At 41.2% G+C, this 57,115-nt stretch carries 56 protein-coding genes and 3 tRNA genes (1 of these 59 cut by a window edge); 38 read left to right on the forward strand and 21 right to left on the reverse strand.

Features of this window, described 5'->3' with window-relative positions; all coding sequences use genetic code 11:
• Nucleotides 1-177 precede the first annotated feature (177 nt).
• The 5 genes from BLQ87_RS04290 (at nt 178) to BLQ87_RS04310 (ending at nt 5,084) form a co-directional block, all read left to right on the forward strand.
• Nucleotides 178-259 (forward strand) — tRNA-Leu (locus BLQ87_RS04290).
• Nucleotides 260-554: 295 nt separating this feature from the next.
• Nucleotides 555-1,901 (forward strand): trigger factor, encoded by a 1,347-nt coding sequence (gene tig, locus BLQ87_RS04295; RefSeq protein ID WP_074604944.1) that lies wholly within the window; start codon nt 555-557, stop codon nt 1,899-1,901.
• A gap of 227 nt (nt 1,902-2,128) precedes the next feature.
• Nucleotides 2,129-2,830, forward strand: coding sequence for an ATP-dependent Clp endopeptidase proteolytic subunit ClpP (clpP, locus tag BLQ87_RS04300; protein WP_074604945.1), 702 nt, complete (start codon nt 2,129-2,131; stop codon nt 2,828-2,830).
• Nucleotides 2,823-4,064 carry an ATP-dependent Clp protease ATP-binding subunit ClpX gene (gene clpX / locus BLQ87_RS04305; RefSeq protein WP_074604946.1) on the forward strand — a complete coding sequence of 414 codons (1,242 nt, stop codon included), beginning with the start codon at nt 2,823-2,825 and terminating at the stop codon, nt 4,062-4,064. The genes clpP and clpX overlap by 8 nt, the downstream gene beginning before the upstream one ends.
• A gap of 159 nt (nt 4,065-4,223) precedes the next feature.
• Nucleotides 4,224-5,084: an AMP nucleosidase gene (locus BLQ87_RS04310; protein WP_074604947.1), complete on the forward strand. Its 861-nt coding sequence runs from the start codon at nt 4,224-4,226 to the stop codon at nt 5,082-5,084.
• Here the strand turns inward: BLQ87_RS04310 and BLQ87_RS04315 are convergent.
• The 5 genes from BLQ87_RS04315 to sppA form a co-directional block, all read right to left on the reverse strand.
• Entirely contained in the window at nt 5,081-5,584 is a 504-nt protein-coding gene (locus BLQ87_RS04315; RefSeq protein ID WP_074604948.1) for a SixA phosphatase family protein, read from the reverse strand. The two genes, BLQ87_RS04310 and BLQ87_RS04315, sit on opposite strands and share 4 nt — an antisense overlap.
• The gene (locus BLQ87_RS04320; RefSeq protein WP_074604949.1) at nt 5,544-6,608 is read right to left on the reverse strand and encodes a glycosyltransferase family 9 protein; all 1,065 of its coding nucleotides are present in this window, start codon (nt 6,606-6,608) and stop codon (nt 5,544-5,546) included. The genes BLQ87_RS04315 and BLQ87_RS04320 overlap by 41 nt, the downstream gene beginning before the upstream one ends.
• A gap of 3 nt (nt 6,609-6,611) precedes the next feature.
• Entirely contained in the window at nt 6,612-7,214 is a 603-nt protein-coding gene (locus BLQ87_RS04325; RefSeq protein WP_074604950.1) for a DUF4254 domain-containing protein, read from the reverse strand.
• A 19-nt stretch (nt 7,215-7,233) separates the two neighbouring features.
• Nucleotides 7,234-8,910, reverse strand: a complete 1,677-nt coding sequence (locus tag BLQ87_RS04330) for a DNA polymerase/3'-5' exonuclease PolX (RefSeq protein WP_074604951.1) — start codon at nt 8,908-8,910, stop codon at nt 7,234-7,236.
• 155 nt (nt 8,911-9,065) lie between these two features.
• Nucleotides 9,066-10,841: a signal peptide peptidase SppA gene (gene sppA, locus BLQ87_RS04335; protein WP_074604952.1), complete on the reverse strand. Its 1,776-nt coding sequence runs from the start codon at nt 10,839-10,841 to the stop codon at nt 9,066-9,068.
• Nucleotides 10,842-10,898: 57 nt separating this feature from the next.
• Between sppA and folK the strand changes: the two genes are divergently transcribed.
• Both folK and BLQ87_RS04345 read left to right on the forward strand, forming a co-directional pair.
• A complete protein-coding gene (gene folK, locus BLQ87_RS04340; protein ID WP_074604953.1) occupies nt 10,899-11,393 on the forward strand; it encodes a 2-amino-4-hydroxy-6-hydroxymethyldihydropteridine diphosphokinase in 495 nt (164 codons plus the stop codon).
• A gap of 17 nt (nt 11,394-11,410) precedes the next feature.
• Nucleotides 11,411-11,788, forward strand: a complete 378-nt coding sequence (locus BLQ87_RS04345; RefSeq protein ID WP_074604954.1) for an Hpt domain-containing protein — start codon at nt 11,411-11,413, stop codon at nt 11,786-11,788.
• Here BLQ87_RS04345 and pssA read toward each other — a convergent pair.
• Both pssA and rho read right to left on the reverse strand, forming a co-directional pair.
• Complete coding sequence (gene pssA, locus BLQ87_RS04350) at nt 11,785-12,489, reverse strand: CDP-diacylglycerol--serine O-phosphatidyltransferase (RefSeq protein ID WP_074604955.1); 705 nt, start codon at nt 12,487-12,489, stop codon at nt 11,785-11,787. The genes BLQ87_RS04345 and pssA overlap by 4 nt on opposite strands.
• 20 nt (nt 12,490-12,509) lie before the next feature.
• Entirely contained in the window at nt 12,510-14,195 is a 1,686-nt protein-coding gene (gene rho, locus BLQ87_RS04355) for a transcription termination factor Rho (protein ID WP_143010345.1), read from the reverse strand.
• 272 nt (nt 14,196-14,467) lie between these two features.
• Between rho and pyrF the strand changes: the two genes are divergently transcribed.
• The 4 genes from pyrF to BLQ87_RS04380 are packed head-to-tail and all read left to right on the forward strand — an operon-like array spanning nt 14,468 to nt 17,742.
• On the forward strand, nt 14,468-15,298 hold the full coding sequence (pyrF, locus tag BLQ87_RS04365) for an orotidine-5'-phosphate decarboxylase (RefSeq protein WP_074604956.1): 831 nt from the start codon (nt 14,468-14,470) through the stop codon (nt 15,296-15,298).
• Nucleotides 15,295-16,197 carry a DMT family transporter gene (locus tag BLQ87_RS04370; protein WP_074604957.1) on the forward strand — a complete coding sequence of 301 codons (903 nt, stop codon included), beginning with the start codon at nt 15,295-15,297 and terminating at the stop codon, nt 16,195-16,197. Before pyrF ends, BLQ87_RS04370 begins: the two co-directional genes overlap by 4 nt.
• 38 nt (nt 16,198-16,235) lie before the next feature.
• Complete coding sequence (locus BLQ87_RS04375; protein ID WP_074604958.1) at nt 16,236-17,516, forward strand: DUF2851 family protein; 1,281 nt, start codon at nt 16,236-16,238, stop codon at nt 17,514-17,516.
• A 1-nt stretch (nt 17,517) separates the two neighbouring features.
• Nucleotides 17,518-17,742 carry a PspC domain-containing protein gene (locus BLQ87_RS04380; protein ID WP_074604959.1) on the forward strand — a complete coding sequence of 75 codons (225 nt, stop codon included), beginning with the start codon at nt 17,518-17,520 and terminating at the stop codon, nt 17,740-17,742.
• Here the strand turns inward: BLQ87_RS04380 and BLQ87_RS04385 are convergent.
• Nucleotides 17,739-18,389, reverse strand: a complete 651-nt coding sequence (locus BLQ87_RS04385; protein ID WP_074604960.1) for an ankyrin repeat domain-containing protein — start codon at nt 18,387-18,389, stop codon at nt 17,739-17,741. The two genes, BLQ87_RS04380 and BLQ87_RS04385, sit on opposite strands and share 4 nt — an antisense overlap.
• A gap of 319 nt (nt 18,390-18,708) precedes the next feature.
• Between BLQ87_RS04385 and BLQ87_RS04390 the strand changes: the two genes are divergently transcribed.
• The 5 genes from BLQ87_RS04390 (at nt 18,709) to BLQ87_RS04410 (ending at nt 24,068) form a co-directional block, all read left to right on the forward strand.
• Nucleotides 18,709-21,306 (forward strand): FtsK/SpoIIIE family DNA translocase, encoded by a 2,598-nt coding sequence (locus BLQ87_RS04390; protein ID WP_074604961.1) that lies wholly within the window; start codon nt 18,709-18,711, stop codon nt 21,304-21,306.
• Nucleotides 21,307-21,325: 19 nt separating this feature from the next.
• The gene (locus tag BLQ87_RS04395) at nt 21,326-21,976 is read left to right on the forward strand and encodes an outer membrane lipoprotein periplasmic chaperone LolA1 (RefSeq protein WP_074604962.1); all 651 of its coding nucleotides are present in this window, start codon (nt 21,326-21,328) and stop codon (nt 21,974-21,976) included.
• A 93-nt stretch (nt 21,977-22,069) separates the two neighbouring features.
• Nucleotides 22,070-22,834, forward strand: a complete 765-nt coding sequence (locus BLQ87_RS04400) for an MBL fold metallo-hydrolase (RefSeq protein ID WP_074604963.1) — start codon at nt 22,070-22,072, stop codon at nt 22,832-22,834.
• A 21-nt stretch (nt 22,835-22,855) separates the two neighbouring features.
• Nucleotides 22,856-22,939 (forward strand) — tRNA-Leu (locus BLQ87_RS04405).
• 142 nt (nt 22,940-23,081) lie between these two features.
• Complete coding sequence (locus BLQ87_RS04410) at nt 23,082-24,068, forward strand: hypothetical protein (protein WP_074604964.1); 987 nt, start codon at nt 23,082-23,084, stop codon at nt 24,066-24,068.
• A 50-nt stretch (nt 24,069-24,118) separates the two neighbouring features.
• Here BLQ87_RS04410 and BLQ87_RS04415 read toward each other — a convergent pair whose 3' ends face one another.
• Nucleotides 24,119-24,487, reverse strand: coding sequence for a winged helix-turn-helix transcriptional regulator (locus BLQ87_RS04415; RefSeq protein ID WP_074604965.1), 369 nt, complete (start codon nt 24,485-24,487; stop codon nt 24,119-24,121).
• A 167-nt stretch (nt 24,488-24,654) separates the two neighbouring features.
• Here BLQ87_RS04415 and BLQ87_RS04420 point away from each other — a divergent pair, with 167 nt between their 5' ends.
• Nucleotides 24,655-25,185: an NAD(P)H-dependent oxidoreductase gene (locus BLQ87_RS04420; protein ID WP_074604966.1), complete on the forward strand. Its 531-nt coding sequence runs from the start codon at nt 24,655-24,657 to the stop codon at nt 25,183-25,185.
• A 96-nt stretch (nt 25,186-25,281) separates the two neighbouring features.
• Here the strand turns inward: BLQ87_RS04420 and BLQ87_RS04425 are convergent, their stop codons facing one another.
• Complete coding sequence (locus BLQ87_RS04425) at nt 25,282-25,863, reverse strand: YceI family protein (RefSeq protein WP_074604967.1); 582 nt, start codon at nt 25,861-25,863, stop codon at nt 25,282-25,284.
• A gap of 484 nt (nt 25,864-26,347) precedes the next feature.
• On the opposite strand from BLQ87_RS04425, the gene BLQ87_RS04430 reads away from it, so the two are divergent.
• A complete protein-coding gene (locus tag BLQ87_RS04430; RefSeq protein WP_074604968.1) occupies nt 26,348-26,554 on the forward strand; it encodes a SymE family type I addiction module toxin in 207 nt (68 codons plus the stop codon).
• Nucleotides 26,555-26,570: 16 nt separating this feature from the next.
• Here BLQ87_RS04430 and BLQ87_RS04435 read toward each other — a convergent pair whose 3' ends face one another.
• Together BLQ87_RS04435 and BLQ87_RS04440 are read right to left on the reverse strand one after the other, a co-directional pair.
• Nucleotides 26,571-27,395: a universal stress protein gene (locus BLQ87_RS04435; protein ID WP_074604969.1), complete on the reverse strand. Its 825-nt coding sequence runs from the start codon at nt 27,393-27,395 to the stop codon at nt 26,571-26,573.
• A 41-nt stretch (nt 27,396-27,436) separates the two neighbouring features.
• Complete coding sequence (locus BLQ87_RS04440; protein ID WP_074605609.1) at nt 27,437-28,840, reverse strand: inorganic phosphate transporter; 1,404 nt, start codon at nt 28,838-28,840, stop codon at nt 27,437-27,439.
• Between the two features lie 291 nt (nt 28,841-29,131).
• On the opposite strand from BLQ87_RS04440, the gene BLQ87_RS04445 reads away from it, so the two are divergent.
• The 9 genes from BLQ87_RS04445 (at nt 29,132) to gloA2 (ending at nt 37,126) form a co-directional block, all read left to right on the forward strand.
• Nucleotides 29,132-29,698, forward strand: a complete 567-nt coding sequence (locus tag BLQ87_RS04445; protein ID WP_074604970.1) for a hypothetical protein — start codon at nt 29,132-29,134, stop codon at nt 29,696-29,698.
• A 9-nt stretch (nt 29,699-29,707) separates the two neighbouring features.
• Nucleotides 29,708-30,502, forward strand: a complete 795-nt coding sequence (locus BLQ87_RS04450; RefSeq protein WP_074604971.1) for an SDR family NAD(P)-dependent oxidoreductase — start codon at nt 29,708-29,710, stop codon at nt 30,500-30,502.
• On the forward strand, nt 30,503-31,501 hold the full coding sequence (locus BLQ87_RS04455) for an NAD-dependent epimerase/dehydratase family protein (RefSeq protein ID WP_074604972.1): 999 nt from the start codon (nt 30,503-30,505) through the stop codon (nt 31,499-31,501).
• Between the two features lie 40 nt (nt 31,502-31,541).
• Nucleotides 31,542-32,633, forward strand: a complete 1,092-nt coding sequence (locus BLQ87_RS04460; protein ID WP_074604973.1) for a sensor histidine kinase — start codon at nt 31,542-31,544, stop codon at nt 32,631-32,633.
• Nucleotides 32,614-33,381: a LytR/AlgR family response regulator transcription factor gene (locus BLQ87_RS04465; RefSeq protein WP_074604974.1), complete on the forward strand. Its 768-nt coding sequence runs from the start codon at nt 32,614-32,616 to the stop codon at nt 33,379-33,381. The genes BLQ87_RS04460 and BLQ87_RS04465 overlap by 20 nt, the downstream gene beginning before the upstream one ends.
• Nucleotides 33,382-33,482: 101 nt before the next feature.
• Nucleotides 33,483-35,219: a sensor histidine kinase gene (locus BLQ87_RS04470; RefSeq protein ID WP_172664850.1), complete on the forward strand. Its 1,737-nt coding sequence runs from the start codon at nt 33,483-33,485 to the stop codon at nt 35,217-35,219.
• A 64-nt stretch (nt 35,220-35,283) separates the two neighbouring features.
• Nucleotides 35,284-35,715 (forward strand): DUF2147 domain-containing protein, encoded by a 432-nt coding sequence (locus tag BLQ87_RS04475; RefSeq protein ID WP_074604976.1) that lies wholly within the window; start codon nt 35,284-35,286, stop codon nt 35,713-35,715.
• Nucleotides 35,716-36,738 (forward strand): WD40/YVTN/BNR-like repeat-containing protein, encoded by a 1,023-nt coding sequence (locus BLQ87_RS04480; RefSeq protein WP_074604977.1) that lies wholly within the window; start codon nt 35,716-35,718, stop codon nt 36,736-36,738. It abuts the gene before it with no gap.
• A 4-nt stretch (nt 36,739-36,742) separates the two neighbouring features.
• On the forward strand, nt 36,743-37,126 hold the full coding sequence (gene gloA2, locus BLQ87_RS04485) for an SMU1112c/YaeR family gloxylase I-like metalloprotein (RefSeq protein ID WP_074604978.1): 384 nt from the start codon (nt 36,743-36,745) through the stop codon (nt 37,124-37,126).
• A 146-nt stretch (nt 37,127-37,272) separates the two neighbouring features.
• On the opposite strand, the gene BLQ87_RS04490 is transcribed toward gloA2, so the two are convergent.
• Nucleotides 37,273-37,343 (reverse strand) — tRNA-Cys (locus tag BLQ87_RS04490).
• Nucleotides 37,344-37,671: 328 nt separating this feature from the next.
• Between BLQ87_RS04490 and BLQ87_RS04495 the strand changes: the two genes are divergently transcribed.
• The 3 genes from BLQ87_RS04495 to BLQ87_RS04505 are packed head-to-tail and all read left to right on the forward strand — an operon-like array spanning nt 37,672 to nt 41,664.
• Entirely contained in the window at nt 37,672-39,525 is a 1,854-nt protein-coding gene (locus BLQ87_RS04495; RefSeq protein WP_074604979.1) for a glycoside hydrolase family 30 beta sandwich domain-containing protein, read from the forward strand.
• A gap of 28 nt (nt 39,526-39,553) precedes the next feature.
• On the forward strand, nt 39,554-40,750 hold the full coding sequence (locus tag BLQ87_RS04500; protein ID WP_074604980.1) for a family 16 glycosylhydrolase: 1,197 nt from the start codon (nt 39,554-39,556) through the stop codon (nt 40,748-40,750).
• A gap of 11 nt (nt 40,751-40,761) precedes the next feature.
• The gene (locus tag BLQ87_RS04505) at nt 40,762-41,664 is read left to right on the forward strand and encodes a hypothetical protein (RefSeq protein WP_143010346.1); all 903 of its coding nucleotides are present in this window, start codon (nt 40,762-40,764) and stop codon (nt 41,662-41,664) included.
• Nucleotides 41,665-41,667: 3 nt separating this feature from the next.
• Here BLQ87_RS04505 and BLQ87_RS04510 read toward each other — a convergent pair whose 3' ends face one another.
• From BLQ87_RS04510 to sufB, 7 genes are all read right to left on the reverse strand, one after another.
• Nucleotides 41,668-42,132, reverse strand: coding sequence for an RrF2 family transcriptional regulator (locus BLQ87_RS04510; protein WP_074604982.1), 465 nt, complete (start codon nt 42,130-42,132; stop codon nt 41,668-41,670).
• Between the two features lie 235 nt (nt 42,133-42,367).
• Complete coding sequence (locus BLQ87_RS04515) at nt 42,368-42,682, reverse strand: iron-sulfur cluster assembly protein (RefSeq protein WP_069380273.1); 315 nt, start codon at nt 42,680-42,682, stop codon at nt 42,368-42,370.
• Nucleotides 42,683-42,685: 3 nt separating this feature from the next.
• Nucleotides 42,686-43,129: a SufE family protein gene (locus BLQ87_RS04520; protein ID WP_074604983.1), complete on the reverse strand. Its 444-nt coding sequence runs from the start codon at nt 43,127-43,129 to the stop codon at nt 42,686-42,688.
• The gene (locus BLQ87_RS04525; protein WP_172664849.1) at nt 43,129-44,373 is read right to left on the reverse strand and encodes a cysteine desulfurase; all 1,245 of its coding nucleotides are present in this window, start codon (nt 44,371-44,373) and stop codon (nt 43,129-43,131) included. Before BLQ87_RS04525 ends, BLQ87_RS04520 begins: the two co-directional genes overlap by 1 nt.
• A 1-nt stretch (nt 44,374) precedes the next feature.
• Nucleotides 44,375-45,679 carry a Fe-S cluster assembly protein SufD gene (gene sufD / locus BLQ87_RS04530; RefSeq protein WP_074604984.1) on the reverse strand — a complete coding sequence of 435 codons (1,305 nt, stop codon included), beginning with the start codon at nt 45,677-45,679 and terminating at the stop codon, nt 44,375-44,377.
• Between the two features lie 27 nt (nt 45,680-45,706).
• Entirely contained in the window at nt 45,707-46,471 is a 765-nt protein-coding gene (gene sufC, locus BLQ87_RS04535; protein WP_074604985.1) for a Fe-S cluster assembly ATPase SufC, read from the reverse strand.
• A gap of 28 nt (nt 46,472-46,499) precedes the next feature.
• Complete coding sequence (gene sufB, locus BLQ87_RS04540) at nt 46,500-47,945, reverse strand: Fe-S cluster assembly protein SufB (protein WP_074604986.1); 1,446 nt, start codon at nt 47,943-47,945, stop codon at nt 46,500-46,502.
• 145 nt (nt 47,946-48,090) lie between these two features.
• On the opposite strand from sufB, the gene BLQ87_RS04545 reads away from it, so the two are divergent.
• On the forward strand, nt 48,091-48,693 hold the full coding sequence (locus BLQ87_RS04545) for a Crp/Fnr family transcriptional regulator (RefSeq protein ID WP_074604987.1): 603 nt from the start codon (nt 48,091-48,093) through the stop codon (nt 48,691-48,693).
• On the opposite strand, the gene BLQ87_RS04550 is transcribed toward BLQ87_RS04545, so the two are convergent.
• Nucleotides 48,670-49,524, reverse strand: a complete 855-nt coding sequence (locus tag BLQ87_RS04550) for a helix-turn-helix domain-containing protein (RefSeq protein WP_074604988.1) — start codon at nt 49,522-49,524, stop codon at nt 48,670-48,672. The genes BLQ87_RS04545 and BLQ87_RS04550 overlap by 24 nt on opposite strands.
• Before the next feature lie 175 nt (nt 49,525-49,699).
• Between BLQ87_RS04550 and hxlB the strand changes: the two genes are divergently transcribed.
• From hxlB to BLQ87_RS04585, 7 genes are all read left to right on the forward strand, one after another.
• Nucleotides 49,700-50,275 carry a 6-phospho-3-hexuloisomerase gene (hxlB, locus tag BLQ87_RS04555; RefSeq protein ID WP_074604989.1) on the forward strand — a complete coding sequence of 192 codons (576 nt, stop codon included), beginning with the start codon at nt 49,700-49,702 and terminating at the stop codon, nt 50,273-50,275.
• Nucleotides 50,276-50,316: 41 nt separating this feature from the next.
• A complete protein-coding gene (gene hxlA / locus BLQ87_RS04560; protein WP_074605611.1) occupies nt 50,317-50,952 on the forward strand; it encodes a 3-hexulose-6-phosphate synthase in 636 nt (211 codons plus the stop codon).
• Nucleotides 50,953-51,124: 172 nt separating this feature from the next.
• Nucleotides 51,125-52,066: an AraC family transcriptional regulator gene (locus BLQ87_RS04565; protein WP_074604990.1), complete on the forward strand. Its 942-nt coding sequence runs from the start codon at nt 51,125-51,127 to the stop codon at nt 52,064-52,066.
• Between the two features lie 60 nt (nt 52,067-52,126).
• Nucleotides 52,127-52,405, forward strand: a complete 279-nt coding sequence (locus BLQ87_RS04570) for a DUF302 domain-containing protein (RefSeq protein WP_074604991.1) — start codon at nt 52,127-52,129, stop codon at nt 52,403-52,405.
• 76 nt (nt 52,406-52,481) lie between these two features.
• Nucleotides 52,482-53,660 (forward strand): DUF418 domain-containing protein, encoded by a 1,179-nt coding sequence (locus BLQ87_RS04575; RefSeq protein ID WP_074604992.1) that lies wholly within the window; start codon nt 52,482-52,484, stop codon nt 53,658-53,660.
• Between the two features lie 110 nt (nt 53,661-53,770).
• Complete coding sequence (locus BLQ87_RS04580; RefSeq protein ID WP_074604993.1) at nt 53,771-56,089, forward strand: PSD1 and planctomycete cytochrome C domain-containing protein; 2,319 nt, start codon at nt 53,771-53,773, stop codon at nt 56,087-56,089.
• 3 nt (nt 56,090-56,092) lie between these two features.
• Nucleotides 56,093-57,115, forward strand: partial view of a DUF1501 domain-containing protein gene (locus BLQ87_RS04585; RefSeq protein ID WP_074604994.1) — the 5' portion only. Its footprint extends 429 nt past the window's final position; the window shows 1,023 of its 1,452 coding nt (coding positions 1-1,023); the start codon lies at nt 56,093-56,095; its stop codon lies off the right edge, out of view.

Consider the following 57,115-nt stretch of genomic DNA (forward strand, 5'->3'; position numbering starts at 1 on the left):
CAAAAACATTGAATTCTTCCTTTTCAGACTTACTCAACTATATGCTTAAAATCGGAAAAACATATTACTGCTCCACAACATTTGGCATTGATCCAAATAAATGAACTTATTTTAATTTTATTGGGATTTCTAAAAAACTATTCTATCTTTGCAATCCGAAATAAATAAATCCTAACTGCGGAAGTGGCGTAATTGGTAGCCGCACCAGACTTAGGATCTGGCGCTTCACGGCGTGGGGGTTCGAGTCCCTTCTTCCGCACAACAATTAGAAAACAGCCTCAAAAGGGCTGTTTTTGTTTTATACAGCAAAATTTACCTGCGCTGAACAGATAGAAATCAGCTTCGTTTTTTTAGTGTAGGTCCATGAGATTCAGACAATCTGCAGATATAATTTTTTAAATTATACACTTTGAAATCAACAAAAAAGAATATATTTGCGCCCTCGAAAAGGAAATTTGAGCGATGGATTGGAAGTCAATTCTTCCGCAATAAATTTCCTCCGCAACCCGGAGGATTTTTTGTATAAAGACACTAATAATTATTGATTCAGAAAGATGAACATTACACAGGAAAAAATTAACGACTTAAATGCAGTTGTAAAGATTAAGATTTCACCTGAAGATTATACTGAAAAGGTTGATAAATCTATAAGAGAGCAAGCTAAAAAAGCAAACCTTCCTGGTTTTCGTAAAGGAATGGTTCCTGCAGCACACATCAAGAAGATGTATGGCAGAAGCATTTTGGTGGAAGAAATCAATACCCTGTTGAGCGAAACATTAAGCAAACACCTTACTGATAATAAAGTTGAAATCCTTGGTCAGCCTTTACCGGTGATGGATGATACTAAAGAATTCAAATGGGACAATACAGATGAATTCGAGTTTGACTACGAATTGGGTCTTGCACCTGAGGTAGAGGTAAAAATCACTGCCAAAGATAAATTCACTCAATTCAACGTTAAAGCAGACGAAGAAACATTAGCTTCCCGTATCAAAAATATCAGAAGAAGCTATGGCAAAATGACAAACCCTGAAGTTTCGGCAGAAGATGACGTCCTTTATGCCGAATTAGCACAACTTTCTGCTGATGGTTCAATTTTTGAAGGTGGCATCAACAGTACTGGTTCTATTCGTTTAGATCAGGTAGCTGATAAAAAGATTTTAAAATCTTTAGTAGGTTTAAAAAAGGATGATGTAGTTGAACTTGATGTTCAGAAAGCTTTTGATAAGAATGAGGTGATCATCGCCAAATTGTTAAACATTGCTGAAGAAGATGCAAAAGAATTACAATCTAAATTCCAGGTAACGGTTAAAAATGTAAACCGATTAGAGGAATCTGATTTAAACCAGGAGTTCTTTGATAAATTATTTGGTGAAGGTGTAGTGACTGACGAAGCTGGTTTTACCGCTAAAATCACTGAGGAAGTAGAAAGCATGTTCAAACAGGATGCAGACCGCAAATTGCAGAACGACATGTACACTAAACTAATTGAAAGTGTGAAAATGGAATTGCCTGATGAGTTTTTACGTAAGTGGTTGAAAGCTACAAACGAAAAACTAACGGAGGCTGAGCTTGCAGAAGGATATGAGGATTTCGCTAAAAACCTTAAATGGACTTTAATCGAGAACAAACTGATTAAAGACAATAGCATCGAAATTAAATATGAGGATGTATTCGCAACTGCTAAACAACGTTTAGATGCACAGTTCAGAATGTATAGCCCAAGCCCAATGCCGGAAGATCAGTTGGCGCAATACACCGCTACTTTCCTGAAAGAGAAAGACAACGCAAACCGCATTTTTGATGAAGTAAAAGCAATTAAAGTTTTTGAATATATTCAATCTGTTGCCACTTTAGACCAAAAAGAAATAGCTTATAATAAATTTATAGAATTGAAGTAATCCAGGGAAAACCCAATACTTTTAGTTTATAATTACAGATAAGGCGGCTTTATTAAGGCCGCCTTGTTTATATAAAGAGATTCGAGAATTTTACAATACCACAATAAATAACCAATTTAGTTTAATTAATTTGGTGAAAATTGGGTTGATAATTAAAGAAAAATAGATATACTGATGAAACCTGCGAAGCAAGCTGCATCACAATTAAAAGAAAAATAGATATACTGATGAAAATAGACAAAGACGAATTTAGAAAATACGCAGTTAAACACCATCGTATTAATGGTTTAAACGTGGATCGTTTTATTGGTACAACCAATAACTCTCCAAAAAGCATGACGCCTTACATCATTGAAGAGCGTCAGCTTAACGTGGCACAAATGGATGTGTTCTCCCGTTTAATGATGGACCGTATCATCTTTTTAGGTGATGCCATTTATGATGGTAACGCGAACATTATACAAGCTCAGTTGTTGTTTTTGCAATCTACAGATAACAACAGAGACATTCAGATCTATATCAACTCACCAGGTGGTTCTGTATATGCAGGATTAGGTATCTATGATACCATGCAATACATCACACCAGATGTAGCTACGATCTGTACCGGTATGGCCGCTTCTATGGGAGCAGTACTATTGGTAGCAGGTGCTAAAGGAAAACGTGCTGCATTGCCACACTCACGTGTGATGATTCACCAACCTTCAGGTGGTGCACAGGGAGTTGCTTCAGATATGGAGATCAACTTAAGAGAGATGCTGAAATTAAAGAAAGAATTGTATGACATCATTTCAAACCACTCCGGACAATCGTACGAATGGGTAGAGAAAGCTTCAGACCGTGATTACTGGATGAAAGCAGACGAGGCGAAAAGCTTTGGAATGATTGATGAAGTGCTGGGAGCGAATAACAAAGAAAATAATGGCTAAACAAAATAAAGAATCTCGTTGCTCTTTTTGTGGCTCAGGTAAGCAGGATACATTAATGCTTATTGAAGGTCTTGATGCCTACATTTGCGATAAATGTGTGACTCAGGCCAATCAACTCCTGGTACAGGAGCTTGGGAGTAAGAAAGCGAAATCTTTAGACTCTTCAATTACCTTATTGAAGCCTATGGAAATCAAAGCACATATTGATCAGTATGTAATTGGTCAGGATGATGCCAAGAAAGTCCTTTCTGTAGCGGTGTATAACCACTATAAGAGGTTAGGTCAAAAGGTAAATCAGGAGGATGAAGTAGAGATTGAAAAATCGAACATCATGCTGGTAGGGGAAACCGGAACCGGAAAAACCTTATTGGCGAAAACGATCGCCAAGATCCTGCATGTTCCTTTCTGCATTTGCGATGCGACGGTTCTGACCGAAGCTGGTTATGTAGGAGAAGATGTGGAAAGCATCCTGACCCGTTTGCTTCAGGCTGCGGATTATGATGTGGCTTCGGCAGAACGCGGAATTGTTTACATCGATGAGGTGGATAAAGTAGCACGTAAAAGCGATAACCCTTCCATCACCAGAGATGTATCGGGAGAAGGCGTACAACAGGCCTTGTTGAAGATCTTAGAGGGAACGGTAGTGAATGTTCCACCTCAGGGCGGACGTAAGCACCCTGATCAGAAAATGATCCCGGTAAATACGAATAATATCCTCTTCATCTGCGGTGGCGCATTTGATGGTATTGAGCGTAAGATTGCGAACAGGTTACGTACGCAGGCCGTAGGTTATAAAGTGAAAAAAGACGATGCAGAGCTTGACCTTAAAAACCTTTACAAATACATTACTCCTCAGGATTTAAAATCTTTTGGTTTGATTCCTGAACTGATTGGTCGTGTACCGGTGTTAACGCACCTTAACCCATTGGATAAACAGGCATTACGGAACATCCTGACAGAACCTAAGAATTCTTTATTCCGTCAGTACGTGAAACTGTTTGAATTTGAAGGCGTGAAATTGGTTTTTGAAGATGATGTATTAGATTTTATTGTCGACAAAGCAATGGAATACAAACTGGGAGCAAGGGGCTTACGCTCGATCTGCGAAGCAATTATGCTGGATGCCATGTTTGACATTCCTTCCGACCCGAGTATAAAGGAGCTGAGCATTACGCTCGACTACGCGGTAGAGAAATTTGAAAAGGCCGACTTTAAAAAGTTAAAAGCAGCTTAAAAAATTTAATCCCCGTTTTACGGGGATTTTTTTTAACTTGTTATATTAGGATTTGATCCTGCCAAGGCCTCCCGGCCCATGTACCACCCTCTGATCACCGATAAAGTGGAAGCTGTTTAAGACAGCAACAATTATGAATAATAGAAAAGGAGAAAATATATGAATGAAGAATTAGAAGTAAACAAAGACGGAAATGAGAAAAAAGGAAAGAAAGCTAAAGAAGTAGAATCTGCGGTAAAATCGGGTTTGAAATCTAAAGGTGATATCGTTAAGAACTGGTTGCCAAGATATACCGGCAGACCACTTGAGGAATTTGGACAATATATCCTGTTGACAAATTTCAGTAAATATGTTCAGATGTTCTCAGAATGGCATGACAATGCGCCTATCGTAGGTCTGGATAAACCGATGCAAAGTGTAACCGCCAACGGAATTACCATCATCAATTTTGGTATGGGAAGTCCAATGGCAGCAACCATGATGGACCTGCTTACTGCAATCAGTCCGAAAGCAGTATTGTTCCTTGGAAAATGTGGTGGATTGAAGAAGAAAAACCAACTTGGCGATCTGATCCTCCCAATTGCAGCGATCAGAGGAGAAGGTACGTCCAATGACTACTTCCCTGCTGAAGTGCCTGCATTACCGGCCTTCGCTTTGCAAAAAGCAATCTCTACCACGATCCGTGACCATTCCAGAGATTATTGGACAGGAACTTGTTATACCACCAACCGCAGGGTTTGGGAGCACGATAAGACCTTTAAAAAATACCTGAAAAGCCTGCGCGCCATGGCTGTAGATATGGAAACTGCAACGATCTTCACTACAGGATTTGCAAATAAGATTCCAACAGGTGCATTACTATTGGTTTCTGATCAGCCGATGATTCCTGAAGGCGTAAAAACGGCAGAAAGCGATAGCAATGTAACCAGCACTTATGTGGAAACACACTTGAAAATAGGAATAGATTCCTTAAAACAGTTGATTAATAACGGATTAACAGTGAAACACTTGCACTTTTAATCTTCATCTGCACTTTTAGGATAATCAAATTCTAATAAATTTCCGGTATGGTGGCTTAGTTGTTCCCACTTGTCAAATGGAAACTCCATAAGCACTGTACCACATGTAGGGACGTTATAGATATTCGCATTACTCAGGTAATTGGCGAAATCTGTAAGCCCTGGATTGTGACCAAACAAAGCAACCCTTTCGTATTTATCACTCAGCTTATTGACGACCTTTAACAGGGCCGTTACATTGGCTTCGTAGATAGAAGTTTCTTCCTGAATCTGGCTTAAAGGTTTATTCCATACCTCAGCAAAGTTTTTAGCGGTAGTGAGGGCACGTAAAGCCGGACTGCTAACCACCAGCTGCGGGACCAAATCTTTATGAAGAATCCGGGTTGCCATTTCCGGAGCATTTCTTAAGCCCCTGGAATTTAATGGCCTGTCGAAATCAGAAAGGTGACTATTGCCCCATTCAGATTTTCCGTGCCGTACTAAGAGAAGTTGCTTCGCCATTATTGAGTTTATTTATTACACTATTAACAACAGTTGATTCAGCTAAATTGTTCATACAGGCAAAATCTCCCCGATAACAAGGGACATTTCCATAGACTGAACAGGGTCTGCAGTAAAGGTCAATCTGAACCGCATCGGCCATAGATTGTCCATAGCCTAAAAATCCGGCATATGGATGGGTAGCGCCCCAGACAGAAACTACAGGTATGTTTTTTAAAGAAGCGAGGTGCATTCCTGAAGAATCCATGCTCAGCATGACATCCAGATTGGAAATAAACGCCAGTTCTTCCTCAAGTTTAACCTTTCTGACCAGGGAACGTACGTTTTCGTGCTTTGATGCCCAGTTGTCGGCGATTTCTTCCTCTTCCGGAGTTCCGCCAAAAATAAACAGCTGATGTCCGAGATCGGCCAGTGAATAAACTACTGATTCCATTTTGTGCAGGGGATAGACTTTTTGCAGGTGTTGGGCAAAAGGGCTTACCCCAATCCATTTTTGGGTCTTAGGAGGAAACATTTCCGTATTCAGCACTGCTGGCGAAACTTTTTTTAAGGTATTGGAAAGGGTAAAAGGGTAACCCAGTTTTTTGAATACTTCTGCATACCTTTCGACGGTTTGTTGAAGAGGTGCAAAGACCTTGTCCTTTTTACGGGTAAGCAGGGATTTTTCTTTTCTTCCTTTATTGATCGTTACCCGCTTCACCCCCTGGAAGAAGAACAGTAAAGTCAATATCCTGCTTCTCAGATTTTGGTGGAGATCGGCCACTGCCGTAATGTGGTGTTTCCTTAATTCCAGAAAAAGCCTGACGATGCCAAAAAAGCCTTTGTGTCTTTTTGAAGGATCAAAAGGGATAAAGGTCAGGTTCTCTACACCATGGAAGAAAGGCCGGAAAAATTCCCGGCTAATGAAAAGGACTTCTGTATCAGGGTAATGTTGATTGAACTCTTTTAAAATGGGAGCCGTCATGGCTACATCCCCCATGGCGGAGAAACGGATTACTAATATTTTAGTAGTTTCTTTGAGCATTAATTACTTAGGGTTGTAAAGCACCGGATTAAGACTCGGGTCATTATACATTTTCATTTGTTTGTAAACCTTCATGTATTTTTCACCGCTCTTAATGTCAGCCATTAAGTCATCTAAGCTAGCAGAAAGATCGGTCTGTTGGTTTAACAGAATGTTAAGTTTAACGGTGCAATTCTGTTTATGTTCTTCAGAAGCATCACTGCGCTGACTCTCTTCGCCCATATGGTATACCTTTAAGGCGAGGATGGACAATCTGTCGATTACCCAGGCAGGGCTTTCAGAGTTGATCTTTGCTGTTGCTGAAGGGACGATGTCTTTAAACTCTTCCAGAAAGTAACTGTCAATATATTCCACGACATCCGTACGTTCCTGATTGGAAGCATCGATGCGGCGCTTCCATTGCAAGCCTTCTACGGGATCTATTTCAGGATTACGAACCACATCTTCCATGTGCCATTGTACGGTATCAATCCAGCATTTCAAATAAAGCAGGTGTTCAATAGTGCTTATTTTGTAGGTATTGTGGATCGGTTGGTCAATGTTATTGTGGAGGTGATAATCATTAATCGCATCCTGAAATATTTTATTGCAAAGCTTACTAATCATGGATCAAAGGTAAGGATAACTATTTTTTATTGCTGAAGTATTCTGAGATATCTTGAAGGGACATGGCATTGAGACATTGTGCGGCGGTTAAGCTTCCTTTTCTTCCGATCAGGGTACCATAATGCATGTCGTAAAATCCTTCCATACGGTGTGCATCCGGATTGATGGAAAGCAATACGCCTTTTTCTAAAGCATAACGGTGCCAGCGCCAGTCCAGGTCCAAGCGTAAGGGGTTGGCATTGATCTCTATTACGACCTTATTTGCAGCACAGGCGTCTATTACTTTTGCATAATCAATCGGATATCCTTTTCTGCTGAGTAGTAATCTTCCGGTTGGGTGGCCCAGAATGGTGGTATAAGGGTTCTCAATCGCTTTAATTAGTCGCGCTGTAGCCTTTTCTTCATCCATGCGTAAATTGCTGTGTACGGAAGCTACGACAAAGTCGAAGGTTTTCAGGATGTCATCGCTATAGTCCAGAGATCCGTCGTTTAGGATGTCACTTTCAATTCCTTTAAAAATTTTGAAAGGAGCAAGCTTCATATTTAATGCGTCAATTTCCTGGTGTTGGGCATATAGGCGTTGTTCATTCAATCCATTGGCATAAAATGCCGATTTTGAGTGGTCACATATTCCAAAGTATTCCATTTTCAGGTTGTCTTTACAATAAGTCGCCATTTGCTCTAAAGTATGCACGCCATCGCTCCAGGTGGAGTGGTTGTGCAAACTGCCTTTCAGATCTTCATAAGTGATCAGCTCAGGAAGCTTGTTCTCTTTTGCGAGTTCTACTTCGTTGAGTCCTTCGCGCAGCTCAGGAGCTACGAAAGCCAAACCTGCGGCTTTATAAATTGAGGCTTCATCTTCAAAAGGACCAGATCCTGCTAAGGCGAGAACTTCATTTACATGTTGCTCATTCCCGGTCAGCTTAAACCAGTTCAGATAGAAATCTTCTTTTTGAACAAGGTGTAATTGCACTTTTAATCCGGAAATACTAGTCGCGGCATAAGATCCATCTGCTTGTTCTTCAAAAGCAATGGCTTCAAATGAAGCTATTTTCTCCTGAACTTCTGCAACCTGATCCGCACCAATCAGGAAGGGTACACCTTCTATGATTTCCATGCAACGACGGTATTCACCGGCGATTCCCAACAGGGGTTCTCCGCTAATGGTATTTAGCCAAACGGCCAATTCAGAATATAGGGTGTTTACTGAACTTTCAGCATGGGCATACAGGAACTTTCCTTGTCCGGCCATTCTGAATTCAATGATCTTTTTTATCTCTTCCTGGGTTTTTAGACCGAAACCCTTGGCTTCAATAAGACGGTTTTCATTGCAGGCATAATAAAGTTCTCCGATACTTTCAATACCAAGATCCTTCCAGATGACCCCTATTTTCTTAGGACCAATACCTTTGATGCCCAGCATCTCTACAATACCCTCCGGTGTTTCTGCAACAATGTCTGTTAAATCAGTCATCGTTCCTGTTTCCAGCAATTCCCATACTTTGGAGGAGATGCTTTTTCCAAGTCCGTCGATCTGTGCGATTTCTTCCAGGCTTTTGCCCTGAACAGCATAAGGGAGTTTATCTACTTTGAAAGCAGCATTCGCTACTGATTTAATCTTAAAAGGGTTCTCATTGTGCAATTCCATCAATTGAGAAAGCAGGCGCAAGTTGCGTGCAATGGTCTTATTTTCCATGGGAGGGCTAAATTAAATAAAAAGCCCCGGTTTTCCGATTATTTAGGAAGGACTTATCCTTCGTTTATTTTTCTTCGAAATAGAAAAAGGTGTCTGAAAAATGAGCTTCACCTATCGGAGAACCATTCTTCAGACACCTTCTTTAAGATTTTAACTTATTGTACTGTAATGTCAAAAGGCATTCTCGCCTGTATTCCTGACTTGGAGATCGCAGATTTGATCTGCTGATAAATCAGGTAATTGGCACCCAGTTCCTGTTTTGCATAATGGTTTTTTATTTTGTCAGTAGAGTTTTCAAGAAGGGATCTGATCGGGTCCAGCATTTCCGGATATTCCACGATTCTATATTCGGTAATTTTTGCTTTTTTAGCGGCGGCGGTGATGGCATCATGGAAACTGCCGGTTCTGTCTGCCAGTCCGATTTTAACGGCATCTGTCCCAACCCACACACGTCCGCCTGCAATACTGTCGATATAAGTTTTACTTTTCTTACGGCCATCAGCAACGCGGCTGATAAAGGCATCGTAGGTTCGGTTTACTCCATTCTGAACGATCAGTCTTTCTCCGGGAGTCATCGGGCGGTTGACGCTCATGATGTCTGCATATTGTCCGGTTTTAACCCCGTCGAAAGTAATGCCAAGCTCTTTATTCATCAGCTTCTGAAAGTTAGGAATCATTCCAAAAACACCGATTGAACCTGTAATGGTATTCGGTTGAACAAAGATAGAGTCTGCACCACAGGCAATGTAATAACCTCCTGAGGCAGCCACATTACCAAATGAAGCAATCACAGGTTTTACTTTCTTCGTCAACACGACTTCTCTCCAGATCACATCTGACGCCAATGCGCTGCCGCCTGGTGAGTTGACCCTTAAAACAATGGCTTTAATGTTCGTATCTGTTCTGGCTTTTCTGATCGCCCTGGAAATTCTTTCCGAGCCAATCTGATCATTGTTGCCTTCTCCGCCCATAATGTCACCGTTGGCATAGATGATCGCAATCTTGGTTTTATTGGTGTTTCCCTTGCCAGACATGATCACATTTTTCGCGTAATCATTAATGGATACGGTAGAAAGGTTACTTTTTTTATCTGTTCCACTCAGGGATTTTAGTTCATCAAGAATCTGGTCTTTGTACTTTAATCCATCGACCATTTTATATTTTTCCGCATCTTTTGGCTGCTGAATTTTATAATGATCAGCAATCTGGTAAAGACTGTCTTTATTGATATTTCTGCTTTTGGAAATGTCGCCAAGGAAGGTTGCATATAAACCATTCAGGTAAGCGGTTACCTGTTCCCTGTTTTTATCACTCATTTTATCAGCAATGAAAGGCTCAACGGCACTTTTGTAAGTACCTACCCTGATGATTTGTGCTTCTATCCCTAGTTTGTCCAGGGCACCTTTAAAGAAAACCAGTTGAGAACTCAGTCCTTTAAATTCCAGAGCTCCCTCAGGGTTTAAATATACTTTATCAGCTGCTGAAGCCAGGTAATAAGCACCCTGGGTATATACTTCGCTATAGGCAATGATTTTCTTTTTGCTGGTTTTGAAGTCGAGAAGGGCATCTCTGATTTCTTTCATATTGGCAAATCCGGCATTCGGAGCAGTTACATTCAGGTAAATACATTTTATGTTGTCGTCTGTTTTAGCTTCTTTCAACGCTTTGATGATATCGGTAAAGCCGATACTTTTTTGTCCGTCATCTCCTACGATTGGAAGATCGGATAGGGGATCATTGAAGGTGCGTTCCGTTACGGATTGATCCAGATTAAGGTATAGTACGGTATTGCTGTCTACAACCACGCTTTTATCTTCACCTATGGAAGAAACGATGCCCACAATCAGCACAATAAAAAGGACAATAAGCAAGCCTATTGATAGCACGACGCCTACGACAGTTGCAAAAACATACTTAAAAAATTCTTTCATTTGACGGTTAAATATTTAATTTGTAAATATAGGTAAAAAAATGCCTGAGGCTTTTATATGCAGTTGGATAGTAAAAATGTTTATTTGTTACTGGGAAGTAATTTAGGAGATCGGGAAATGCTGCTGACTGAAGCAGTTGAACAAATTGGAAATAGGGTAGGCCCTGTATTTTCAAGGTCTTCGGTTTATGAAACTGCTGCCTGGGGGAAGGCCGATCAACCTTCGTTCCTGAATATGGCGGTGGGTGTAAATACGATGTTGTCGCCCCTGGAAGTACTGCAGGAAGTGTTGGCAATTGAAGAGGAACTGGGTAGGGTCCGGAAAGAGAAATGGGGTTCCCGCCTGATTGATATTGATGTAATTCTGTTTGCTGATCAGATTGTAAATATCGGTGAGCAACTTCAAATCCCTCATCCTCAGATGCAATACAGAAGATTTGTTCTTGAACCTTTAACGGAGATTGCAGGAGAAGTAATTCATCCCATTCTTCAGAAGAGTGTATCAGAAATATTAGGTATATTAGATGATAATTTAACTGTAACAAAAATTTAATTTATTAGTTTTGTTTGATGATCGACCCAATTAAAAATAACGAGCCTCTGGATCTTTCGTACCTGAGGGATATGTCTGGAGATAGTGCCGAGTTTATAATAGAAATGCTGGACTTGTTTAAGGCTCAGACTCCGGCTTATGTGGCGGATTTAGGAAAGGCTATTGCTGATAAAGATTGGGCACGGGCATCGAGCTGTGCACATAAGATAAAGCCTACGTTTGCTTATGTAGGTCGTAATGATGCCAGAGAGCATATGCAAATGATGGAGCGGAATGCAAGAGAGTTGAATCATGTGGAAGATTTACCAAAGGCATTCAGCGAAGTCTGTGATTTCGTGGAAATTCTGTATAAACAACTGGATCAGTCCAAGGCAGAACTGGAAAAACGGCTTTAAATTTTAGCCGTTTTTTGTTCTATGATGGATAACAGGATATAGAGCACCAGAATCAGCGGGATACCCGCAAACTTAAAGATCAGCAGCAATACTATTGCTGACAGGATGAGCGTATACCTGAATTTGTTCTCCGCAAAACCAAAGCTTTTAAACTTTAGTGCAATTAATGGCAGTTCACTAATCAACAGGTAACATACCAGAGGAATAAATGCCAGGTATAACACCACTGTAAGCGTCGAGCTGTCGAAATAAAAAGTGTCACTTTCGTAAATGAAGGGTACCGAAGCAATTACTGCCGAAATTGCCGGCGTTGGAACGCCTATGAATTTGTCAGTTTGCCGTGTGTCCAGGTTGAATTTTGCCAGTCGGTAAGCCGAAAATACGGCTACAAAAAATGCCAGGTAGGAAAGTATAGGGAAATCCGTATAGCCGAAAAAAGATTTCGGAGCCATATGAAACAGGATGACCGAGGGCAATACACCAAAGCTCACCATATCTGCCAGGGAATCCAGTTCTTTGCCCATAGGCCCGCTTACATTCAGCAGTCGGGCGGCAAAACCATCAAAAAAGTCGATGATCAGGGAGATTAGGATGCACAAAGCGGCAGACCTTAAATCCTGGTTAAAAGCGAAAACAATACCAATACATCCGGTGAACAGGTTCGCGGAAGTAATGGCATTGGGGATCTGTTTAATTATCATTTAAAAGCTTTTCTGATGAATTAGCTGTTCATGGAAATTAAAAACTCTTCGTTGGTCTTCGTATTTCTGATTTGTTGCTGTACAAACTCCATCGCTTCCTGAGCATTCATATCTGCAAGGTGGTTACGCAAGATCCAAACACGTTGTAACGTGTCTCTGTCGTGCAGTAAATCATCTCTACGTGTACTTGAAGCAGTGATGTCAATTGCAGGGAAGATACGTTTGTTCGATAGCTTACGATCCAGTTGAAGCTCCATGTTACCGGTACCTTTAAATTCTTCAAAGATCACCTCATCCATTTTAGATCCTGTATCTGTTAGTGCAGTTGCAAGGATGGTTAATGAACCTCCTCTTTCGATGTTACGTGCAGCACCAAAGAAACGCTTAGGCTTGTGCAATGCATTTGCATCCACACCACCTGATAAGATTTTTCCTGAAGCAGGAGCGGTCGTATTGTAAGCTCTGGCTAACCTGGTAATCGAATCCAGAAGAATCACTACATCATGACCACATTCTACCAGACGTTTTGCTTTTTCAAGCACAATGTTTGCAATCTTTACATGTCTTTCTGCCGGCTCATCAAAAGTAGAAGCAATCACTTCTGCTCTTACGCTTCTCGCCATATCTGTTACCTCTTCCGGACGCTCATCGATCAATAGAATGATCAGGTAAACTTCAGGATGGTTTTTAGCAATGGCATTGGCCACTTCTTTCAACAAATTGGTTTTACCGGTTTTAGGCTGTGCTACGATCAGACCACGTTGTCCTTTACCTATCGGGGTAAACAGATCTATGATCCTGGTCGAATAGTTATTGCTTTCTGTGAAAAGGTTTAACCTTTCTGTAGGGAACAAAGGAGTCAGGTAGTCAAATGGAACACGATCCCTTACATCAGCAGGTAAACGTCCGTTGATGGTTTCTACCCTTACCAATGGGAAATATTTTTCACCTTCTTTCGGAGGGCGGATGCTTCCTTTTACCGTATCACCGGTTTTTAAACCAAATAATTTGATTTGAGACTGAGATACATAAATATCATCGGGTGAAGACAGGTAATTGTAATCAGCGGATCTTAAAAAGCCATATCCGTCTGGCATGATCTCTAATACCCCTTCATTGGTGATGGTATTGTCGAAATCCAGGTTGGAATAGCTGTTTTCGTTTTGTTTCTGATTTCCACCGCTGTTATTTCCGGTGTTGTTGTTATTATTCGGGTTTTTTGGAGCCCTGTTTTCGTCTCTTACGGGACGGTGTTTTTTGAGCTCTGGTGCCGGAGCAGCAACCACTTCTTCTTTCACTTCAGAAATGACTTCTGTGGCAGTTTCCGGAGCTTCTGCTACAACTTTCGCCGGAGCCGATATTTTTTTCTCTTCTTTAACGGGGGCTGCCTGGGCAGGCTGATCGTCAAATAAAGATGCCCTGTTAAAGTTGTTGTTCTTGCTTTCTTCTTCCTCTTTAGGTGTTATTCTAATCCTTTTTCTGGTTGTTTTTTCAGCAGCGTTTTCCTTTACAGCTTTTGTTTTCGCCACTTTTGCAGGCGCTTCGCCTTCAATGGGTTCAACACTCTGTTGCTGTTCGGTGATTTGAGCGATAATTTCAACCAGTTCAGCTTTACGCAACTCGTCAGCATTTAGGATACCTTGAGTCTTAGCAATCTCACGCAATTCGGCAGTGAGTTTTTCATTTAATTCTGTTTTATTAAACATTATATAGGTGTAGAGAATTTTTTAAAAAAAAGTATTTATCCAATGAACAGAGCAAAAAATGCGTTTATAAAAGATGGTATGGAACAAAATTTTATTGAGATTTTCTGGAATGGTCAGATAAACTTTAGGGAATTACGCTACAATTGTATGTATTTGTAAATTAATCTCCAAGGAAAACTTAAAAATGTTTATAAAAATTACATTTAAAAGTTTAAAAAGAGGCCTTAAATCAAGCTGAAATTTGGCATCTTTGCACACAAAATTACCCATAGATGAATAAAAAACAGCTATTTGAGCAGATCCAATTAAAAAAATCTTTTTTATGTGTTGGCTTAGATCCAGTATTGGAGAATATCCCGAAACACCTCTTAAAATATGAAAATCCGGTTTTAGAATTTAATAAGCAGATCATAGACGCGACTAAAGATCTATGTGTGGCTTACAAACCTAACACGGCTTTCTTTGAATCTATGGGATTGAAAGGATGGGAAACACTGATCAAAACCTGGCAATATATTCCCAAAGATATCTTTACCATTGCGGATGCAAAAAGAGGGGATATCGGAAATACTTCGGCCATGTATGCCGATGCTTTTTTCAATGAAGCGAAGTCTGATATGAGTTTCGATGCGATTACCGTTGCTCCATACATGGGGAAAGATTCTGTAGGCCCATTCCTGAACCATAAAGACAAATGGGTAATCCTGCTGGCCCTGACCTCGAATGCAGGTCATAGTGATTTCCAGCTGCACCAGACCGCTGAAGGAAAGCTGTATGAAGAAGTGATCCGTATTTCTTCGCAATGGGCAGATAGTGAACAATTGATGTATGTCGTTGGAGCAACCCGCGGTGCAGAATTTGAGAACATCAGAAGACTGGCTCCGGATAATTTCCTGCTGGTACCAGGTGTTGGTGCACAGGGTGGAAGCCTTGCCGATGTTTGTGAATATGGCCTGAATAAAGAATGCGGTCTATTGGTGAATTCAGCAAGAGGAATCATTTATGCCAGTAATGGAGAAGATTTTGCTGAACGTGCCAGAGCGGAAGCACTGAAATTACAACAGGAGATGGAGCAGATTTTGGCGTCTGCGAAATTGATATGACCCAAAAAACCGATTTAAAGCTTATTGGTGCTTTATTGGTCGTTGCCATCGTGTGGGGAACGACCTATCTTGGAATCAGGGTGGCAGTGGAAACCATTCCGCCCTGGTTTGTAGCTGCCATGCGGCAAACCATTGCTTCCCTCATATTGCTCATTATTCTGATCCGAAAAAAGGAGCTGGTCTGGAAAGGCTGGCCTTATTTCAGGCGACAAATGGTCTTGTCTACATTGATGATTGTGATGGCGAATGGGATGACTACTGTAGCCGAACAAACAATTCCCAGTGGATTAACCTCTTTGCTAAATGCGTTAAATCCTCTGGTTGTATTTATTGCCTGTGTCTTGGTTGGCCTACAAAAACCTTCCTGGAAAGGATTTTTAGGTGTAATCATCGGCTTTCTTGGGGTCGCTTTTATTTTTAGAGATGGCATCAGTGAATTGCTGGACCCAAATTATAAAACAGGGATCATGTTCCTCTGTTTCGCCATCAGTGGCTGGACCATTGGTACCGTTTACGTTAAAAAGAACAACCATAAATCTGATCATATCTTCCTGGATCTGTTTTACCAGTTTGTTTTTTCTGCTGTGGTTCAGTTTATTCTTGCCTTCCTGTTTTCTGATAGTATCGCTGTGGAGCGCTGGACGGGACGCAGCCTGATGGCAGTGACTTATCTTGCTGTTTTTGGTTCTGTATTTACTTTTTTCTGCTACCATTATGCTTTAAAAAGGGTAACGGCGACAGAAGTTTCCATCTTAACCTATTTTAATACCGTGATCGCGTTGTTCCTGGGATGGCTGATTCTTGATGAGATCATCACAATTGATATTCTGATTGCTACGGTGCTGATCATCCTCGGCGTATTTATCACAAATTATAAAAGACAAAAAACACAACTCTAATAGTGATAATTTAATTCTTTATAATTAAATTAGGCTTAATGAGCTTTTCTGAAAATTTCCTGCATTTTATCTGGCAATTCCGGCTGTATAAAACATTAGACTTGTTTTGTATCGAGGGAGAGCCGTTACGGATAATGAATCCAGGCCTGCATAATAAAAATGCAGGACCTGACTTTAACCATGCCAAACTATCAATCGGAGAGACGACCTGGGCTGGTGACATCGAAATTCATATCAAATCTTCCGATTGGTTGCTACATGGACACCAGGATGATCCGGCTTACGACGCGGTAATTTTGCATGTCGTTTATCAATATGATCAGCCAATTTACAGAAAGGATGGCAGCCGGATTCCGGTATTCATTCTGGAACACTTGTTTCCGGAGCATCTTTTGGTCCATTATCATCAGCTGATGAATATGATCAACCGTTTTCCTTGTGAAAAACAAATTCGGGAGATAGATCCGGTCATTGTCAGTGGATTTTTATCCAGGATGATGGTGGAACGCTTCGAACAGAAGTCCGCTTTAGTACTGGATAAATTAATCCGGTTAACGGGCGACTGGGAGCGTACCTTTTATCATTTTATGGCCAAAAGTTTTGGATTTAAGGTCAATGAAATCCCTTTTGAGCTTCTTGCGGATGCACTGCCACTCCAGGTACTTAGAAAACACCTGGATAACCCGGTACAGGTAGAAGCCCTGGTTTTTGGGCAGGCCGGCTTCTTGTCCGGAGCATTTAAAGACGAATATCCCCGGAAATTAAAAAAAGAATACCTTTTCCTGCAAAAGAAATATGGGCTGAAGCCGATTGGGGTTGGTGCATGGCGTTTTCTAAGAATGCGGCCGCAAAATTTCCCTACACTTAGACTGGCGCAATTCTGTGGACTTATGGTCAGGTCTGACCGGTTGTTCTCCAGGGTACTGGAGATCGAAGCACTGCCGGATCTGGTTCAGCATCTGGGAAATCTGCCGGTTAATCCTTACTGGCTTAACCATTATCATTTTCAGAAAGAGACGAAAAAAGTGAAATTACAGTTAGGAAAGAGATCTGTCTACCATTTGATCATTAATGTCATTTCTCTTTTTCTGTTTTCCTATGGCAAGTATGCAGATCAGCCGCAACTGATCAATCGGGCAATAAAATTTTTAGAGCAAATGCCCGCAGAAAATAATGTAATTATTGACTGGTACAGGGATTCAGGCCTTATCGTTGAAAGTGCTTTTTTTTCCCAGGCACTGCTCCAATTAAATAAATACTATTGTGCTCAAAAAAAATGCTTAAATTGTGGTATCGGAATTAAGATATTAAAGAAATAACATGTTCCAGCGAATCATTACATTTTTTGAAAAACAGAGTTTTGGGGTATGTACGTACCTGGCGGAGCGACTCGATATGTCGATCAGCAAAATCAGGTTGTTTTTTATATACTCTTCTTTTTTAGCGGTAGGCTTCCCCATCATATTTTATATCCTTGCTGCACTGGTTCTTGATGTGAGACACTACATCAAAAAAATCAGGTTACGCTTTTGGGATGCCGATTAAATTTTAAGAATAGCCGCGATTTCTGCAAATCCCTTTTCTTCGGCAAGATCCGCCGGCAGCTTTCCGCCTTCCATTCGTACGTTTAAATCTGCCGCATATTCGAGTAACAGCACGATCATCTCAATATTACCAGTTTGTGCAGCCGCATGTAAGGCCGTAAAACCTGCCTGTTGCTTTACGTTTACCTCAGCCCCGGCTTCCAAAAGCATTTTGGTAATGTTGTAACTTCTGGCCGCAACAGCAGAATGAATCGGGAATACATTAAATCCATTATTGGCCGCAGTATTGACGGAAGCTCCTTTTGAGATGAGTAGTCTGCTGATCTCTTCATGACCAAAATAAGCTGCTAATCCAAGAGGAGTAAAGCCATCCCTGGAGAAAGAATTGATCAGCTCAGGGTCCCGGTTAACTAAATCTGCCGTTTCCTGAAATTTGCCTAAAGCACAGGCTTCAAAAAGCGTAATCTGCTTAGAAAAGCCGGCAATTAAGCCGGCAATTGCCGGTTTCTTATAATAACAGGCCAATAAAACAGGAGATACCCCATGACTGGTTTCTTTTGTTGTCAATTCCGGATGCCTGGTTAACAAGTCTGAAATCTCTTGTTTTTTATCTGTTTCTATTAACGTTTCAAGCTGAGAGATGTCCATTGTTAGGTTTAGATGTCTTAAAATACAGAAATAAAATAACAAATTTAAAATGATATCAGGGCAAAAAAAATCCCGTCAGATAAAAATATCTGACGGGAGTACCTTAAAACAAAACTTATTTCTAATTAAAACTTAAACGCTATGTATATGACTACAATGGTATTAGAAGGTTTAATCGGAAAGTAGAAATGGGTTCAGATGTCAATTTATGAAGGCAATAAAATTTGTTTAATAAGTTCAGGTTTAAATGTATTTATAATAACTTAGTACATACAACTATATGTTTTATATTTGTTGATTATAATATTAGTCACGAAAAATGTCGGTAAGGGGAAATCAATTCAGGTCAAATTCATTTAAAAACGAGTCCGGGGAAAAGCAAAGCTCAAAGTCATCAGCAGCCGGACCAGCCAGAGAGAGATTTAACATTATGCCGCGTCTTGATTTTCAGAATGGCAGGCTGTTCAAGATCATTGGGTTGGTATTTGTCATCATGGCTTTATATTTCCTGATCGCCTTTACTTCCTACCTTTTTACCTGGCAGGAAGACCATAGTTATGTGATTGATGCGAATGGGGGATGGGGCAATCTTTTTAAAACCTACGAAGAGCTTCAACAGGTCAACATTACTCCGGTCGTATCTAACTGGTTGGGTAAAATAGGTGCTTTACTTTCTCATCAGTTCATTTATGAATGGTTCGGACTAGCTTCCTTTTTATTCATTTTTGTATTCTTTGTGATTGGTTACCGCTTGCTGTTCAAAGTGAGGATATTCTCTATTGAAAAGACGCTAGGCTATAGTTTATTCTTTCTGCTGTTTATCTCTTTGACGCTTGGTTTTGCGCATTCCTTTATGAGCGATGCACCGCATTTTCTGGAAGGGGAATTCGGCTTTTGGACAAACAAGTTGCTGACTGCCCAGGTTGGCAAGGCCGGAGTAGCAGGATTAATCGTGTTTCTAGGGCTTTCCATCCTCATTATTGCCTATAATATTGATTTTAAATTACCAGAACGAAAAAGGGAAGAAAGCATCATCCCTGATATTCCTGAAGAAGATATTGAAATAGAAAACGAAATTCGTTCTGAACCGGTAGAGTTTACGGTAAACGAACGTCTGGCAAGAGACCGGAAGAAAGAGCAGAATATTGTACTTAATCCTTCTTCAAGGTTCGAAGAAAGACAGGAGCGTGAGTTGGAAAAAGAAATCATTCCTGAATTTGTTCCGGTGACAGCTCCGGTTAATGTAATGAATGTTACGCCTTCTCCTCCGGTAGTAGTTCCACCTGTGGCGGTTTCTCTTCCAATGGAGATTACGCCAGTGGTAGAAGAAGAACCTGAATTGGAGCTCGTAATTGAGAAGTCGGAAGAGGAAATTAAATCTGAAGAGCTGGTAGAACAGTTCGGGAATTATGACCCGACACTCGACCTTTCCAGCTATAAATACCCTACACTAGACTTGTTAGAGAACTATGGTTCGAATAAAATCTCCGTAAATGCGGATGAGCTGGAAGCGAACAAGAACAAAATTGTAGAGACACTGAATCATTACAATATAGAAATTGATAAAATTAAGGCAACGATTGGTCCGACGGTTACTTTATATGAGATCATTCCTGCTCCGGGAGTAAGGATTTCTAAAATTAAAAACCTTGAAGACGATATTGCCCTGAGTTTAGCCGCATTGGGTATCAGGATTATTGCGCCAATGCCTGGGAAAGGAACAATCGGTATTGAAGTACCCAATTTGCATCCGGAAATGGTTTCTATGCGCAGTATTCTGGCAACGGAGAAATTCCAGACTACGACGATGGATTTGCCGATTGCGATGGGTAAAACAATTTCCAATGAGGTTTATATTGGAGATTTGGCGAAAATGCCCCATTTACTGGTGGCGGGTGCTACAGGTCAAGGTAAATCGGTGGGGATTAACTCCATTCTGGTTTCCCTGCTGTATAAAAAACACCCTTCACAATTGAAGTTTGTATTGGTCGATCCTAAAAAGGTAGAGTTAACGCTATTCAATAAAATTGAACGCCATTTCCTGGCCAAACTACCGGGAGAGGCTGATGCGATCATTACAGATACCAAGAAAGTAATCAATACGTTAAATTCTCTTTGTATTGAAATGGATCAGCGTTATGATCTGTTGAAAGATGCACAGGTAAGAAACCTGAAAGAGTACAATGAGAAGTTTATCAAGAGAAAATTAAATCCAAACAATTCGCATAGGTTCCTGCCATATATCGTATTGATCGTGGATGAGTTTGCTGATTTAATGATGACCGCAGGTAAGGAAGTGGAAACACCAATTGCCCGCTTGGCCCAGTTGGCACGTGCGGTTGGTATTCACCTGGTGCTGGCGACCCAAAGGCCTTCAGTGAACATCATTACGGGTACAATTAAGGCCAACTTTCCGGCCAGGCTTGCCTTTAGGGTATTGTCGAAAATTGACTCCAGAACAATCCTTGATAGTGGGGGCGCTGATCAGCTGATCGGTAGAGGAGACATGTTATTGTCGACCGGAAATGACCTGATCAGGTTGCAGTGTGCTTTCGTTGATACACCTGAAGTGGACCGTATTTCAGAATTTATTGGTAATCAGAGGGGCTATCCTGAGGCTTATCAGCTTCCTGAATACATTGATGAAGCTGCAGAATCTGCCAAGATGGACTTCGATCCGCATGATCGTGATGCCATGTTTGAAGATGCTGCGCGTTTAATTGTGATGCATCAGCAAGGTTCTACTTCTTTGATACAGAGAAAGTTGAAGTTAGGTTATAACAGGGCGGGAAGGATCATTGATCAGCTGGAAGCTGCAGGGGTAGTAGGTCCGTTTGAAGGCAGTAAAGCCAGAGAAGTGCTCATCCCTGATGATTATGCTTTGGAACAGTTCTTGAATAATCTCAATAACGATTAACACGTAATTAGAGAAAAAGATGAAAAAGATTGTATTGTCATTATTGGTTGCGGCAGGTTTTGTAGGTGCTTCCTATGCACAGACAGATGCTAAGGCCAAAGCCATATTAGCCGATGTAAGTAAGAAGTATCGTTCCTATGATGTTGTGAAAACAGATTTTACTTTTATTTTAGATAATCCACAGGCAAAGATTAAAGAAACCCAACAGGGAACTTTGATTGTGAAAGCCAAAACCAATAAGTATCGGGTAACTATGACCAATCAGGAATTGATTAGTGATGGTAAAAATCAATGGACTTATTTGAAAGAGGATAAAGAGGTTCAGGTTACCAATGCCGATAACAATGGCGATGCTTTAAACCCTGCCAAGATATTTACTGTTTATGAAAAGGGATTTAAATATACTTATACTGGTGAGTCTAAAGTAGGAGGAAAGGTTTTTCAAATGATTGACCTGGCGCCAACAGATGTTACTAAATCTTATTTTAAAATTCGTCTGGGTATCGATAAAACGGCGAAACAGATTGGAAGTGTAGTAATCTTCGATAAGAGCGGAAATAAGTATACCTACAATGTAAAAAAGATAATTCCTAACGTTAAAGTTCCGGAAAGCACCTTTGCTTTTGATACTAAGAAGTATCCGGGAGTAGAAGTGGTAGACTTAAGATAATCGGATAACGATTAAAATTTTTAAAAGGGTTTAAGCAATTTGTTTAAACCCTTTTTTTGTTATTTTTGAAAATATGGTCCCAACTCAATTATTTTGAAAGTTACATTTTTAGGAACAGGTACTTCCCAGGGCATTCCTGTGATCACTTGCAATTGTGTGGTTTGTCAGTCTGCAGATCATAGAAACAAGCGCTTAAGGGTTTCAGTTTTGCTGGAAATGGGAGATAAGACGATCGTGATTGACAGCGGTCCTGATTTCAGGTACCAGATGTTGCGAGCAAATGTAAAAGACCTGGATGCGATCTTATATACCCACGAACATAAGGATCATGTGGCTGGTTTAGATGACATCAGGCCCTTTAATTATCTGCTAAAGAAGAACATTGACATCTATGCGACAGAACGTGTTCAGCAGGCGCTGAGGAAAGAGTTTTCTTATATTTTTGCGGAAGTGCATTATCCGGGATTACCGCAAATTGATATGCACACCATTTCCGATGAAGTTTTTAAGATTGGGAATACCGAGATCATTCCACTGAATATCATGCATTATAAATTGCCGATATTGGGTTTCAGGGTTCATGATTTTACTTATATCACGGATGCAAAGACAATTTCTGAAGAGACTATAGCGAAAGTTAAAGGGACAAAGGTGTTAGTGATCAATGCTTTACAACATGAAGAGCATATTTCTCATTTTACTTTGCAGGAAGCCGTTGATTTTGCGCAGAAGATCGGAGCGGAGATGACTTATCTGACGCATATCAGCCATAATTTAGGGCTTCATGAAGAGGTGGAAAAAGAATTACCGGAAAATATAAAATTAGCTTACGATGGTTTGAGTATATTCTGCGAATAAATATATATTTGCAGAACAAATACCCAGGTGGCGAAATTGGTAGACGCACCAGCTTGAGGGGCTGGCGCCGGCAACGGTGTGGGAGTTCGAATCTCCTCTTGGGTACATAAAAACAAAAAAGCCTGATAATTAAATTATCAGGCTTTTTTGTTTTTATGTATCTTGAGATTCCGAGGCTGAAAAGAGTCCAATATATTAACGTCATGCTTATAAAAAACATAAGCCAGGATATTTTACGGCCGCTATTATGAAAAGACAAACATTTAAGACAGATTCCTTAAAGACAATTGATTGGCTTAAAGGTAACATCGTAGATTGGGCTTCCGGAGGACAGTTATATTCTTTTGACGGGCAACAAAGACAAATTGGAAAATATCATTATGCTTTTAGTTTTGATGCTTCAATTACTTCTCAAAATGGACAATATACTTTCATTTATAAACGTCTTGGAACAAAAGGACTTTTATTGAAAGAAGGCGAAGTCATACGGGAAATTAATCGTACTTATTATTGCGCCGAGCGCTATGAATTTCCAGCAGCTTTTATCACTGTTGGCAAGGAAACCTATTTAGTTCATTGCCCAATTGATTATTGCCAATTGGACTTTGAAAATGTTGAAACAGGTGAAATTGTTTCCAACATTCCAGGCAGAAAACCATCAGATATTTTTCACTCCAGGCTTTCTATTAGTCCTGGTAGCAAGTATTTAATGGTATGTGGCTGGGTATGGCATCCCCTAGACACGGTTGAGTTATATGATATAGCAGTATGTTTAGAAAACCCGTTGTTATTGGATAAAAGTTTTTTATCTCCAAACTTTGGGACAGAAATAAATTCAGCTAGTTTTATAGACAATGAAAGGATACTTATTGCTTCAACGGAAGAAGAGCCTTTCGATGATGAAGTGCCAGCACTTTTACCACAAAAGCATCTTGCCATCTGGAACTTTATTAAAAATGAAATTACAACACCAATAAAAGTAAAGGGGGAGTTCGGAAACTTGTTTGCAATAAATGAAAGGCAGGCCTGGGACATGTTTAAGTTTCCAAAAATCATAAATATTCAAACAGGCGAAATTGAAAGTAAAATGGAAGAAATCAATTCAGGACTTCAAACCTCATCGATTATGCATGAGAACATAGAGGAATTACCGCAGATTTGCTTTAACAGAGAAACAGCTCAAATTGCAGTTCTGGTAAATAAGAACACTATTGAAGTACTTAGCCCAGCATAATACGACGGCTTACGAGGGGGGATTTCATCCAGGAGCGTTTGTTAATGATGTCATAAGTAATTCATCGTGGCTTCTGTTTCCAATATGGTTTTTAAACGGGAGGAAAACCCCATTCCCCACTGGTCAATAGCAGAAACTAAAGGTAACAGTGATTTCCCTGATACAGTCAGATTATATTCCACTCGTAAAGGAATTTCGGTATAAATTGTTTTTTCCAACAAGCCATGTAATTCCAATTCTCTGAGTTGCTTTTGCAAGACCCTTTTTGTGATGCCATTGATCGCATTGACCAGATCTTTTGGGCGTTTTATCCCTTTTGAAATCTCATCTAGTATACAAAATTTCCATTTTGAACCCACTACTTCCATGGCAACACTGAGGCCACAATCATAATCAATTGGAATTTTTCGCTGATACATATGCTTAGTTTCTCTGTTTAGATGGATAAAAGTAAATAAACGGATCTGTAAATGGATGGTGATAAAATTATCACTAAGTGATTAATTAGCCTCTTATTGTTCCAAAAGTTTAGGGATCCCATCTTTGTGCCAGCAAATTTACAGGAATTACCCCTAAATATTATAAGATGAAAACGCTGATAATTGTCATTCATTCTGATCTCGAAAATTCGGTGATCAATAAAAGATGGATAGAAGAGTTAAAGAAATACCCAGGTAAGTATGTCGTACATGAATTACACAGCTTATATCCGGATGAAAGAATTGATGTGGGAGCAGAGCAGCGATTGTTGGAAATGTACGACAAGATTGTATTCCAGTTTCCCTTTTATTGGTTTAATTGTCCGCCGCTTTTTAAAAAGTGGCTGGATGAAGTATTCAGTCATGGATGGGCATATGGCAAGGGGAGCGGGTATAAATTGACCGGGAAGAAGATCGCGTTATCGATTGCAGCGGGTATTAATGCAGAAGATTATGATGCATCAGGCCGGTACAAATATACATTGAAACAATTGACAGCTCCATTTGAGCTCACTTTTGATTACGTAAAAGCGGATTACAAGCCGCTCTTCGCCTTCTATGGTGCAGAGCATAATGCCACCGCAGAAAGAATAGAAAAAAGTGCCAGGGATTATATAGCCTTCATAGATGATTTATAAAAATTGGCAGGGATGATAAAAAGAAAATGGCCCGTGTATGAAGTACACAAGCCATTTTAAATAAAAAATGTTTCTTTTAATCTGAGCGCGATTAAATTACTTTTTTACAAACTCAGTGTTTGCATTCAGTGTTACTTCGTCGCTCAACATGGCATTTGCATATTTAGTTCCGAATCCGAAATCCGCCCTTTTGATTGTTCCGGTAACTTTGAAACCTGCAGTTTCTTTTTTAGACATTGGATTGGTGGTTACACCTCTTAATGTCGCATTTAAAGTGATGGGTTTAGTCACACCGTGAAAGGTTAAGTTTCCATTTACTTTGAATTTGTTGGCAGAAACTTTCTTCACTGAAGTACTTTTGAACGATAATTTCGGAAATTTCGCTGCATCAAAGAAATCTGCGCCTTTCAAATGTTCATCTCTTTTATCGTTATCAGTATTTACTGAATTTACGTCTGCAGTTAACTCAACTACGGCATCAGAAAAATCAGGTTTTGATGCAGTGATGGTCGACTGAAAGTTTTTGAAAGATCCTTCTACATCAGTGATCAGTAAGTGGGTAACTACAAATCCTAATTTTGAATGTGCAGTGTCAGCTTCCCATGTAGCAGGTGCAACAGCTTTGAAAGCGAAAAGGGCAGTACTTAAAACTGCAGCCAATAAGAATAACTTTTTCATAATCTTTTTATTTTTTTGAGTTGGGATATCGCCTTCAGCTGTTTTTATAATTATGGAAACAGGCGCAGACTTTATTTAATAATTTGATGCAAATTGAAGGAATTACCATTGTTAAATCATTGATCTATGATAAGAAATGAAAATAATCTACCTGATCACTAGATTTTTTACTGTAGTTAAACGATAATTTTGTTTGTGATCAATGCGTTGAAATTGTGAATCATATGCGCTTAGGTCCACTTGACCTTCTGTTGATCGGAAAAACGCCTTTAATAGGTCCTCTGGATTAATTGAGGACCTATTAACCTCCTATAGAAGATTAATCGGGCATGAATTGAAGGTAACCGCATTTGAACGGGATTCATCACTCAATAATAACGGATATTTCGGAAATTCAAGGCGAATTTTTTTTATATTTTAAATTAAATAATGTTCTTTATTTTTATTACATTAGACTATAACTTCATAAGTATAAAGAACAGCGATGGAACCAAAAGAAAACGATACGGAAAAACAAAAAATAAGGAGCTTAAAAATTCAACCTCAAATCCGGCAGAACCGATTGAGTCAAAAAACGGTTCCGGAGATAAAACTCAGCGGCAAATGGCTTGATGATTTAGGTTTTACCCCGGCACATTACGTGACAGTTACCGCCGAAGAAAAAATGTTGATTATCAGGTTGGTAGAGTAACCGGAATATATTCCGGTTACTCATGTAATACCAGAATTGCTTTCACGGACTTATTCATAACCTGATTAACGGTGCTGCGGGTAAATAGGCGATACAAAATATTGTGGTGGTGTTTAACGAGGCAGAGGATGTCTGTATGGCTTTCCGTGATAAATTCCATAATTCCATGACTTGCACTACTATCGCTAATGTAGTTGAAATCAATGTCCGTCTTTTGATCAATCAGTTTTCTGATTCTGCGTTCTCCTGTTTTGATATGAGCCTGATCGGATTTTTCAGCCACATATACTACCTGTATTTTTTTGGAATTGAATCCTTTGATCATTTCATTGAGTGCATTTACATCTTTTGGAGATAGTCTGGTTTCATAGTCTGTGGCCAGTGTAATCAATGGCTCAGTAGGAAAGATGCTTTCAAGAGGAATAATCAGTGTCGGGACTTTTAACTTGGTGACAATCATACTGGCATTACTGCCTACAATGCCGCTGATTCCTGTTGATCCGGTAATTCCCATCACCAGTAATTCAACCGCATTATTTTTTACGTGTTTACCAATTACTGTTTTTAAAAAGCCGACATCACAAATACTGCTTACTTTTACTCCGGCATTGGCTTTATCCTTACTGAAAGCGGCAGCCCATTCTTTTAAAGCTTCCCTCTTATTTTGATAATAATCTTCGATGAAAATGGCATTGTACGTGCTGTTATTAATCCCCTCAGTAGGGTGGATGGCATGTATGGCAACAATCTCCATCTTCAGGATTTTGGCAAGCGTCATGGCGTAGGCCATCGCGTTGCCTGCGCTATTTGAAAAATCTGTGGCAACAAGTATTTGTTTCATTTTTTTCAGGTTAAGAGGTCATTAAATATAGCCCAATAGGACTAAATAAATAGATGGAAAAACATAAATAACAAAAGAGATAAGGCGATGGATACCGGAAGGGTGAGCACCCAGGCGAGGCCAATGTTTTTTAGCGTATTGTTGTTCAGGTTGCCTTTGCCACCAGAAGCCACCATGGCACCTGCAATCCCGCTGGATAATACATGTGTTGTGCTGACCGGGAGGCCTAACCCAGTGCTAAGCCCTATGGTGGAAGCGGCAACAATTTCGGAAGTAACACCCTGTGCATAGTTTAAATGTTCATTTCCAATTTTTTCTCCAATAGTCACGACGATTCTTTTCCAGCCAATCATGGTTCCAAGTCCGAGGGAGACGGATATAATGGCAATCACCCAGATCGGAGCAAAATCTGTCAGCTTAGTTAAGCCTATTGAAGATGCAGATAAGGTATCTTGCGCTTCTTTCGGGAGAGAAATAGATTTATCAGCAGTAATCTGCTTTATAGAATGAACAACATTCTCCACTTCCTTTCTAAAACGATATGTCTTTTCTTTATCCTGCTCATTTTTCAAAGCAAGGTGTAGTTTTGTATTTTCGATATCTGCGATTAATTTATGAAAGGTTTCTGTCTGCGCCGCCGTTATTCCCGAGGCATTTTTCAGCACCTGCTTAGCCTGATTTAATTCATGCAGCACTTTGTCATTTGAAATGGCATGGTTGATCGCAAACTTTGCGGGTACAAAGGCAATTAAAATCAACATAAATAAGCCAACTCCTTTTTGTCCATCATTGCTTCCATGAAAAAAGCTGACCAGGGTACAGGTGATGATCAGTAAAATTCTGATCAGTATCGGAGGCCGGTCATCCTCAGCAGTTGGAATGTGAAATAACGCGTTGTATTTGATCACATGTTTAAAGAAATACATGAGTAATACTGCAAAACCAAAACCAACAAGGGGGGAGAGTATCAATGACAGGCCTATTTCTTCTGCTTTGCCCCAATTTACTCCGGCACCGCCATAATACCAGGTAAAAGCCAGTCCGGCACCAATCATTGCCCCGATCATGGTATGTGAACTGGAGCAGGGAATGCCCAGATACCAGGTGCCCAGGTTCCAGGCAATGGAAGCCAGTAAAATCGAAAGGACCAGGCAGGCACCAACAGCAATAGGAAGAGTCATCAGGCTATCCAGGGGAACGAGCTTTAAAATACCCATCGCCACTGCAATACCTCCGCTGAAAACACCCAGGAAATTCCAAAAACCAGACCATGGGATTGCAATGACAGGTTTTAATGCTTTGGTATAAATCACTGTTGCTACCGCATTCGCAGTATCATGAAAGCCATTCACGAACTCAAAGCCGACAACAGCCAGTAAACAGACGATAAAAACCAGGAAGAGCGGAATGCTTAAATCAATGGTGCCTAAGAATGGAATAGTCATATTAAGAAATACAGGCATAATGTTTACGGTGATCATCTTGCAGATATGCGATTAATTAAATTACATTCAAATAACTATATAAGTCGTTGGTTTAAAGAGTTTTTGGCGTTAAGTAATTGTTATGATATCGTTGTCTGTCTTACAACAGGTGTATTTGTATTGCTTAGCCAGTAGGATTATAAATTCATACAGTTCAGTCTGAAATTTCTACACTTCATCAGTTATTTGTCTCTTTTAGACCGGCAGATACTGAGTTTTGTATCATGGTTAAACCCATTTATACAAAGGCTTATGTTGACAGGTAATTTTGAAAATAAGACAAAGATGCAGATCATGGGTGATGCCCTGGATTTGGCAGAGCTGCAAAAAACATTATATAAAGTAACCTCACTGATTGCCGGCTATAAGCTGGAAGATTCAGATTTATTTCTGTTGCTTACTCATTTTTCTCAAAAGACGGAATCTGCGTGGTTGGCTGGAACTCCGGGAAGAAATTCGGTCTATGGCAAAGCGGAAGTCAATTACTATAGTTTTGAAACTTCCCCAATGGAAGTCCTGGTGCTGAGTAGTGTTTTAAGAGAACTCTCCCCTTTTCTGATGATAAATGAGCTGGATGAAGTCAATATTTATCTGCTGGAGCACCTTGCTAAAAGGGCCCGGTCCAATATGGATCAAAAGGAAGCAGGGATGATTAAAGAACGCATTCGTCAAAGTATGGAGTCCTCAGGAATTAAACGTTTTATACAGGATTTCAGGTGTTATAGTAACCATACACAGGAGCAATCGGAGGAAATGTCACTCAAAACCATGACCGGGTATTTGATTCCTTTAATCGCCGGATTGTTTGTCAGGATTTAAACTCATGTGATGAATAATAACGCATATACACTAATTACAGGTGCCAGTTCCGGATTGGGGAGGGAATTTTCTATACAGTGTGCTTCGATGGGAATGAATGTCATGATGATTGCACTTCCCGGAAGTAATACCTTTTCACTTGCAGCCCAATTAATAATGGAGTATGAAGTTGATGTTCAGGTCTTCGAATTTGACCTGACGGATAGCTATTTGCTGGTCAGGACACTAAATGAGCTGATGAATAATTTTGAGATCAATTTTCTGATTAATAACGCAGGGATTGGCGGAACGGTTTCGATTATGGAAAGTTCCATGGAATCTATTGATAAAATTATTCAGCTCAATGTTCGGGGGACAGTGCTGGTTACCCAAACATTATTACCGCATCTCCTGAAACAGCAGAAAAGCCATATCCTGAACGTCTCCAGTATGGCAGCTTTTACACCAATAGCGTATAAGACCGTATATCCCGCCTCCAAAGCCTTCATTTCTTCCTTTTTTTTAGGGCTAAGAGAAGAGTTACAGGGAACAGCGGTTTCGGTGAGTGTGGTTTATCCAGGCCCCATCATGACCAATTCAGGTGTTTCTGCCCGAATTGTGGAACAGGGAATGAAAGGGAGAATAGGTCTGCTCAGCACAAAGGAGATTGCAGGCATAGCGCTCAGGCAGGCCCTTGCAGGGAAGGGAGTCATTATTCCGGGGTTTTGGAATCGCATTAATCATCGTTTGATGAGTCTCCTTCCCACAGAAATAAAACTTAGAATCGTATCAGGTGCAGTGAAAAAAGAAATGGCAATTAGATAGATGCAGCAGAAAACAAAGAAAGTATTAATCACCGGGGCCAATGGTTTTTTAGGGTCAAATGTTGCTAGGGATTTGTATAGGCGAGGATATGAACTGAAACTAATGATCCGGCCTTCGGCGGATGTTTCGGTTATTGCGGACGTTCCTTCGGAGGTTTTTTATGGAGATATCAGTAATGAAGGAGATGTGATGAAGGCGGTAGAGGGCTGTAATTTTGTCGTTCATACGGCATCGGTTACTGCGCAATGGGATGTCACTTTTAAAGCGTATGAGCTGGTGAATGTAACGGGAACAAAAAATATCGTGAAAGCTTGTCTGGCGCATCAGGTGGAAAGGTTAATTCACATCAGTACCGCCAATACCCTTGGTTCTGGAAATAAAAATAAACCAGGGACTGAATTGAATTCCTTCGCTCTACATCATGTGAATTCCGGATACATCAGCAGTAAATACATTGCGCAACAGTATGTCCTGGAGCAGGTAGAGCGGTCAAAATTACCGGCGATCATTATTAATCCGACTTTTATGATCGGACCATATGATGCAAAACCCAGTTCTGGTAAATTGATCCTCCATGGCATGAATAAGCATTTCTTTTTTTACCCGCCAGGTGGTAAGAACTTTGTATACATCGGTGATGTATGTGCAGGGATTGCGAGCGCATTGGAAATTGGAAAGATTGGGGATTGCTATTTAATGGCTGGGGAAAACCTATCCTATAAGGAGTTTTTTCAGCTCTTGAATAAAGCGTCTGGTCAGGAACCAATATTGGTCAGGATCCCCGGATTTGTTTTAAAAATTGGAGGAATAATAGGTACATTGTCTGGTATATTTAGTCCGGTGCCCCGAAAATTGAACTATTCTGCTGCCTATATGCTGTGTATATATAATTACTATTCCGGAAAGAAATCCGAAAGAGAGTTGTTGCTGAATTACACACCTATAAAAAATGCAATAAACAAGGCCTTAAAATGGTTCCGGGAAAATGATTATTGTTAAGCAATGAGATGGATAAATTAATCATGTTCTGTTTTTAAAGATGAATACAGCAAAAGTGGAATCTGTTTTCCAAAGTAAATGGTTTGTTTATGGACTGAGAATCCTGATCCTATACCTGTTCAGCGTGGTTTTTAAGTCTTTTGACCTGACTTTTCCTCATAATTTCAGTACTTTTCTATTCAGGGGACAAGCATTTAGTTTGATGTATGTGCTCTTTGGATTACTGGTTTGGGAAGGCGCGATTTTACTTTCCCGATGGATGGAGCGGAATACCTCAAAAGAAAATGTTTCCAGACGTTTATTGTTGTTGTGTTTATCACTACTGGTTTACGGATTGATCGTTTCCTTTTTGTTTGGCTTATGTTATTCCCTCTTCGACATCGTCTTATTTCATCGATACGATGCCTGGGAAAGTTTCAGTTCCCTCAGCTATGACCTTTATTTTGGGATCTTTATGTTCTATCTCTTATTGTTGGGGTATAACGGCATCGCTTTCTATTATAAAAACTGGAAGGAATCACAGTTGAATACCGAAAGGTTGATGCGTGAAAATATTCAGGCCAAGTACGATGTATTAAAAAGCCAGATCGATCCGCATTTCTTTTTTAATTCCTTAAGCGTGCTCACCAATCTGGTTTATAAAAGCCCGGATCTCTCTGCCGAATACATCACTCAGCTGGCCAAAAGTTATCGCTATATCCTGGATAAGAAATTTGAAAACCTTGTGTCTATTCAGACGGAACTGGAATTTCTGGAATCCTATTCTTTTCTCATTCGGATCAGGCATCAAAGCAGTATAGAGTTTGATATTCAGATCAATGAAAATATAAAGTATATTGGTCTGATTCCTCCGGCAACCTTGCAGATGCTGGTAGAAAATGCGGTTAAGCATAATCGTTTTTCCGCAAATGATCCGCTTCATATCCGCATCAGAGATGAGGGCAGTTTTTTAATCGTGACAAATGACCTCCGAAAAAGAGCGGTGGTTCAGAATTCGATAGGATTAGGCCTTGATAATATTGGGAAGCGGTATGAATTAACCGGTGAAAAAAGAATTGAAATCATAGAAACGAAAACATTGTTTATTGTCAAAATCCCTATCATAACCACTCATGAAGATTATCATATTTGAGGATGAAAAACACAATGCGGAAAGGCTGATTCATTTGCTGCAACAATGTGTTCCCATTTTAGAGGTCATTGCTGTTATTGAATCTGTTGAAGAAGGTATCAAGTGGTTTAACGCATCCGCCAGCCAGGCAGACCTGATCTTTATGGACATCCAGCTTTCTGATGGCAATTGTTTTGAAATGTTTGACCAGGTTGACATCAGGATCCCGATCATATTTACTACGGCTTATGATAGCTTTGCCCTTCAGGCCTTTAAGGTCTATAGTGTGGATTATCTGATGAAACCGATAGATCTGAAGGATCTGAAAAGGGCATTGGAGAAATATGAATATTTTAAATTACCACCAGAGCCGGCCATCAACATCTCCAGAATTGCAGAAGAGTTTTTTAAAAGGGAGCATACCCGGTTTATGGGAAAGATTAACAATCAGCTGGTGTATGTAAAGGCTAAAGACATTGCTTATCTCCATTTTTCTGATGGGCTGACCTGGGCAACTACGCTGAATAATCAAAAAACACCGCTTGATTATTCCTTGGATCAGATCGAGAAATTGTTGGACAAAAACCTGTTTTTTCGGATCAACAGGCAGTTGATTGTTCATATCGATGCCATTAAAAAGATTACGACCTATTACAATAGCCGATTGGTGATTCAGTTGTTTCCTTTGATGGATATGGAGGCCGTCATTAGCAGAGAAAGAGTCAGTAGTTTTAAGAGCTGGCTGGAAGGACAAACGCCATCATCCTGATGGCCATTCTGTTGATTTCCTGACGTTTCTTCCTTTATACATGATAATTATTGATAAATTTGCACTCCATCATATTTTTGGAGGAAAATTTAATGAAATCTATGTTTGTCAATAAATCCGGTGAAACTTCAAAGAATCTCCGTAAACTTTTTATACTATTCCTGATCTTTACCTTTCTCATTGCTGCAGGTTCTTTATTACTCAGACACTCTATCTTCCAAAAACTAGATACGTTGAGTGAGCAATTGAGGGGACATTCACAGGCGCAGGAGATCAGTAACATTTTATTGGACCTGAATGGTGCGGAAAGTGATTTTCAACAAGCCATTTTGTACGGACAGAATGAAAAATTAGAAGATTATAAATCAAAGCTTAATAACACCTTTCTTCAGATTGAAGCAATCCTGAAGAAATACGACCTGGACAGTACCAGGAATTTATCCGCAAGCAAGGAAAAAATTGGAAAATCTTTTGAAGAAAAATTGCAGATCTCCAATGAAGTTTTTGGATTGAAACATAATTTTGATTCCTTATTAAGGATTACCAATATTGAGAGCATTACCGGAAAAGCTTCAAATGATATCATCGAAAAATATCAATTGAAAAGCACCGTGAAGAGAAGCACTGGAAAAGCAGATACCTCGGTACGTGTGATCAAGCCTCAGCCTAATAAAAAAGGGCTTTTCAAGCGTTTACAGGATGCAATCGTGAATAAGCCGGAAAATGCACAATCCATTAAAGTGGTTACGGTAAACCGGGAAAAGCAAATTCGCGATTCCATCAGCCGTTCTGTGATTAAAAAGCAAAACAACTCACAGGAAAATTTACTTAGGAAATTAAATGAAGAGAACGGGCGACTGGCGAAATCAAATCAGCAGCTCATCTCTGCAAACCTCAGCCTGGTCATTCAGCTTCATCAACTCGTTCAGGAATTGAAAGATATTCACCTCAACGACTGGGAGAAAACAAGAACGGAAATGCTGAATCAGTATCAATCGGCCACCAAAGACATGAATAATTTCACGGGAATTGCGGTGCTGATGGTGTTGGTCTTTATTATTTTGCTGATTGTATATATCCGTAAAGCGGGAATGTCGGAGGATAATTATATCCGGGAAAATGAAAGAGCGGTTGCCCTTGCAGAACAGAAATCTGAAATGCTGGCGATCATGAGCCATGAAATCAGGAACCCGCTCACCACGATTACAGGAATTATCTATTTACTGAACCGGACGCCACTTACAGATGATCAGAAAAAGAAACTGAATTCGATCAATTTATCATCGAGCATGCTGATCAATACCGTAAATGATATTCTTGATGTGAGCAAGATTGACAATCAACAACAAGGAGCGCTGAATATTGTTTCTTTTCAGCCTTGCGTTGAAATCAAAGATACCATTGCAGCCATGAGCTTTACAGCAGAACGGAAACAGATCTCGCTGACTGCGGAATTTACCGGAAACGAAGAGGCAATGGTGAAAGGAGATCCCTTCCGTTTGAAACAAATTATGATCAACCTGCTGAATAATGCAGTTAAGTATACCGATCAGGGTGGCGTAGTGGTTAAAGTTGATCTGAATAGCATAGATGAACATACCGAAAGCTTAAAGGTCAGTATCATTGATACAGGAATAGGCATTCCTAAAGAACAGCAAGGCAAATTATTTACGAGGTATTACCAGGCGAATCGTTCTGCCGGCAAGCCGGGAACAGGCTTGGGTCTCTATATCTGCCGTCAGCTGATAGACATTCAAAATGGCCATATCAGCGTAGAAAGTGAAGCGGGAAAAGGATGCCATTTTAAATTTGATCTTCCTTATCAGAAAACGGAGTAATTTTTCCGATGCTTCTTATTCTATCGGGTAATTAGTAACTTTAGGTACATTTAAAATATAACATATGAGATACATTTCGTTATTACTTCTTTTCACAGCGATTTCCTTTTCCGGGTTTTCCCAAACAAGCGATGCTATTTTAGGAAAATGGATCAATTCTTCGGGTGAAGCGCACATAGACATTTCCAAAAAAGGAGATAAGTTTTTCGGTAAAATTGTATGGTTGAAAGCGCCTAAAGATGAAAAAGGGCAGGCTAAACTGGATGTGAAAAATCCGGAAGCAAATTTGAAAACAAGACCAATTCTGGGCCTTGAAATGTTAAAAGACTTTGTTTATGATGATGGTAAATGGGTTGATGGAAAGATCTATGATCCAAAAACCGGAAAAACATATAGCTGTAATATGAACATTAAAGCCAATGGAGACTTAAATGTCAGAGGATATATTGGCATCTCATTGATAGGTAGATCTGACACCTGGAAAAGAGCGAAATAGATGAAGAGACTAATTTATTGTTTGTTATTGTTCCCGTTATTCAGTTTTGCACAAACTTACGACCTGATTCCATTGACTTCAGGAACAAATACCAGTTTAAGAGGAATGAGTATTGTCTCTGATCAGGTGGCATGGGTAAGTGGAAGTAATGGTCATATCGGGAAAACAGTAGACGGAGGTAAAACCTGGGACTGGATCAAGCCCGTAGGTTATGAGAAGCTTGATTTTAGAGATATCGAAGCTTTTGATGCGGATAAAGCGATTGCAGTGAATGCAGGTTCTCCTGCGTATATTATAATGACGATTGATGGTGGAAAAACCTGGAAAGAAAGTTACAAGAATCTGGATACCGCTATATTTTTAGATGGAATGGATTTCTGGAATGATCAGCGGGGAATCGTTTTTGGAGATCCCATTAATCATAAAATGCAGCTTTTAAGGACGATTGACGGAGGTTTATCCTGGAATGATATTTCCGATAATTTGCAGGCAAAAATGGGTGTTGGTGAAGCTGCTTTTGCTGCCAGCGGATCTACCATTCAGGCCAAAGGAAACGGAAAGGTCTGGATTGCTACGGGAGGCAAGGCTTCCAATATCTATTATTCCAGCAATTTTGGCTCTACCTGGCAGATTTTTGAATGTCCGATTTTACAAGGCGAAAGTAGTACCGGACCCTTTTCTATGGCTTTCTTTGATGAAGATAAAGGAGTGGTTGTTGGTGGAAATTACCTAAAAGATAAGGAGAACGAAAATAATGTTTTACTGACAGATAATGGTGGTAAAACATGGACCAAGCCAGGAAAACCAGTAGATGGTTATCGTTCTGGCGTAACTTATATCAGTGAAAAGACCCTGATTGCTGCAGGAACTTCCGGGATAGACGTTTCTTCTGATGGAGGGAAATATTGGTATAACATTTCCGGAATGAACCTGAATGTAGTTCAGAAATCAAAAAAAGGCGATCTGATCCTGCTTGCTGGAAATAAAGGGCAGATTTATCAGTTAGTCATCACTGCAAAATAAGATCATGTTAAGTAAAGTTCACCATATCGCCATTATTTGTAGCGATTATAACGTTTCAAAGACCTTTTATACGAATACTTTAGGCCTTACGGTCATCAGAGAAGTTTACAGAGCGGAAAGAAGATCATATAAATTGGACCTTGCTCTTAACGGCGAGTATATTATAGAGCTTTTTTCGTTTCCAGATCCTCCCGAGCGGGTGTCGAGGCCTGAAGCTGCCGGTTTAAGGCATCTTGCCTTCGAGGTTGATGACCTGGATCTTGTAGTAGAAACATTAAAACAAAAAGCAGTGGAGTCAGAGCCCATCAGAATTGATGAGTTTACCGGGAAGCGATTTACTTTTATTGCAGACCCTGATCAATTACCCATAGAGTTCTATGAAAAATAATTTTTAACGATGATATAATAAACCCAGGATTTAGGCGTCTATATATATGAGAGCGTTAATTTAGATGACGGGGATGTGGCTGGAAGCTGTATCCCCGTTTTTTTGTGTCCAAAATTAAAGCCCGCCGGGAAGGCAGGCTTTTGATGACGTCATGGGCGGATTCGAACCGCCGTTGAAGGTTTTGCAGACCCATACCTAACCACTCGGCCACATGACTATATAATGTATTCTATAGTTTACAGCAGCAAATATATATAAAGTATACTAAATTAGTAGTCTTTATTTTACTTTTCTTAACCAAGCCAAAATGAAGGAAGACCTTTGTAGGTGATAAGATTTGGTAATTAATAGATTACAATTCGTGTTAGGTATTTGTAACTATTTGTTTGTGAGCTTATTGTGTTTTGTTTGTAGTAGGTAAGTAGGCCCGTTGGATCTTGAAATCTGATGTTTTGATCCTTTCTGTAGTGGCGGTGTAGGCCCGGCAATATGTACAGTTTTTTTTCGGCTGATATAGATTTGAGTAACCAAATATACTCATCCCTATGAAAAAAAGTCTGATTTTAGCAGGCTGTGCTATGCTTTCTGCAGTCCTGTTTTCGTGTAAAAAGGACCTCCGGTCCAATTCCAACTTAGATCTGAACGAAAAAACAACTGTCCGGGCAAATGAATCTGTCAGCATCTGGATGACAACGACAGATAAAAGTAAATTACTGCAATCCCAAAACAACGTCACCTTTGCGGCAGACGCGGGAACAAATCCCAATACCATTGTCGTTGACGAAAATACCAGCTATCAGGGTATCGACGGTTTTGGATTTACGCTGACCGGTGCAAGTGCTTCTCTCATTAATGGTCTTGGAGCCACACAGAAAAATAATTTATTGCAGGAGCTGTTTGCTACCTCCGGGAATAATATCGGAATCAGCTACCTGAGGATTACAATTGGCGCATCTGATCTCAGTGCCAGTCCTTTTACCTATAACGAGCTGGCTGCAGGACAAACCGACAACAACCTCAACAACTTCAGTATTGCTCCGGAAATGACAGATCTGGTTCCGGTATTAAAAAGCATTATTGCCATCAACCCTTCCATTAAAATTCTTGGAAGCCCCTGGACCGCCCCAAGGTGGATGAAAACCAATGGAAATTATGTTGGAGGAAGCCTGAATACTGCATATTACGATGCGTATGCCAGGTATTTCGTTAAATATATTCTCGCGATGCGTGCCCAGGGAATTACCATCGATGCGATTACCCCTCAAAATGAACCTTTAAATCCCTACAACAACCCCAGCATGCTCATGCAAGCTTCAGAGCAGGCGGCGTTCATCAAGAACAACCTCGGACCGCAGTTTAATGCCAATAATATCAGTACAAAAATCATCTCCTACGACCATAATGCGGATCGTCCGGATTATCCAATTGCCATCTTAAATGATGCGGAAGCAAGAAATTATGTGGATGGCTCTGCTTTTCATCTTTATGGTGGAAATATCAGTGCCTTAACAGAGGTGCATAACGCCTATCCTAACAAAAATATCTATTTCACAGAACAATGGGTGGGAGGCCCTAGTAATTTCGCTGGTGATCTGCAATGGCATGTAAACACCCTGATTATCGGCGCAACCAGGAACTGGAGCCGCAATGTATTGGAATGGAACCTCGCCGCTGACCAAAACTATGGTCCACATACCAACGGTGGTTGCAGCACCTGCGAAGGAGCTTTAACCATCAACGGCAGTAACATATCCAGAAATGTGTCTTATTACATCATTGCTCATGCTGCTAAGTTTGCCAGGCCCGGAGCAACAAGGATCAGTTCTAATATTGCAGGGAGTTTCCAGAATGTAGCTTTTAAAAATACAGATGGAACAAAGGTGCTGATCGTTTCCAACAGCGGATCTGGTAGTGGTACTTTTAAAGCGAAATGGGGTGCCCAGTCATTTAGTTACACCCTTCCTGCGGGAGCTGTTGCGACTTTCAAATGGTCCGGTACCACCTCAGGAAATCCGGGAACTGCACCTATAGGTCAGGTGATTTCACTTAAAGGAATGAACAATCAATTTGTGAGTGGGGAGAACGGAGCGTCTCCGATGTGGTGTAACAGACCCAGTGCGAGAGATTGGGAGAAATTTACGATAGTCGATGCAGGGGGAGGAAAAATTGCACTGAGAAGTATGAACAAATACGTTTCCTCAGAAAATGGAGCCGCTCCATTAACCTGCAGCAGAACGACAATGGAAGACTGGGAAAAATTCGACTGGATCGTGAATGCTGACGGTAAAATATCGCTCCGCGGAAATAACGGCCTTTACGTTTCTTCGGAAAACGGGGCAAATGCAATGACTTGTACCCGACCCTCAATTTCAGGATGGGAAGCATTTAGTCTCAACTAACCAAATCTAATCATCAAACCCTAAAAAAATGAAAAAAGTAAACCTGATGATCTGCCTGCTGGCAGTTTCACAAATGCTGACGTCCTGTAAAAAGGACCTTAAAACTGCCCGGGCAGAAAATGATCAACTCACTGCGCCAAGGGCCTTAACCTATCAGCAGGTCTGGTCGGATGAATTCGACGGAAATGCGGTAAACACGAATAACTGGAGCTTTGAAATCGGTGGCGGTGGATGGGGCAATAATGAAAAACAATTCTATCAGGCGGAGAATGCTGCCGTTTCCGGCGGTAACCTGATCATCACTGCAAAGAAACAAAGTGTTGGTGGTTTACCTTATACTTCTGCCAGATTGATCAGCAAAGGAAAACGGGAGTATAAATACGGACGTTTCGAGGCCCGGATTAAATTGCCGCAAGGCCAGGGGCAATGGCCTGCTTTCTGGATGTTAGGTGCTAATATTGGCCCAACCCCATGGCCCAAATGTGGTGAAATAGACATTATGGAAAATACCAACACTTCAAATACCGTACTGGGAACCATGCATTGGTTCAATACGGATTATACCTATTACGGAGGGAATATCAATACGACGCCTACAGACTATCATGTGTATCGGGTCGACTGGACACCGGCTTCCATCACCTGGTTTGTCGACAATGTCCAATTCCATGTGGGCAATATTCAGAACAACGTTAATGGAACAGAGGAGTTTCATAATCCTTTCTTTCTCTTGCTGAATTTGGCGATAGGCGGGAATCTTCCTGGGCAAAATATTGATGAAAGCAGGCTGCCTGCCAGCATGTTTGTAGATTATGTAAAGGTATATCAGCTTACCGAAGGGTCGTCTAATGCGCCTATAGGTCAGACCATTTCCCTGAAAGGAATCAACAACCTGTTTGTGAGCGGTCTGAATGGAGGAGGTCCCATGATGTGTGACCGTACAACTTCACAAGACTGGGAAAAATTTACAGTTGTAGATGCCGGAGCTGGTAAAGTTGCCTTAAGGAGCATGAACAAATATGTATCCTCAGAAAACGGAGCAGCACCCATCACCTGTAACAGAACCACGATCAGTGATTGGGAAAAGTTCGATTGGATCGTCAATGCTGATGGAAAAATATCGCTAAGGGGGAATAACGGGCGGTATATTTCTTCCGAAAATGGTACCACCGCAATGACTTGTAACCGAACGACCATCTCCGGATGGGAAGCTTTTAGCTTATAATGGCCCTCACCATGAAAAGATATCTGATCTACGTGCTTCTGATGTTTTGCTGCTTTTCTGTCTATGGGCAATTAGCCGAAGAACAGCGAAAAAGGTGGACTTTTGCTTTTTATGGTGATGACAGCTCAGAAAATTTTCAATGGTCAATTGCCGGCAACAGCAATGGACAAAATCCTAATGTTTTATCTGAAGTCATCTGGACAAAATTGAAGGGGGCAGGTATGGGATTGGATGTAGATTTAAACATCTGGTCCCATATTTTCTTTAAAGGCAGTTACCACAAAGCTTTTATCCGAAACGGGACTGCCACAGATCATGATTATGCCGCCGATGATCGGACTCAGCCTACTTACAGCGCTTTTTTAAAGAGTAATGAGGGACATACTTCCCGTTATTCAATCGCTTTGGCCTACGAGATTAAATTCCATGAACTGTTGGCTATAATGCCTTATGCAGGATATGCAAAGAACCGGCAGTCGTTCTCGCTAAAGAATTTAGAAGAAAAAGGGGACACGAAACTGAATAGCCGCTATCAGACCAATTGGAGCGGAACGGTTGTTGGTCTTGATCTGGAGGTTGCAAGGCTGCAGCGAATTAATTTGAATGCTGGGCTTAGCTATCAGCAACTTCATTATACAGGCCTGGCTGATTGGAACCTGATTGATGCTTTTAAGCATCCCCTAAGTTTCAAACACACCGCTAAGGGCTTTGAAAGTCAGGTTTTATTGCGCCTGAACTTTAAAATCAATTCCATGTGCGCTGCTTATTTAAGGGGAGAGTATCGCTATGCGGAAACGGGAAAAGGAATAGATCGGCTCTTTCTTGCAGATGGGCAGGAACGGGAATCCCGGTTTAACGGAGCGGTAAGGAAAGTAAAGGGAATAGGAGCCGGTATTATTTTTAGCATTAGATAAAGCTTATTTAGCGTTTTGTTTTAAGATAGATTCCAGCAAAAAACTCGATTCCTGTTCCGGGTTGATGAGGTCCTGAAGGGAAACTTTATCCAGTAACTGATCTACAGTCAGCTGAATCATTTGCCATAACGAACGAACGGAACAGTCGATAGAGTTGGTGCAAAGTTTTACTGCTCCCGGATATTCTTCGCAAAAGGCTTTATTGAACAGGGCACCGCCAAGAACTTTCAACACCTTATTGATGTTGACCTGATCGGCAGGTTGTGCAAGTATATATCCTCCCTTGTATCCGGGAGTACTGTTGATGTATCCGGACATGCGCAGCATTCTTGTTAGCTTGGCCACATAAGCAGTGGAGAGGCCTTCTGCCTCGCTGAGCGCAGGAATACTGATGCCTTCTCCATTTTCATGCCTGGCAATCCGAAGGAGTACCCTTAATCCATATTCTTCCTGGGCTGTAATTTTCATCAGTATCTATTTTTTTAATGGTTATGAAGCTTGCTGCGCAGGTTTCATTGGAACATATTTAATTTTAATGGTGATGAAGCTTGCTGCGCAGGTTTCATCAGTATCTATTTTTTTAATGGTTATGAAGCTTGCTGTGCAGGGTTCATTGGTATATCTTGTTTTTTTTACTGATTCTTAAAGGTTCTCAAGAACTCGTAAACTCGGTTTTGTTTCAGGATTACTTAAGGTTGATCACTTACATCATTCCCAGTTCCAGCCTTGCGGCCTCAGACATCATGTCCTTATTCCATGGGGGTGTCCAGGTTACTTCCACCGATACTTCGTTTACGCCCTCAATTTGCCTTACTTTCTGTTCCACTTCAACCGGAATATCCTGTGCTGCAGGGCAACCCGGAGCAGTAAGGGTCATGACAATCTGTACGTTGTTAAACGGTGTCATCACTTCAGTTTCGTAGATCAGTCCAAGCTCATATATGCTGACCGGTATTTCAGGATCATATATGGTCTGCAGGCAGTCAATTACTTTTTGTTTTAATTCCTCTTTATCCATGATCTATTTCTTTTCTAATCCCTGAATGGTTTGGTAAGCCAATGCATAATTTTTCATTTGTTTGATCATCGCCAATAATCCGTTGGAACGGGTTTGTGCCAGGTGAGTCATCATTCCGATTTCCCGGATAAAGTCCAGCTTAGCTTCCAGAATTTCTTCAGGACGATGCCCCGACAATACTTTGATGAGCATGCTCACCAAACCTTTTACGATCACTGCATCACTGTCTGCCTTAAAAAATACCCGGCCATCTTCATGGGCTGCGGCCAGCCAAACGGTAGATTGACAGCCTTTAATCTTATTGTCTGCTATCTTATGTTCTTCTTCCAATGCCGGGAGTTTTTTTCCCAGGTCAATAATGTACTCATATTTATCTTCCCAGCTGTCAAACAGGGCAAAATCTTCTATAATCTCTTTCTCTATTTCAAGAATTGGTTGCTGACTCATCAGGATAACATTTTAATGGATTTGTACATGCCTGCAATCAGGATATCTATTTCTTCTTTGGTATTGTAAAGTGCAAAGGAAGCCCTGACGGTTCCTGGAATGCCAAAACGTTTCATTAACGGTTGCGTGCAATGGTGTCCTGTCCTTACTGCAATTCCCAGGTTATCCAGCAAAATGCCGATGTCCTGAGGGTGGATGCCTTTAACGATGAAAGAAACCAGGCTTACCTTTTCTTTCGCCTTTCCAATGATACTCAAACCGGGAATACTTTCCAACTGTGCCGTTGCATAAGCCAATAGCCCGTTTTCATGTTTTCTGATCGTCGCTTTACCTATATTTTGAATGTAGTCCAATGCTGTTTTTAAAGCAATGGTATCGGCAATGTTTGGGGTGCCTGCTTCATATTTATAAGGAAGGTCATTATAGGTCGTCTGTTCAAAACTGACTTCCTTAATCATTTCCCCGCCACCATGAAATACCGGCATGCTTTCCAGTAATTCCCTTTTTCCGTAAAGTACACCAATCCCTGTAGGCGCATATACTTTATGGCCCGAGAAGGCAAAGAAGTCACAATCCAGGGCCTGAACATCAATGTCCAGGTGTACTGCAGACTGTGCCCCATCTACCAATACTTTTGCACCTACGGCATGTGCGGCATCAATCATTTCTTTTACAGGATTCACCGTTCCAAGAGCATTTGAGACCTGAACAATGGAAACCAGTTTAGTCTTGTCCGATAAGAGGTTTTTATACACCTCCATGGAAAGTTCTCCTTCATCAGTAACCGGAATCACCTTTAATACTGCGTTCTTCTCCTGACAAAGGATTTGCCATGGAACGATGTTGGAATGATGCTCCATTCCTGAGATCAGGATTTCATCACCCGCCCCGATGTGCTGACGGCCCCAGGTATAGGCCACGAGATTGATTCCTTCCGTAGTTCCTCTGCTGAAGATAATTTCTTCTGCCGATGCAGCTCCAATAAACTCCTGTACTGCAAAGCGTGTGGCCTCATAGGCCAAAGTTGCTTCTTCAGCAAGGGTATGGATGCCGCGGTGAATGTTTGCGTTGTAGCGGCCATAATAATCGCTAAGTGCATCAATCACGCATTGCGGCTTTTGAGAGGTCGCCGCATTGTCCAGATAAACCAGTGGTTTATCATTTACCGTTCTACTGAGAATGGGAAACTGGGACCTGATCGCTTGCAGGTCTAAATCCAGGGATATGGAATCTATCTGTGTCATTTTATGATATAGATAAGTGTTCGTAAATCAGTTCTGCTATATGATTGCGTAAGGGTTCCGGTTTGATCTGAACCAGGATGTCCGCTGCATAGGCCTCCAATAATAATACCTCTGCTGCTTCTTTTGGAATTCCTCTCGCCCTTAAATAGAACATCGCTTCTTCATCCAATTGACCGACGGTACAGCCGTGTGAACATTTGACATCATCTGCAAAAATCTCCAGTTGCGGTTTGGTATTGATGGTCGCCTGATCAGATAAGATGATGTTTTTGTTGGATTGGTAGGCATTTGTCTTCTGTGCATCAGGTTGTACAATGATTCTTCCACTGAAAACACCTGTTGAAGCATCACCGGCAATTCCTTTATATAACTGGTTGCTAAAGCAGTTTGGCTGTTTATTGTCCACTAAGGTATGGTTGTCCACATGGCTCTTCCCTTTTAAGAGGTACAATCCATATAGATGGGTTTCATTACCTGCTGCATCCAGTATCAGGTTCAGGTTGTTGCGAATTACGCCGCCGTTCAGAGAAACCACTACCGTGTGTACATAGCTTCTGCCAATCTGGTGAATATGCGTGCTGCCTACCTGACTGGCATTTAAGCCGTCGTGCTGGATTTTATAATATTCTACAAAAGCATTTTCCTTGACCACTACTTCCAGGACTTCATTGGTAAAGCTCTCCGCTGTACCTAGTGTCGTATAGGTTTCTGTCAGCTGTAATTTCGCATTTTCTTCTACAAAGATGAGGCTGCGGGGCTGAGAAAGTGTATTTTGTTGCCTTGCATCAGCAATATGATAGATATAAACCGGTTGCGTTAATTGCTGTCCTTTAGGAATCAGAATGAATAAGCCGTCCTGTATAAAGGAGGTGTTCAGGGCATGGATTCCGTCTTTGAGGTAAATACTACTTTGTCCCAGGTGTGTTTTAACAAGCTCCTGATATTCCCCTTTTAAAGCTTCTTCCAAAGTCAATATGATTAGTTGCGATGCTGCGGAACGAATGGTCGACAGCGCCGGAATAAATCGTCCGTTTACGAAAATTAATTCATTGGCCTGCTCATAGCCTGCTAAGCGAATGGCATCTATATCCGAAAGCTGAACGGCCTGAGCATCATTTGCAAACTGATACTCCTTGTCAAATAAACTGCTGATATTGGTATATTTCCATTCTTCCAACTTATAGGTCGGTAAGCCTGATTTATTAAAGGTGTCGAAACCATCGGTCCTGAGTTCAGTGATGGCGGTTGCGGGACCGGAATCCTGAAGTTGCTCAAACTGATCTTTAAAATAATTTACATTCGTCATTATCTTTATGTTTTGATGATGATCTGCTTACAGACTGGCTGCTAAATCTGCTTCATCCGTAATAAAATCGTATCCTTTATCTTCCAGTTCCAATGCCAGTTCTTTCGTTCCGGATTTAACAATCTTTCCGTTGTAAAGGACATGCACGTAATCAGGCTGAATGTAATCCAGCAGGCGCTGATAGTGGGTGATGAGTAAAATAGCGCGGTTTTCATTCCTCAACTTATTAATCCCATTCGCCACGATGCGTAAGGCATCGATGTCAAGTCCGGAATCTGTTTCATCAAGAATGGCCAGTTTGGGCTCCAGCATGGCCATCTGAAAAACTTCATTTCTTTTCTTTTCTCCACCGGAGAACCCTTCATTGATGGAACGGCTAAGGAGTGATTGATCGATTTCCACTAAAGCCATCTTTTGCTTCATTATTTTTAGGAAGGCTACTGCATCTAAGGGTTCTTCACCCTGATACTTACGCTTTTCATTTACGGCAGCTTTGATGAAATTGGTCGTGCTAACCCCGGGGATTTCTACCGGGTATTGAAAGGCAAGAAAAAGGCCTTCACGTGCCCTGTCTTCTGTAGAAAGCTCCAGTAAGTCTTTTTCCAGGAAGGTCACCTCACCTTCAGTTACTTCATATTCTTCTCTTCCTGCAAGTACGGAGGCAAGGGTGCTTTTGCCGGAACCATTAGGTCCCATGATGGCATGAACTTCTCCTGCTTTAATCTCGAGATTAATTCCTTTCAGGATTTCCTTACCTTCAATATTTGCGTGTATATTTTTGATTGATAACATGTCTTGTAAATTTTTAGGGGTACTTAAATTATCCTACACTGCCTTCCATACTGATGGCAAGTAGTTTTTGAGCTTCTATGGCAAATTCCATAGGCAACTGGTTCATTACTTCTTTAGCAAATCCATTGACAATCATGGCGACGGCTGTTTCTGCATCAATCCCCCGCTGTCTGCAATAGAACAATTGATCTTCCCCGATTTTGGAGGTCGTTGCTTCATGTTCTACAATGGCGGTTTTGTTTTTTACTTCTATATAAGGGAAGGTATGGGCGCCACATTTATCGCCCAGCAGAAGAGAATCACATTGTGAATAGTTTCTTGCGTTTGTAGCCCCTTTACTTGCACGGACTAAACCGCGGTAACTGTTCTGACTTTGTCCGGCCGAGATCCCTTTGGAAACAATCCTGCTGCGGGTATTTTTCCCCAGGTGAATCATTTTCGTCCCCGTATCTGCCTGTTGGTGATGGTTGGTAAAAGCTACAGAATAAAACTCACCTATAGAATGGTCTCCTTTAAGAATTACGCTTGGGTATTTCCAGGTAATGGCCGATCCGGTTTCCACCTGTGTCCAGGAGATTTTCGAATGCTCACCCTGACACATGCCCCGTTTGGTGACGAAGTTATAAATTCCCCCGTTCCCGTCTTTATCACCGGGATACCAGTTTTGAACAGTAGAGTATTTGATCTCTGCCTTTTTCATCGCCACCAGTTCAACAACAGCAGCATGTAGCTGATTTTCGTCCCTCATTGGTGCAGTACATCCTTCCAGGTAACTGACATAACTTTCCTCTTCCGCAATGATCAGGGTCCGTTCAAACTGACCGGAGTTTTCTGCATTGATGCGGAAATAGGTAGAAAGTTCCATTGGGCAGCGCACACCTTTAGGGATATAGCAGAAGGATCCGTCCGTGAAAACCGCCGAATTTAAGGCCGCAAAGTAATTGTCTGTCATCGGAACCACCGAACCCAGGTGTTTTTTGACCAGGTCAGGATGTTTCTGAATCGCCTCACTGATGGAGCAAAAAATAACGCCAATCTCCGAAAGTTGCTCTTTAAAAGAGGTGGCGATAGAAACACTGTCCATTACTACATCGACAGCAACACCAGTCAGCCTTTTTTGTTCATTCAATGAGATGCCCAGCTTCTCAAAAGTACGGAGTAATTCAGGATCTACCTCATTAAGGCTATTGAGCTGCTCTTTCTTTTTCGGTGCAGCATAATAAATGATATCCTGATAATTGATCGGAGGGTATTTCACATTGGGCCATTTGGGTTCTTCCAGCTTCAGCCAGTGCGCATAGGCTTTCAGTCGCCAGTTCAGCATCCATTCCGGCTCGTTCTTCTTTTTTGAAATGAGCTCCACAACAGCCTCATTTAGTCCTTTGGGAATAATATCCGTATCAATATCTGTAACAAAGCCGTACTTGTAATCATTTAGTGCGGTTTGCTCAAGCATATTTAAATCTTCATTCATGATATCGGTCTTTTAACTATGATAATCGCAATAATTTACCTGACAAAGGTACGGCTCTTTCACTGTTTATACAAAATAGTATAAACAGTGAAATGTAAGATTTGCAGATTATGGTTTTACCGTAAAAAAATAGATATTTGAATTGATGTCGAACCAGCTGATCTCTTTTCTCCAATTGTATAGGCCAATCCGCGAAGCAGATCAGGAATTGATTTCCGCTGAATTTGAGTATAAAACCTTTCCCGAAGGGAGTTATCTCTTTGAAGGGATGAAGGTTTGTTCCGAGCTTTTCTTTATTTGTGACGGGATTCTCCGGATTCTGGCACACCAGGCAGCAGGAAAAGAACTGACCCGTTATTTATTGCCGGCAGATCAGTTTTGTACACTTTTAAATAGCTTTAACCATGAGGTTCCTGCTCCTGAACAGATTCAGGCAGTCTGTAATGTTCAGGTCCTGGTGATTTCTAAAAAGAACCTGATCAGCTTATATAAGCGTTTGCCTTATCTAAAGGTCCTGATCGATGAAATTATTCAACAATCTCTGATGGAGAAAAACCAGATCAGGAACGCCTACCTTGAAATGGAGCCCTCCCTCCGTTACGAAGAATTTATAAATGACCAGCCTGATATCGCATTGCGTGTTCCTTTGAACGATGTGGCCAGTTATCTTGGTGTGAGCCCGCAATTGATCAACAGGTTAAGGAAACAGGTGGATGAGCAGGCCTCAGACCAGGGTATTGAATTTTGATGCGATGTGATTTCTGGCATGTTTCTGAAATTCTTCCGGAGATTGTGCGGTTTGTTTCTTGAAAAACCTGCTGAAATAGGGGCGGTCTGTGAAATTCAGGTCGTAAGCAATTTGTTTTAAGGACTGCTCACTATGAATGATCTTTCTTTTTGCCTCTAAGATGATCCGGTCGTGGATCAGTTGCATACTGGTTTTGTGAAGTTTTTCCTTTAGTACCTGGTTCAGCCGTTTTGAGCTCAGATTTAGTGCTGCAGCATAGAAATCCGCATTGCGTTCCTGTAGGTAATTGTCTTCCAGTAACAGCATAAACTCATATACCCGCTTCTGATTGAGGTCCTGACTGGTAAATACATGTTCCTTAATGCGAATGAGTTTCAGCAGAAAAACCTTTAACATGGCTTTCAGGATAGAGAAGTTGTTTTGCTGAAGCAGGTATTCTTCTTCCATCAGGGCATAGATCTTTTCGAGTTCCGCTGCATTTTCAAGCTGGAGCGGCAGAAAGGAGAACTCTCCCTGGATGTTGAAAATCTTAAAGATATCCAGGTAAAACTCTTTATCCTCTTCTCCAAGGAAGTCTCTTTTGAAAGAGAGTAAAACACCATTTTTTCCTGCTTTGTTCAATTGATGTACCCGGTAAGGAGGGATCAGATAGATCCAGTTTCCCAGTTCTTCCCCTTCCTTCGTCGCATGTAAAGGATATTCATTTTTTAACCAGACGATTTCAAAGAAATCCTTTCTCCCCGGATCATTGAGGTAACTCGGTGGACAATTTTCCAGGTTCCTGATATAGATCAGGGATTTTTCTAATCCAGGTAGGGGTTGTTCTTTCATTGAGGATACAAATATAAGCTATCCTCAATTGGCGCATTGGACAATTAGGACATTAGGGTGGACTTATTTCCAAATGAGCCTGTTTTTTTCCAGATAATCCAATATAATGCGCAGAATGTATAAGGGCTGGGGGAATTGCTGAGGATACCTTTGCGCCACAAACATCGGGGAAATCATGAAAGAACAGAAATTTTCAACAGCAATCAAAGCAAATATGGAGTTGATTTTAAAGGAACAGCTTAGTTTGTCGGCAAAGATAGATTTTGCGCAGGTTGCGGCTTTTATCCCCTATGTGTATAGCGCGGATCGTCTCTTTCTAATTGCTGCCGGACGCTCCGGACTTGCCTTAAAGGCAGCGGCAATGCGCTTAATGCATTTTGGACTGAAAGTATTTGTGGTGGGTGAAATTACGACTCCTGCAATTACAGCAGGGGATCTTTTGATTGCAGCATCCGGTTCAGGAACGACTGCTTCAATTTTGACAGCCGCAGAAAAAGCAGTTAAGGCAGGAGCGAAAGTACTTTCATTTTCTACCACTTTGGATTCGCCTTTGGCAAAACTGGCTGCACATACGATCATCCTTCCTGCTGCGCAGAAAGAAGACCATGGCAAAAGTATTTCCGAACAATATGCAGGAAGCTTATTTGAACAGGGATTGTGGCTGCTTACCGATGCGATCTTTCAAACGATGTGGGCAGAGAAAGAAGTTCCGGCCGAAGTGCTTTGGAAAAGACATGCAAACCTGGAATAAAGATAAAAAACTTGAATAGAAATAAAAAAAACAATCATATTATGGCAAAATTACAAGTAGCAATAGATTTATTGAGCACAACAGAAGCATTGGCATTGGTGGCCAAAATTGCTCCTTATATTGATATTATTGAATTAGGAACTCCTTTAATTAAAAAAGAAGGCTTAGCTGTGGTTACCGCAATGAAAGCAGCCTATCCGGACAAATTGGTCTTTGCAGATTTGAAAACGATGGATGCGGGAGAGTTGGAAGCAGATATCGCATTTAAAGCAGGTGCGGATTTGGTAACTGTTCTGGGTGCTGCAGGTGATGCAACGATTGCTGGTGCAATTAAGGCAGGAAAAGCACATGGGAAAGGTGTGGTTGTCGATACCATTGGTGTGGCTGACCGTGTGAAGCGTGCTCAGGAAGCGATCGCATTGGGAGCGGAGTTTGTAGAATTGCATGCTGGTTTAGACGAGCAATGGACGGAAGGATATTCTATCCAGGTATTGATCGATGAAGCTGCAAAAGCAGGTGTTCCGGTTTCTATTGCAGGTGGTGTAAACATCAATAACGTGAGAGCAGTAATTAAAGCGGGTGCAATTGTAGCAGTAGCTGGTGCAGCCATTTATGGCGCAGAAGATCCTGCGGCTGCGGCTAAAGGCTTGCGTGAGGCGATTGATGCAGTAGCATAAAGTATAAATAAATTGTTGAAACTGGCCGTCTGGAGAATTATCTTCAGGCGGTCTTTTTTTAGTCCTGTTTATTTCCAATGGGTTTCCTGGGTATGAGGAAAAGCAATTCTGGGAATTTGTTACTACTTTTAATGCTGGATAAGGAATGACTAGCTTTGTTCAGCATACTCAAATGAAAGAAACAGAAAAGAAACCAGTCTTTGATTCCTTGCTAAAGCAATGCCTCCACTTTGGATTACCGGTAGCTGATATTGACGGGAAAATTGATTTTACTGTTCATCATCTGCAGGACATTTATCTGGATCTTCCTTTTAAATCTCCGGTTTACCGGGCCAACTTTTTCTCTTTTGTTTTCGTTAAAGATGGACATGGTAAATACACAACAGACGATCTCGTTTTTGATACACAGCCCGGAACGATTTATTTCACCAATCCCGGCCATTATAAATCCCATGAATGGAAGGACCTGCAGGAGGTCTGTCTGATCACCCTTAGTGAATCTTTTTTAAAGGAGAATGTCCATCCTGATGTTTTCGAAGCGTTTCCTTTTCTCCTGGCGGAGACCGTTTTGCCAAAGTTGCTGGCCCCGGAATCATTCTCGGAATTTGAACAATTGTACCTGCAAATCCGAAAAGAGTATTTAGCCGCTTCTCCGTATCGCAACAAGATCATCGGGAACCTGTTTGTGGTACTGCTATTGAAAATAAAAGAACATTTCTGGAAGGACTATAATCCGATTTATGAGGGGAGCCGAAGTTCTCAGATCGTTAAAAGTTTCAAACAAACCCTTGAAAAACATTATCGGGAATTAAGTGCCGGAAAGACAACTCAGGTTTTTCGTATTCAGGAGTATGCAGATGCTCAAAACCTGCATCCTAACTATTTAAGTAACGTGGTGAAAAGCAAGACAGGAAAAGCTATCGGCACCTGGATTGCAGAGAAGACAATTGCGGAAGCGAAATCATTACTGCAGCAGTCGGCTATCCCGGTCAAAGAGATTGCCTTTCTTTTGGGTTTTTCTGAATCTGCACATTTCAGCAATTACTTTAAAAAGCATACCGGATTTTCTCCAATACTGTACCGGAAGGTGCACTCGGGACTTAGACTGAACTGAGCAATCAATTGACGAACAGCCATCTTATGGGACGTCTGATGGGAGTAGAAGATGTAGCTAATGCTGCAATTTGCTCAGCAAATACAGAAGGCCCTGTCCAAAAGTAATATCCCTGCTAAGGGATTGATCAGCGTACAGAGTGATTACGGGGTTAAAGAAACCGTGAACAGGCTGGTTGTTGCTATAGCATCAAAAGAGATGACCGTCTTTCTTAGAATGGATCATGCAGAAAATGCAATTAAAGCAGGGTTACATGGTTTAACAGATCAGCGTAAAGGAATTAAAAAAAACAATGGAAACCGCAATGATCGCCTTAGTAAATGCGGCGGCAAAGGCTAAATAATTTGAATACAATCCGAAAAAAATAATATTTCCCTGTAGGATAATGGTTTAAATATTTTTATATTTAAGGATAATGGAAAGTGCAATCATCCAGCCTCTTAAGTCTAAGGAAAGAACGATTATCGTAGACATTCTACGGGCATGGGCCCTGCTTGGTGTAGCCATCGGCAATTACGTGGATTACTTTAGCGTGGGGAAGCCGGTAAAACATGCTCCGGATAAAATATCTGATATCCTGACCCTGGTAAACCAGTATTTTTTTGCCGCAAAATCATGGACATTACTCAGCATATTATTTGGTTATGGTTTTGCCGTTTTAATGAATAATATCGCGCAAAAAGGTAAAAATCCCATCTTGTTTTTTTCCAAACGCATGTTTTGGCTGTTTGTTCTTGCCTTCATCAATTCTGCTTTCTGGTTTGGCGACATTTTAAAAGACTATGCCTTTTTAGGTCTCGTGTTGTTGCTGTTTTATCAGGCTTCTGCTAAAACGGCTTTTAGGACAAGTATTCTTTTATTGCTCATCGTTCCCTTTGTATCCGCCTGGCTGACTGCTGTTTCTCATTATGACAATAATAAAGAGATGGCGAAGATTTTACCACTTTATTACAGTCACAACTGGATGGATGTTTTTGTAATGAACCTCAGGGGAACTTATTTGCTGGAAATGGTCAATCCCCAATATGCAATCACTGTTCACATTGTGATGTTTGCCTGTATGTTGCTTGGTTTTGCTGCTCAGCGGATTGGCTTTTTTGACCGGTTGCCTGAATTTAAAAAGCAATTAAAGCGCTTGTTTTGGATCAGCCTGGCAGGAGCCATTATATTTAATATGCTCTTAAAGGTAGCAGTTAGTCATGAGTTGAAGCTGTTGAAATTCTTCAGACCTGGATATTGGGTGGTTTTAAGTACCATGCTCAGTATCATGTCTGGCATTTGCTGGCTTTATATCAGCGGTAAACTGAAAGGTTTTTTTTATGGCTTGCAATTCATGGGTAAGATGACCCTGACCAATTATATGGTGCAAAATGTGATGGCCACATTCCTGTTTTTAAATGTTGGGTTCGGATGGTTTAATACAAAGCCTTATTGGTTTTATGTTTTAGCAGCAGTATTGGTCTTCGTTGCTCAGATCTTCATTAGCAAATGGTGGTTAAACCATTATAACTATGGCCCTGTAGAATGGATTTGGCGTCAGTTAAGTTATGGCAAGCGTTTGCCGATTAAAAAAGTAAAAGAAATCAAAGCATAATCCATCTTTTTCCTCGGAAAATCCATCAAATTGTTAGCCCTTTTGTTCTAAATTTACAAATAGGGTTGGGAATCAAATAGATCAACACACGAAACCAAATAAATCTTTGTATGTATCGCAGGCTTTTTTATTTAATGCTGGCGTTTGTGGCGGTCGTATATACGATACAAGCCTGCAATTCGTCGGTTAGTCAGGTTGTTGAAGAACAGATACCGGATAAGGTCAGCTATAATTTTCATGTCCGGCCGATTCTGTCGGATAAATGTTTCACCTGTCATGGGCCGGATGCCAATAAACGGGAAGCAGGATTAAGGCTTGATATTGCCGAAGAAGCTTATAAAGCATTAAAGGAAAACCCTTCTGCACATGCACTTGTTCCTTTTAAGCCTAAGGCTTCTGAAGTTTTCCTTCGCATTTCCTCTACCGATTCTGCTTTGATGATGCCACCCAAATCTTCTAATCTGAAGCTCACTGCCCATGAAATTTCTATGATAGAAAAATGGATCAAACAGGGTGCTAAATATGAACGCCACTGGGCTTTTAATCCGCCTAAGGCTCCGGCTATCCCTAAAGTTAAAACTGAAGACTGGGCAAAGAATGAAATCGATCATTTTATCCTGGCAAAGTTGGAACAGAAAGGAGTAAAACCCAATGCGGAAGCCGATAAAGAAAGGTTGTTGAAAAGACTCAGCCTCGACCTGACCGGCTTGCCTCCTGACATCGCCATCATGGACAAATTCCTCGCCGACGGCAGCAGTAATGCCTATGAGAAAGTGCTGGAGTCACTATTGAAAAGCCCTGCTTATGGAGAGAAGATGGCCCTTCACTGGCTGGATGTTTCCCGCTATGCAGATTCCCATGGCTATCAGGACGACAACTACCGTTCTCAATGGCCCTGGAGAGACTGGGTGATTCATGCTTTTAATAAAAACATGCCTTATGATGAGTTCATTACCTGGCAGCTTGCAGGAGACCTGATGCCGAATGCGACTAAAGAACAATTGCTTGCTACGGGTTTTAACCGCAACCATAAAATCACGGAAGAGGGCGGGGTAATTGATGAAGAATACCGCGTAGAGTACGTGACCGATCGTACGAATGCCTTTGGCAAAGCATTATTGGGCGTTACTTTAGAATGCGCCCATTGTCATGATCATAAATACGATCCCTTCTCTCAAAAAGAATATTATCAGGTATTTGCTTTCTTTAATAATGTAAAGGAAGTCGGGCTCGAATCCAGTGTCGGCGGGCCGGAAACCTATGCAAAGAAACCCCTGATGGAAATCAGCAATGAAGACGTTAAAAAGATATTAACGTTTGTCAATAAACAGGATACAAGCAAACTGATTGTTTCTGTGATGGGCGACAGAGATACTTTGAGAAAAACATACATCCTAAACCGGGGTGTTTATGATGCCCATGGTACTGAAGTTGAGGCTGGAACACCTAAATCGGTTTTGCCTTTTAGCAGTCAGTATGCTAAAAACAGGCTTGGATTATCTAAATGGTTATTTGATAAACAAAATCCACTAACCTCCAGAGTCTTTGTGAATCAGGTTTGGCAGGAGTTTTTTGGACGTGGTCTGGTGAAAACTTCAGGAGATTTCGGAATGCAGGGCGAGTTGCCTTCCCATCCGGAATTGCTGGACTGGCTGGCGGTAGATTTTATGAACCATGGCTGGAATATCAAACGCCTGGTAAAGCAGATCGTTAGCTCGGCCACTTATCGGCAGTCGGCAGTAGTGACCGCTGAAAAGCTAAGAACAGATCCGGAAAATATTCTTCTGGCGAGAGCTCCACGCTACCGGATCCCTGCCGAATCGGTTAGAGATGTGGTTCTGGCAAGTAGTGGACTGCTGGTGAAAACCATTGGTGGGCCAAGTGTAAAGCCTTATCAGCCCGGCGGACTCTGGGAAGCGGCCACTTCAGGACGTGGAATTCTGGCCAATTACAAGCAGGACCATGGTCAGAGTTTATACCGGAGAGGCATGTACACCTTTATCAAGCGTACGGTGCCGCCTCCAACGATGAGCATTTTTGATGCGAGCAACAGGGATCAGTGCGAGGTAAAACGCTTAAATACGAATACGCCTTTACAGGCATTGGTGATGTTAAATGATCCAACTGTACTGGAAGCCTCCCGTGTATTGGCAGCGAAATTATTACAGGAAAATACTGCGGTGGAGGCGAAGGTGATCAAAGCATTTCGCCTGATTGTATGCCGGAATCCCAACGAAAGGGAAATCAAGTTGCTCAGTTCTTATTATAATGATCAGTTAAAGGTATTTGCAAAAAATTCAAAAGCCGAAAAGGTGTTGGCGGTAGGAGAGTTCCCGATTCCTGAGAAAATCAACAAGCAGAGCCTGGCGGCAATGATGGAGGTCATGACGACCATTTACAATTTAGAAGAAACGATTACAAAAACCTGATATATGGAAAAGGATTTTTTAGAACATGGCCTTAACTTTAACAGGCGCCGTTTCTTATCCAAGCTAAGTTTAGGCCTTGGCAGTGTGGCTTTAGGATCACTACTTATCCCGGATCTTTTTACGGGTGGCATGGACGAAAGCAGCCTTCCTCCGGGAATTCCTGATTTCGCGCCCAAAGCAAAGAGAGTGATTTACCTGTTTCAGAATGGAGCGCCCTCACAGCTGGAATCTTTTGATTATAAGCCAAAGCTGAGGGAAATGATGGGGCAGGAGCTTCCTGCTTCTATCCGTGCCGGGCAACGCCTTACCGGAATGACGGCCAATCAGGCTTCTTTCCCCTTAGTGGGATCATATTATGATTTTAAGCAATATGGTGATTCCAGGGCATGGGTAAGCGACCTGTTCCCTTATACTGCAAAGGTGGTCGACGATATTTGCATCATCAAGTCTATGCATACCGAGGCCATCAACCATGATCCGGCTTTAACCTTCTTTCAAACAGGAGCCCAGCAAGGCAACCGGCCAAGTATGGGTGCCTGGCTGAGTTACGGCCTGGGCAGTGAAAATAAAAACCTGCCAGCTTTTACGGTATTGCTTTCCAGAGGTAAGGGCAATGGGCAGGGGGTATATTCCAAACTCTGGACCAATGGATTTCTGGATTCTACCCACCAGGGAGTGCAGTTTAGCAGTGGAGAAGATCCGGTGCTGTACCTGAAAGACCCTGAGGGACTTAACCGGTTTGAAAGGAGAAAGATGCTGGATAACCTGGCTCAGCTAAACGAGATCTCCTATAAGGAATTTGGTGACCCGGAAATCAGCGCGAAAGTGCAGCAGTATGAGATGGCCTACAGAATGCAAACTGCAGTGCCGGAAATTACAGATCTCAGCAAAGAACCCGACGATATCATTAAACTTTATGGCCCCGATTGCCTGGTGCCGGGGACTTTTGCTGCCAATTGTTTACTGGCCAGGAAATTAAGTGAAAATGGAGTCCGTTTCGTTCAGTTGTACCACCAGGGTTGGGAT

Source organism: Pedobacter steynii, from assembly GCF_900103665.1.
In the GTDB taxonomy this organism is placed as follows: Bacteria; Bacteroidota; Bacteroidia; order Sphingobacteriales; family Sphingobacteriaceae; genus Pedobacter; species Pedobacter steynii.

Bases quoted from the DNA above. Each gene is read 5' to 3' on its own strand.
- tig (WP_074604944.1), top strand. From the start codon at position 555: ATGAACATTACACAGGAAAAAATTAACGACTTAAATGCAGTTGTAAAG.
- clpP (WP_074604945.1), top strand. From the start codon at position 2,129: ATGAAAATAGACAAAGACGAATTTAGAAAATACGCAGTTAAACACCAT.
- clpX (WP_074604946.1), top strand. From the start codon at position 2,823: ATGGCTAAACAAAATAAAGAATCTCGTTGCTCTTTTTGTGGCTCAGGT.
- BLQ87_RS04310 (WP_074604947.1), top strand. From the start codon at position 4,224: ATGAATGAAGAATTAGAAGTAAACAAAGACGGAAATGAGAAAAAAGGA.
- BLQ87_RS04315 (WP_074604948.1), bottom strand. From the start codon at position 5,584: ATGGCGAAGCAACTTCTCTTAGTACGGCACGGAAAATCTGAATGGGGC.
- BLQ87_RS04320 (WP_074604949.1), bottom strand. From the start codon at position 6,608: ATGCTCAAAGAAACTACTAAAATATTAGTAATCCGTTTCTCCGCCATG.
- BLQ87_RS04325 (WP_074604950.1), bottom strand. From the start codon at position 7,214: ATGATTAGTAAGCTTTGCAATAAAATATTTCAGGATGCGATTAATGAT.
- BLQ87_RS04330 (WP_074604951.1), bottom strand. From the start codon at position 8,910: ATGGAAAATAAGACCATTGCACGCAACTTGCGCCTGCTTTCTCAATTG.
- sppA (WP_074604952.1), bottom strand. From the start codon at position 10,841: ATGAAAGAATTTTTTAAGTATGTTTTTGCAACTGTCGTAGGCGTCGTG.
- folK (WP_074604953.1), top strand. From the start codon at position 10,899: ATGCAGTTGGATAGTAAAAATGTTTATTTGTTACTGGGAAGTAATTTA.
- BLQ87_RS04345 (WP_074604954.1), top strand. From the start codon at position 11,411: ATGATCGACCCAATTAAAAATAACGAGCCTCTGGATCTTTCGTACCTG.
- pssA (WP_074604955.1), bottom strand. From the start codon at position 12,489: ATGATAATTAAACAGATCCCCAATGCCATTACTTCCGCGAACCTGTTC.
- rho (WP_143010345.1), bottom strand. From the start codon at position 14,195: ATGTTTAATAAAACAGAATTAAATGAAAAACTCACTGCCGAATTGCGT.
- pyrF (WP_074604956.1), top strand. From the start codon at position 14,468: ATGAATAAAAAACAGCTATTTGAGCAGATCCAATTAAAAAAATCTTTT.
- BLQ87_RS04370 (WP_074604957.1), top strand. From the start codon at position 15,295: ATGACCCAAAAAACCGATTTAAAGCTTATTGGTGCTTTATTGGTCGTT.
- BLQ87_RS04375 (WP_074604958.1), top strand. From the start codon at position 16,236: ATGAGCTTTTCTGAAAATTTCCTGCATTTTATCTGGCAATTCCGGCTG.
- BLQ87_RS04380 (WP_074604959.1), top strand. From the start codon at position 17,518: ATGTTCCAGCGAATCATTACATTTTTTGAAAAACAGAGTTTTGGGGTA.
- BLQ87_RS04385 (WP_074604960.1), bottom strand. From the start codon at position 18,389: ATGGACATCTCTCAGCTTGAAACGTTAATAGAAACAGATAAAAAACAA.
- BLQ87_RS04390 (WP_074604961.1), top strand. From the start codon at position 18,709: ATGTCGGTAAGGGGAAATCAATTCAGGTCAAATTCATTTAAAAACGAG.
- BLQ87_RS04395 (WP_074604962.1), top strand. From the start codon at position 21,326: ATGAAAAAGATTGTATTGTCATTATTGGTTGCGGCAGGTTTTGTAGGT.
- BLQ87_RS04410 (WP_074604964.1), top strand. From the start codon at position 23,082: ATGAAAAGACAAACATTTAAGACAGATTCCTTAAAGACAATTGATTGG.
- BLQ87_RS04415 (WP_074604965.1), bottom strand. From the start codon at position 24,487: ATGTATCAGCGAAAAATTCCAATTGATTATGATTGTGGCCTCAGTGTT.
- BLQ87_RS04420 (WP_074604966.1), top strand. From the start codon at position 24,655: ATGAAAACGCTGATAATTGTCATTCATTCTGATCTCGAAAATTCGGTG.
- BLQ87_RS04425 (WP_074604967.1), bottom strand. From the start codon at position 25,863: ATGAAAAAGTTATTCTTATTGGCTGCAGTTTTAAGTACTGCCCTTTTC.
- BLQ87_RS04430 (WP_074604968.1), top strand. From the start codon at position 26,348: ATGGAACCAAAAGAAAACGATACGGAAAAACAAAAAATAAGGAGCTTA.
- BLQ87_RS04435 (WP_074604969.1), bottom strand. From the start codon at position 27,395: ATGAAACAAATACTTGTTGCCACAGATTTTTCAAATAGCGCAGGCAAC.
- BLQ87_RS04440 (WP_074605609.1), bottom strand. From the start codon at position 28,840: ATGACTATTCCATTCTTAGGCACCATTGATTTAAGCATTCCGCTCTTC.
- BLQ87_RS04445 (WP_074604970.1), top strand. From the start codon at position 29,132: ATGTTGACAGGTAATTTTGAAAATAAGACAAAGATGCAGATCATGGGT.
- BLQ87_RS04450 (WP_074604971.1), top strand. From the start codon at position 29,708: ATGAATAATAACGCATATACACTAATTACAGGTGCCAGTTCCGGATTG.
- BLQ87_RS04455 (WP_074604972.1), top strand. From the start codon at position 30,503: ATGCAGCAGAAAACAAAGAAAGTATTAATCACCGGGGCCAATGGTTTT.
- BLQ87_RS04460 (WP_074604973.1), top strand. From the start codon at position 31,542: ATGAATACAGCAAAAGTGGAATCTGTTTTCCAAAGTAAATGGTTTGTT.
- BLQ87_RS04465 (WP_074604974.1), top strand. From the start codon at position 32,614: ATGAAGATTATCATATTTGAGGATGAAAAACACAATGCGGAAAGGCTG.
- BLQ87_RS04470 (WP_172664850.1), top strand. From the start codon at position 33,483: ATGTTTGTCAATAAATCCGGTGAAACTTCAAAGAATCTCCGTAAACTT.
- BLQ87_RS04475 (WP_074604976.1), top strand. From the start codon at position 35,284: ATGAGATACATTTCGTTATTACTTCTTTTCACAGCGATTTCCTTTTCC.
- BLQ87_RS04480 (WP_074604977.1), top strand. From the start codon at position 35,716: ATGAAGAGACTAATTTATTGTTTGTTATTGTTCCCGTTATTCAGTTTT.
- gloA2 (WP_074604978.1), top strand. From the start codon at position 36,743: ATGTTAAGTAAAGTTCACCATATCGCCATTATTTGTAGCGATTATAAC.
- BLQ87_RS04495 (WP_074604979.1), top strand. From the start codon at position 37,672: ATGAAAAAAAGTCTGATTTTAGCAGGCTGTGCTATGCTTTCTGCAGTC.
- BLQ87_RS04500 (WP_074604980.1), top strand. From the start codon at position 39,554: ATGAAAAAAGTAAACCTGATGATCTGCCTGCTGGCAGTTTCACAAATG.
- BLQ87_RS04505 (WP_143010346.1), top strand. From the start codon at position 40,762: ATGAAAAGATATCTGATCTACGTGCTTCTGATGTTTTGCTGCTTTTCT.
- BLQ87_RS04510 (WP_074604982.1), bottom strand. From the start codon at position 42,132: ATGAAAATTACAGCCCAGGAAGAATATGGATTAAGGGTACTCCTTCGG.
- BLQ87_RS04515 (WP_069380273.1), bottom strand. From the start codon at position 42,682: ATGGATAAAGAGGAATTAAAACAAAAAGTAATTGACTGCCTGCAGACC.
- BLQ87_RS04520 (WP_074604983.1), bottom strand. From the start codon at position 43,129: ATGAGTCAGCAACCAATTCTTGAAATAGAGAAAGAGATTATAGAAGAT.
- BLQ87_RS04525 (WP_172664849.1), bottom strand. From the start codon at position 44,373: ATGACACAGATAGATTCCATATCCCTGGATTTAGACCTGCAAGCGATC.
- sufD (WP_074604984.1), bottom strand. From the start codon at position 45,679: ATGACGAATGTAAATTATTTTAAAGATCAGTTTGAGCAACTTCAGGAT.
- sufC (WP_074604985.1), bottom strand. From the start codon at position 46,471: ATGTTATCAATCAAAAATATACACGCAAATATTGAAGGTAAGGAAATC.
- sufB (WP_074604986.1), bottom strand. From the start codon at position 47,945: ATGAATGAAGATTTAAATATGCTTGAGCAAACCGCACTAAATGATTAC.
- BLQ87_RS04545 (WP_074604987.1), top strand. From the start codon at position 48,091: ATGTCGAACCAGCTGATCTCTTTTCTCCAATTGTATAGGCCAATCCGC.
- BLQ87_RS04550 (WP_074604988.1), bottom strand. From the start codon at position 49,524: ATGAAAGAACAACCCCTACCTGGATTAGAAAAATCCCTGATCTATATC.
- hxlB (WP_074604989.1), top strand. From the start codon at position 49,700: ATGAAAGAACAGAAATTTTCAACAGCAATCAAAGCAAATATGGAGTTG.
- hxlA (WP_074605611.1), top strand. From the start codon at position 50,317: ATGGCAAAATTACAAGTAGCAATAGATTTATTGAGCACAACAGAAGCA.
- BLQ87_RS04565 (WP_074604990.1), top strand. From the start codon at position 51,125: ATGAAAGAAACAGAAAAGAAACCAGTCTTTGATTCCTTGCTAAAGCAA.
- BLQ87_RS04570 (WP_074604991.1), top strand. From the start codon at position 52,127: ATGCTGCAATTTGCTCAGCAAATACAGAAGGCCCTGTCCAAAAGTAAT.
- BLQ87_RS04575 (WP_074604992.1), top strand. From the start codon at position 52,482: ATGGAAAGTGCAATCATCCAGCCTCTTAAGTCTAAGGAAAGAACGATT.
- BLQ87_RS04580 (WP_074604993.1), top strand. From the start codon at position 53,771: ATGTATCGCAGGCTTTTTTATTTAATGCTGGCGTTTGTGGCGGTCGTA.